The following is a 57,671-nucleotide window of genomic DNA, read 5'->3' on the forward strand; positions in this document are numbered from 1 at the left end:
CAAAGAGTATGGATCTGCAAGATGGGTTGCATAATATTAACTGAACAGGAGTGATATATAGACACGAGAAAAGGAGGATAATGCCATGATAGAATATCATAACAAAATCACAGCACTATACTCCCGCCTTTCAGTTGGTGACGAAGATAGAGACGGTGGCGAGAGTAATAGTATTGTAAATCAAAAAGCATTTTTAGAAAGGTATGCAAGAGATAAAAAGCTGATAAACATTCGCCACTATATCGACGATGATGAAAGCGGTAGGTTCTTTGACCGTTCAGCCTATACACAGATGATAAACGATGTAGAACAAGGCAAAATCGGTATTGTCATCATGAAAGATATGACAAGATGGGGAAGAGATTATCTTCAAGTCGGAAACGCTATGGAGATATTTAGAAGAAACAATGTACGCTTTATCGCCATCAACAACGGTATAGATAGCATTGACCAAAATACATTGGAATTTGCTCCCTTTATCAACATCATGTCAGAGTGGTATGCAAGAGACATCAGCAAGAAAGTAAAAACAGGAATTAAGACCAAAGGAGCAGACGGAAAGCCTGTCGCAACAGAAGCCCCATACGGCTATATAAAAGACCCTGAGAACAAAGATTATTGGATCGTTGATAAAGAAGCTGCTGAAGTCGTAAAACTCATTTTTAGACTATTTATGGAGGGAAAAAACAGAAATCAGATAGCTGTTTACCTGAAAGAAAAAGAAATACTAACCCCAACCTTTTATATGAAACAACAAGGCAGAGGAACAGCAAAAAACAAACCCCTAAACCAAGAAAACAGATATAACTGGAACAAAGCAACTCTAACACGCATATTGAAAAGACAAGAGTATTGTGGTGATGTAGTCAACTTCAAGACCGAAAAGCATTACAGAGATAAGAGAAACCATTATGTAGATAAAAGCAAATGGCAAATAACGGAAAATGTGCATGAGCCGATAATAGATAGAATTACCTTTGAAAATGTAGAGCGTATGTTAAAAAACGCACCTGTCAAAAGACCAAACGGAGATGGAGAAATTCACGCACTTTCAGGCTTGATGTACTGTAAAGATTGCGGAACAAAAATGCACATTCGCACCATACACAAAAACAAAAAAGTACAGCATGTAACCTATTGCAGTGAATATGCCAAAGGAAAAGCAAAGCACCCCAAATGCAATTCCCCACACCGCATTGATGTAGATGAGGTAATGGAAACGCTCAAAGAGGTTTTGCGAAAGATAGCACAGTATTCCTTAGAAAACAAAGCAGAGTTTGAGAAACTTGTAAAAGAGAGTCTGTATAAAGAACAGACCGAAGAAGTAAAGAAAAATCAAAAGCGTATGCCACAAATCACAGATCGAATGGAACAGATAGAAAGAGTGATGAATAAGCTCTATGAAGATAATGCACTTGGAAATATGGATACAGAACGCTATGAGCAGTTATCAAGAAAGTATGCAGAAGAATACTACACCTTAAAAGCAGAAAAAGAAGAAATCAAAGAACGCTTATCCGAATGTGAAAATGCAAGTCAAAGGGCAAAGAAATTTATCAGACTTGCAGAAAGCTATTCAAACTTTGAAGAACTTACCCCTACCATTATCAATGAGTTTATCAGTAAAATCGTAGTGCATGAAAGAGATGTAAAAAGAGCAAAATATGTAGTTCAACGAATAGAGGTTTATTTTAACTATATCGGAAAATTTGAAAATGAACTTACAAAACAGATAGAGCCGACAGAACAAGAAATGATACAGATGAGGGAAGAAATAGAAGAAGCAAGGAGAGAAAAATCACGAGCTTATCATAGGGCATATTCTAAAGCATACAGAGCCAAAAATCTTGAAAAGTGCCGAGAGTATGAAAAATTAAAAGCAAGAGAATACAGAGCAAAAAAGAAACTACAAGCAACAACCTAAAACCAAATATCAATTAATCGCAAAAGAGGTTTCCTAATCACAGGAAATCTTTTTTTTGTGCAAGTCGAAAGGAGGAACTAAATGGCAGAAAATGAGAAAACAGATATTAAAGAAATACAGACAGAACAACATCAAAAGCCCGATGGCATTCTTACAAAGAAGATAAATGGAAAGACCTTTGTAACAGAGATATATTTTGATAAAAAGAGTAAAGAGACATTTCAAGATAAGCTGTTCAAAGTAATACATTCAAAGGACAAATAGTAGTGAGTAGAGAAATATGACAGTAGAAAAATATCGAAAAAAATGCTATAATATTAGTCAATATAGATAAACAAATTAGAATTTGTAGAGGTAATTAAATGTTAATAAAGATAGCAATACTTAGGGGAATTATTCCTTTAATCATAATGACAATAATATCAATAATAATGAAATATCAAGGGATAGATCCTTTCCAGGTTAGAGGGACATTCATAGTTGGTATCATTATAGCTTCGGTAGCTGCAGCTTCTGTAATATATGAAATCGAAAATTGGTCATTGTTTAAGCAATCAGTCATACACTTCTTAATTATGCTGGTAACAGTGTTGCCTTTATTATATATAAGTGGTTGGTATAAATTGAATAGTGTTTTAGACTATGTAAAAGTATTTGGAATATTTTTATTTGTAGGTATAGTTTTATGGACTATTTCATATTTTATTTTTGGGAAAACTTTAACTAAATAAATCCCAGTTTGTAGAACTAACAATTTAATAAAAATTACCACAGGAACAGTAAATCAAAAAAGGTTTACTGTTTTTCTTTGCTCAAAATTAGAAAGAGAGGAAACGAGAAAATGAAAAACATAGAAGAAAAAATCTTAATGGCAGATGAAGAAATCAGGCAGTTACAAAACAAAAGGAAAAAGCTCATCAGTCAGCAGAAACAGGAAGAAAGAAAAAAGAGAGATAAAAGGATATATGAAAAAGGAGCAGTCTTTGAAAGCATATTTACAGAAAGTAAGAATTTAACCAAAGATGAATTTTATCAGCTAATCACATCTCTAATTCGTAAAGAAGAAGCTAATATCAAAATTAAAAAAATCATTGAAAGCAGAGAAGAAACGGAAAATCAAAACACCGAAACCCAAGAGGAAGAAACGGACATAGAGGAATAGTCCCTTGTTTACAAGGGCGCACATATACACCTTAACAGGTGCGTGCGTTCTCCGAAGGCTCTTAGCAGAGGGCATATCAGCTAACGCTGATACAGGGGGAGCTACACTCCCCTACGGAAATAAATTTCCTACCCCTTGTGTACTTCCCAAAAGAAATCGGATAAAAAGCTATCCGATTTTTTTAGGAAGTTCTATCTATCTCCACCATAACCATATCAGAAAATGGAAAGGAGGTTTTTTACTATGGCGATATATCATCTTTGCATAAAGATTATTTCAAGAGGTAAAGGCAAAAGTGCAGTAGCAGCTTCCGCCTATCGAAGTGGCGAGAAGATAAAAAACGAATATGACGGTATAGTCCATGACTTTACAAGAAAAGGTGGAATAGCCCATACAGAAATTCTTTTACCACAAAATGCACCACAGGAATTTTCAGATAGAGGGACATTATGGAATAGTGTTGAAAAAATAGAAAAGAGTAAAAACTCACAACTTGCAAGAGAAATTGAAGTAGCCTTACCCAAAGAATTAGACCGAGAGAAACAAATAAATCTTGTACGAGAATATGTAAAAGAAAATTTTGTAAAAGTAGGTATGTGTGCCGATATTGCAATACATGATAAAAATGATGGAAACCCACATTGTCATATATTACTTACCATGCGACCACTAAACGAGGATACAACATGGGGAGCAAAATCAAAAAAGGAATATATCCTTGATGAAAACGGAGAAAAAGTAAAACTCAAAAATGGAAATTACAAAACACGAAAAATCAATACAACAGATTGGAATGAGCAAGACAAAGCAGAAGAGTGGCGAAAAGCATGGGCAGATATCACAAACAAATATCTTGAAGAAAACAGCATACAGGAGAAAGTGGATCATCGCTCTTATCTAAGGCAAGGAATAGAACAAATACCGACCATTCATTTAGGAGTATCAGCAACACAAATGGAAAAGAAAGGCATATCCACAGACAGAGGATACATCAACAGAGAAATCATACATCAAAACAAGATATTAAAAGAAATCTCAAGAAGAATAAAGGCATTGCTAAATTGGATAAGGGGAATTGGAAAAGAAGAAAATACAGAAAATGAAAATACAAAGTTCACCCTCCCACTCAAAGAAAATTTGCAGTCAATCTTTGAAAATCTTATCCGTGAAAATGCAGATAAGAATAATGCTGATTTAGAAAAATATATTGAGAGTTATCAGCTACTCAAAGATAAAAATATCACTTCATTATCCCAGCTAAAAGAAAGTATAGTTACCTTACGAGATAAGAATTACAAGACCACAAGAGCCTTAAAAGATACCGAAAAGAAAGTTGATGATAAAACAAAACTCATAGACCAGTCAGAAAAATATTTGAAGCATAAGGACACCTACAAAGCCTATACCAAGACAAAGAAAAGCAAACAGGGGAATTTTTATAACGAGCATACGGCAGAAATTATTTTATTTGAAAGTGCTAAGAAATATTTGAAAGACCATTTAGGAGAAAGTAAAACCTTAGCCATCAGTAAATGGAAATCAGAACTTGCCACTTTGAAGAAAGAGAAAAAGAACCTATACAGTCAAATATTGGAGATACGAGAAGAAGTTGAACAGGCTGAAAAAGTTAAAACCTGTATAGAGCAAATAGAGGGACACGAAAAGCGACTATCACAGGTAAAGAGGAATGAGTTAGACCTATAAAACTAAGTGAAAAAATGGTATAATATTAAAAAAGATAGAAAGGGGGCTTTGACACTGAGTAAAAATAAAACAGCTACATTTTTTGCAATATTAGCAGCAGCATTATATGCAATCAATGTACCAATATCGAAAATATTATTAGCAAATGTGTCTCCGACAATGCTTGCCGGTTTTTTGTATTTAGGAGCAGGTGTTGGTATTGGGATATTACTTGGAATAAAGAAAACTCAAAACAAATTGACTGACGAAAAATGGCTTAATATAAATGATTTACCTTATACAATTGCAATGGTTGTTCTTGATATAGCAGCACCGATATTTCTGATGTTTGGCATTGCCAATACAAATTCTGCTAATGTCTCGTTAATTAATAACTTTGAAATTGTTGCAACATCGGTCATTGCCCTTTTGATTTTTAAGGAAAAAATTTCTAAAAGATTATGGATTGCTATTGTCCTTGTACTTTTATCAAGCGTCATTCTTAGCTTTGAGGGGATGGAAGCATTAGCACTGAATAAAGGTTCAATGTTTGTTTTATGTGCTTGTATTTGTTGGGGGATTGAGAATAATTGTACAAGAAGTATAAGTGATAAAAGTTCTGAGGAAATTGTGTTAATAAAAGGAATTTTCTCGGGTATTGGCAGTATTGTTATTGCTTTTATCATTGGAGAACATCTACCTGAAATACTATATATACTTGCGGTTATGTTACTTGGTTTTGTGGCATATGGTTTAAGTATAAATTTTTATATTATGGCACAAAAGAACTTGGGTGCAGCAAAAACAAGTGCATTTTATTCTATAGCACCATTTTTAGGAGTGGGATTTAGTTTTATTATTTTGGGTGAAAGACCAACAGTAAAATTTTATATCGCCCTCGGCATTATGATAATCAGCACATTGATTATGATAAAAGATACGCTTGGTAACGAAAAAATATATAATGGATATGTCCATACCCACCAGCATAAGCACGGAAAAGTAGTACATTCGCATGAGCATAGACATTTTATATTTAACCCTATGCATATACACAGTCATTCTCATGCAAACACATAAATGATTGGAAAATGGCTTAACTTATATAACCGTTAAGAAATAAGCATAATACAACAAAGAGAAACAGTGAATCAAAAAAAGTTTACTGTTTTTCTTTGCTTAAAAGTTAATACGGCTTACAGAAAGAGCGTCCATAAATATAAAAAGGTACTTGACAAAACGCTTCCTGGGGAGAAAGCAAGGATATTGCTCCATATATTGACCCAAAGTTTGAAAATAATGTTCTTATAACTAATACTGAAAGACTTACAATGAACTCAAGACCTAAAAACCCTAAATATGCTAGAAATAAAAACGTATTAGTAATAGGTGGTTCTGGATCAGGTAAGACAAGATTTTATGTAAAGCCAAATCTAATGCAAATGCACTCTTCCTATGTAGTAACAGACCCTAAAGGCACACTTGTGTTAGAGTGTGGAAAAATGCTTTATGAAAATGGATATGACATAAAGATTTTAAACACAATAAACTTTAAAAAATCTATGAAATACAATCCCTTTGCGTATTTGAGAAGTGAAAAAGATATTTTAAAGCTTGTCCAAACAATTATAGCCAACACCAAGGGAGATGGAGAAAAGGCAGGAGAAGATTTTTGGGTAAAGGCTGAAAAGTTATATTACACTGCTCTTATTGGGTATATTTATTATGAAGCACCTGAAGAAGAAAAGAATTTTAAAACACTCTTAGATATGATTGACGCAAGTGAAGTTAGAGAAGATGATGAAACCTATATGAATCCAATTGATAGGCTCTTTGAAGCTCTTGAAAAGAAAGACCCAAGTCATTTTGCAGTTAAGCAATATAAGAAATATAAGCTGGCAGCAGGAGTAATAGAATTAAGGAGAACACTTAATCACTATTTTAGTGAAATATGTGCTTCTTAATTCTTTTTTATTGAAAAATTAAGAGAAAGGGGGTAAAAATGAGGAATTTTGAAAAGATAACAGCACTCTATGAGAGATTAAGTCGTGATGATGAACTGCAAGGAGAAAGCAACTCTATCATCAATCAGAAAAAAATATTGGAAGAATACGCAAGCAAAAATAACCTGTCAAACATCATTCACTTTACAGATGATGGAATCAGTGGAACGCAGTTTGACAGACCGGGATTTATGGCAATGATGAACGGAGTTAATCAAGGAAATATTGGGTGTATCATTGTAAAAGATATGAGCAGACTTGGCAGAGATTATCTCAAAGTCGGTCAATGTATGGAGATACTAAGACAAAAGGGAGTGAGACTAATCGCTATCAATGACAATGTAGATAGCTTTTACAGAGAAGATGATTTTACCCCCTTTAGAAATATCATGAATGAATGGTATGCAAGAGATACATCAAGAAAAATCCAATCTACCTTCAGGTCAAAAGGCGAAAGTGGGAAACATACGGCAAGCACACCGCCTTATGGCTATATCAAAGATGAAAAAGATAAAAATAAGTGGATAGTAGATGAAAAAGCAGCCGAAGTAGTAAGACGAATATTCAATATGACCATGCAAGGCAATGGTCCGTATCGAATAGCAAAGACATTGGAGAGTGAAAAAGTAGATATACCCGCCTATCATCAACAGAAATTAGGTTATGGACTATATCAAAGCAAAAACTTTGAACATCCCTATCGTTGGTGCAGCTCAACTATAGCAAGCATTTTAAAGAAACAGGAATACTTAGGACATACAGTCAATTTCAAAACAAGAAAGCACTTCAAGGACAAAAAAGCAAATATGTATCCGAGGATAACTGGCTTATTTTTGAAAATACACACGAGCCAATCATAGACCAAGAAACCTTTGATAATGTGCAAAGGATAAGAGGAAATGTAAAAAGGTATCCTGACGGTTGGGGCGAATATCACCCACTCACAGGACTGATGTATTGTGCAGATTGTGGGAGCAAGATGTATGTTCATAGAACAAGCAACTATAAGAATATTCCCTATTACACTTGCAGTGCCTATACCAAAACCCCTTGCGGCACACTTTGTCCATCAGCACACAGAATAAAAGCAGAAGCAGTCCTAAACCTTATTAGGGAAACACTGAAAGACATTAAAAAATACCTTGATGAAGATAATGAAGCCTTTATCCGTTCCATTCAAAATGAAATGGAAGAAAAGGAAAAAATAGAGATAGAAAAGAAAAAGATAAGATTAACGGAAAGCCAAAATAGACTTCAGGAACTTGAACGACTGATGTGCAGAATTTACGAAGATATGATCCTGAATAAAATACCGAATAATCGCTATGAAATCCTTAATAATCAATATGAAACGGAGCAGGTAGCTTTAAGTAAAGAAATTAAGGACTTGGAGCAGCAGGTTTCAAGATATGAAAAAGAAACAGACAGAGCAAGAAAATTTATATCTCTTATCAGTCGTTATGAAAACTTTGATGAACTTACAACTACAATGATAAATGAGTTTGTAGAAAAAATTATCGTACACGAAAGAGATAGAAAAGGAAGTCAGACATCAAAGCAAAAGATAGAAATTTACTTTAATTTCATAGGCAATTATGAACTGCCACAGGCGGAGTTAAGTGAAGAAGAAAAACAAAAACTTGAGGAAGAAGAAAGAAAAATCAAGGAAAGAAAAGACAAGCTACATCAAAATTACCTGAAACGAAAAGCCAGCGGAAAACAGAAAGAGTATGAAGATAAATATAAGGCAAGAAGAGAACAGAAGAAACAGGAGAAATTAAAGGTTTTGAAAAGAGTTGGGATACCGATGAAAGATTATATGAAATAGTATTCATATTAAGACGGTAGTTATTATCATGAAGTTAGTTGACATTAACTATCGTTTATGATAAAATAAAATTCGACAGTAGTGTCGGTTTTTATTGCGATATGAAATGAGGTCTTTATTTTGAAAGAAGAAAAACAAAAAGTTGGACAAATTAGAAAAAAAGAGATTCGAGAAGCTGCAAAGGAATGCTTTCTAAATAAAGGGTTTCAACTTACAACAATGGAAGATGTTATCACAGAGGTAGGAATGAGTAGAGGGGGTGTTTATCATCATTATGCAAGTACAAAAGAAATGCTTAAAGACTTAATGTTTGATGGTAATGATTATAGAAACAACTTTATAAATGAGTATTTAAAAAACAATCGAGGAAAAGATAAATATCAGCAAATGGGTGATATTTTGGTTGATAAGTCGCTGGCTGATACAGAATTGATGAGATTGTATACACTCCTTTTACAAGCGAAAAAATATAATCAGGATTTGGAAAAATTGTATCAAGAATTGAAACTTAATACGACTAATGAGCTAAGTTTAATCGCCAAGCAGCTTGGAATTAAAACAGACATATTTAAGGATGATTTTTTAGTGAATTATATCAATGCGATGATATTAAGTTCTGAAGTTCTCTGTGCAAGAAATTCTTTTTCACAACATAAAAAATATATAAAAGAAACAATGGTAAATTACATTGTTGATATTGACAAGAGATAGGGAGGTTTAAAATGAGTAAACGATTAGAAGTAAAGGATTTAATCAACATAGGATTATTTTCTGTATTAGGTTTTGTATTTATGATGATTGGATCATTTTTAGGAATGGTTCCAGTTTTAATGCCGGTTGTTCCATTGGCACAAGGTGTTTTGGTAGGACCGGTAAATATGTTGTATTCTACTAAGATTAAGAAAAGAGGAATGGTATTTATTCAATCATTACTTATTGCATTAGTATATGTTGCTATGGGACATGGACCTTGGGCATTATTAACCGCTGTTATTGCAGGTATTATTGCTGAAGTTATTTTGAAATCAGGAGAATATACGGATGTTAGAAAGGCAAGATTAGCATTTTCTATTGCTCCACTTTGCACATTAGGAAATTGGTTGCCAATTTTTATATCAAGAAATGAATATATCAAGCAGATGTTAGAGCAAGGATATAACCAAGAATTTATTGATAAGATGCTTAGTGTAATGCCGAATTGGATTATTGTCGTAATGGCAATAGGTGGAATTATAGGAGCATATATTGGTTGTAGTATAGGTATGGCTTTCCTAAAAAAACATTTTAAAAAGGCTGGTATGGAAAAATAAGGATTCATAAGGAGTTAAGGATGACAATCAAACTTGATTTTCGTACAAAACTTTTTATGACAATAGTTCTTTCATATGTGATGGTTTTAGGCAATATTCAAGTAAAGTATTTCTTGCAAGCCCTTATAATATCTGTAATTCCGATAGTGCTTTTAATAAATACAAAACATACAAGAGTAGCTATTATTGGGATGGCTACTCTTGTGTTCGTTTATGGTGCTGATAGATTTTTAATTAAATTAGAATACAGTCCCTTGGTAGCGATTTTACTGATATTAGTAATGGTTGTTAAGAAAATACTACCCGCATTTTTAATGGGAAAATATACCATACTCACATCAAATGTAGGGGAAAGTATTTATTCATTGAAAAAAATGAAATGTCCCGATGAAATAGCAATACCATTGACTGTGATGGTTCGTTTCTTTTATGCCGCAAGGATTGATTATAGCCAGATAAAAAAAGCTATGCGTTTGAGAGGACTAACGCTTAAAAAGTTAATAAAAAATCCAATTCTATTATTTGAATATAGATTAGTGCCACTATTGATGTGTTTGTCTAAGACGGCAGATGATTTAACAGTATCCGCAATGACAAAAGGGTTAGCTGTTAATCAAAAGCGAACAAGTATTAGTGAATCACGCATTGGTGGCATTGATTGCATATTTTTTGTGATAATGGTATGGGCAATCTATTTATATATAAGGGGTAAGTATGCTTAGTTTACAAAATTTAGTATTAAAGTTTGATGGAGAAAGCATATTAGAAAATGTAAATCTAAATTTCAAACCCGGAGAGGTAACTGTTATAACGGGACACTCAGGTACGGGGAAAAGTAGTTTGTTAAAAGTAATAAACGGCATTATTCCCGAATATGATTGTGGAGATGTAAAAGGAGATGTTTTATACAAGGACAAATCTTTATTAGGGATGAGTATATTAGAACGATCCAAGTTTATATCTACAGTGTTTCAAAATCCTAAAACACAGTTTTATTGTATCAATTCCACAGATGAATTGGCTTTTCAATTAGAAAATAGATGTATAGAAAGAAATTTAATTTTAGATAAAATACACTATTATTCAGATGTTTTAGGTAGTAAAGATTTGTTAGACAAGAATATTTTTGAACTGTCCGGTGGAGAGAAGCAGTTAATTGCTATAACTGCTAGTGGAATTTCAGAAAATGAAATTATTCTTTTAGATGAACCATCTTCATCTTTGGATTATGAATCAATTAAGAACTTAAAAAGAGCTATTATTGAGCTAAAAAAAAGAAATAAAATCATAATCATTGTCGAGCATAGATTATTTTATTTGAAAGACATTGTTGACAAGCTATGTGTAATAGAAAACAAAACTTTTAAAGAATACACGAAAGAATATTTTAGTGATGATTTTTTTGAAAGAGTTTCAGAAAAACATAATTTGAGAAACTTTAATGAAATTTTTAAGAGTGATTTCTTAAATAGACAATATGAAAAAGTAGATATGTTACAAAAAAATACTCCATCAAACTTTGTTAATGAATCAATAACATGTCTACATTTCAAAAAAACATACGATAAGAATACAATTTTTGATTTTAGTGTTTCTTTTAATACCGGGATAAATTTCATTATTGGACAAAACGGTGTTGGGAAAAGTACTTTTATCAATTTACTTATGGGAACTATAAAAGGCAAGGGAGAAGTTTTTTATAAGGGAGAAAAGCTCAAAAAACGGTACGAGAATATCTTTGCAGTCATACAAGATGTTAATTATCAACTTTTCACAGAATCTGTATGGCAGGAAATTGGAACAGTTACAAAACAGGATAATTTGAAAAATGAAGCCTTAAGAAAGGTACATTTATTTAATAAAAAAGAAATGCACCCAAGTTCGTTATCGGGTGGAGAAAAACAGAGATTGTTGCTTGCTATGTCTATGGTAAGTCAAAAACCAATCATAGTGTTTGATGAGCCAACGAGCGGACTTTGCAAAATGCAAATGGATATTTTGATTGGATTTTTAAATCAAATGGTAGAGCAAGGGAAAACTATTATTATAATCACGCATGATTTTGAATTTATAAAACAATGCGATGGTGCAATATATGAATTTACAAAATAAATATAAGTAAAGGAGAGCAATACGATGAAAGAAGATATGAAAACACAACTTTTAACAAAAAGTCCTAAAGACTTGTTGTTTCAATTAGCTATTCCGGGAATTATAGGAATGGTTGTTATAGGACTTTATCCATTTATGGATGGAATATTTGCTGGGTGGATTATAGGGGATTATGCTATGTCTGCTATTAGTATATCAATGTCTTTAACAATAATAAATGGCGGTATATCAGCACTTATTGGTGTTGGTAGTGCGTCGATTTTGTCAAGGGCTATTGGAAAGGGAGACAAAGAAACAACGGATAAAATATTTGGTAATTTTTGTTATTGGGTAATTTTATTTTCTATAGTAATTACCATATTAGGATTGATATTTGCACCTAATTTTCTGGATTTGGTAGGAGCAAAAGGGAATATTAAAGAACTTGGAGTTAGATATTTAAGAGTAGTTTTCTTTGGTTCAATATTTGTGAATTTTGCTCAAGCAGGTAATATGACAATGCGTGGTGAAGGTGCATTGAAGCAATCTATGATGATTATGGGAGTAGGTGCTTTATTAAATATTATTTTAGATCCTATTTTTATGAAGTTGATGGGAGAGTATGCAATTGAAGGTGCAGCCATTGCAACTGTAATATCTCAAATTGTACAGGCGATATTAACATTTCACTATTTTTCAAAGAAAAGTGCTTTTGTTGGTATCCATAAAATTCAAAAGAGCAAGGCAATTTACAGTGAAATGTTTAGTATAGGAAGTTCGGCTATGATGATGCAAATTTTATTTGCAGTACAACAAACATTTTTGTTCAAACAGGCTTTCGCTTATGGTGGAGATAATTGGGGAATTCTAATGTCTGCCACAATGAGACTTTATATGTTCTCATTTATTCCATTGTGGGGAATGAGTCAAGGTTTACAGCCTGTTATAGGAGCTAATTTTGGAGCAAAACAATATCAAAGAGTAAAAGATACTATGAAGATTTTCATGTATGGGGCAACAATACTTGCTGCTATTTCTTGGATACCATCCATGTTTTTCTCTGAAAAATTATTGTCTTTGTTTAATGTGAGAAGTGAAATAATTGAAGTTGGAGTTATGAACTTCAAGTTGTTCTATTCTACCTTTATCCTGTATGGAATTATGATTATGACTCTTACATTTTTCCAATCTATTGGAGATGGGAAAAAAGCGAGCATGATTGTAATGCTTAGACAACTGATTTTATTTATTCCGGCGATATTGTTATTGCCAAAGGTATTTGGAAGATTAGCAGTTTGGTGGGCTGAACCTATTGTGGATTTTAGTATGATTTTGCTTGGGCTGGTTTTAATGCTTAATGGACTTAGGAAAATGGGAAAACAAGAAATTACAAAAAGTTAGGTAGCTCAAAAGACAAAAGAAAAAATAAGAAAGGTTTGATGTATGAACATTATTTAACTATAAGGGATGGGTGATTAAGATGAAAAAATCTTTATATACAAAAGAAATAAATAATAAAAATTTCTATTTGCCTTATAGTTGTCTATTCTCTCAAACAATTAAATACATCTAAAGAAAAGGTAAACTCTTTTCAATTCGGAGGACATTTTACGCCAAAGTGTAGAAGTCCTCCTTTTTTATTCTCAAAAAGCAAAACAGAGAACTTAAAAAAGGAGGATAACTAAGTGGCAAAGAAAGAATATTACCTTTATGTAAAAGGCAAAGCCGTACCTGTAAGCGAAGAAGTCTACAAAGCCTATTGGAAGATAACAGAGCATGAAAAGTATCTCCAAAGAAAAGATTGGAAGCATAATGTTATACCATTTTCAGGACTGGATCACGACGGACACTTCATAGACAACATCATAGATGAAAAAATAGACTTAGAAAAAATTGTAGAAGTAAAAATGCAAATTGAAGAACTTCATAGAGCATTAAATACTCTTTCAAAAGAAGAACGAGAGTTAATGGAAGCCATCTTCTACAAAGAAGAAAGCCTAAGGTCAATCGGTAAAAAAGAGAAAGTTACACATCAAGCAATCAGTGGGAGGAGGGATAGGATTTTAGAAAAACTGAGAAAGATTTTAGAAGATAAAATCTAAAAACTTGGAAGGGTTAAGTGTCAAAAAAAGGTGCTTAACCTTTCTTTATGGAAACAAGCAGATACCAAAATGGAGGAATGAAAAATGAAGAAAGAAAACACATTACAGGAAGTACAGGAACAAATTTCTGAACTTCAGGAAGAAAGAGAAAAGTGCAATGTGAAGCTGAAACAATTAGAAAATCAAGGCAAGAAATTAGAAAAACTTGCAAACGAAAAAGAACGAAAAAGAAGAAATCACAGGCTTATACAAAGAGGCTTGATAGTAGAAAGAGTGGTTAAAAATCCACTAATGTTTACCAATGAGGAGATAGAAGAATTACTTAAAGTTGCTACTCACACAGAAGAATACAGACAAGCCTATGAAGAAATGATAAATGGGAAAGATATGGAAGATGAAACAGACAGCGAGTAGACAGAATAAAAGACCTTAGTTTTTTCAGAAGCTCCCTGCAAGGGCAAAAAGCTTCGCAGAACGCAAAGCACCCTTTAGGGTGTATAATTGCGCCCTTAGAAAAACTAAGGGATTTTAGCAAGTCTTAAAACATACAAAAGTTAATAAAAATATACAGATAAAGCAGATAGGAAAAGATACAAAAATAACCTGTCTGCTTTTTTTATTTACCTGAAAACAAACAAAAAATGAAAGGAGCTTATACAGATGGCAGAAACATTTCACTTTAGTATATCAATGATAAGCAGAGGAAAAAGTAAATCGGCAGTTGCAAGTGCAGCATATATATCCTGTGAGAAATTAACAAATGAATGGGACGGAGTAACTCACGACTACCATAATAAAAAAGGACTTTTACATTCAGAAATCTTCTTGCCGGAGAATGTCCCCATAGCATTAAAAGATAGAACTACTTTATGGAATAGCGTTGAACTAAATGAGAAAGCAAGCAATGCACAGCTTGCAAGAAACTTCATTATCGCCTTACCGAAAGAATTATCTTTTGAAGAAAACAAGAAACTCATTATCGACTTCATACAAGAAAATTTTGCATCAAAAGGAATGATAGCAGACCTTGCAATCCATGATGAAAGTGATGAAGAAAATAACAATATCCATGCTCATATTATGACTACCCTTAGACCAATCAATGAAAAAGGAGAGTGGCAGGCAAAAAGCAAAAAAGAATATGTTCTTGATGAAAACGGAGAAAAGATAAAACTAAAAAGCGGAAACTATAAAACAAGAAAAGTAGAGCTGACAGACTGGAACGATAAAGGCAACGCAGAGAAATGGCGAGAGAATTTTGCAAGCCTTTGTAATCAGTATTTAGAAAAAAATCATCAGGAAAAGAGAGTGGATCATCGTTCCTACAAAAGACAAGGGATAGAAGAAATCCCAACCATTCACATGGGAGCAAGTGCCAGCGCCTTAGAGAAAAAAGGAATCGAAACCGACAAAGGAAACATCAACCGAGAAATAAAAAAGCACAACTCCTTAGTTAAGGCAATTAAAGAAAAATTGTTAGAGATTAACTCTTGGCTTAACTCACTTGTTTCTACATTTCAAGCAAAATATGACGAGTACAAAGAAACAAGACAACAAGAGATTGAGAACAAAGCCGAACTCTTTAACCTCTATGAATATATCTCTATCTATAACGAGATACAGGGAGAAAAAATAAAAAATCTATCCTACTATGGACAGATAAAAAAGGGAAATGCAGACCTAAAGAGATTTGTAAAAGCAATCTACTATCTAAAAGATAATCATCTTCAAACCATAGCAGACCTACAAGGAAAAGTCTTTGAACTTGCAAAACAAAGTAAAAAGATAAGTGGTGATATTCAAGAAAAAACACAAAGAATAAAAGACTTAAATCAATGTGTAAGCTGCATAGACTCTATCAAAGAAAACAAAGAAGTTTATCAGGAATACAAAAGCAAAACCATATTCAAAGACAGCTTTTATAATTCTCATAAAAAGGAAATAGATAAGTACCAAAGAGCAAGAAAGATTATAGAAAAATTTACAGGGACATCATCTATAAAATTAAGTGATTGGCAAAAAGAAATATCAAACCTTGAAAAAGAGATACAAAGTTTAACGGAAGATAAAGTTAAAGTACAAGACGAATTTAAGCAGATAGACCATATCAAATATGCAGTAAAGATTGTCAATGACGAGTATGGAATAGACCTATCTATTGAGATAGATAAGGCAATTAAGAGAGGAGATAAACCAAGTGTTATTGCACAGCTGAAAAAATTCCAAGAGCAAGAGGAAAGAAAGGAGCAGTACAAACAAAAAGCCAAGGAAAAGGCTAAAGAAAATTATAAAAATACAGGGGAGGAAAGATAAAAATGGCAGACAACAGAAGATACTATTGGTTAAAATTGAAAGAAGATTTTTTTACAGATAAGAGAATCAAAAGGCTAAGAAAAATATCAGGAGGAGATACCTATACAATCATTTACCTCAAATTGCTTTTGCTTAGCTTAAAAGATAGTGGGAAGCTGTATTATGACGGAGTAGAAACAGACTTTATCAAGGAGCTTGCATTAACGATTGATGAAACGGAAGATGATGTAATGGTTACAGTAAATTATCTTGTAGCACAAGGATTGATGGAGATAATCACAGAAAATGACGAGTATTTTTTAACAGAAATCCCAAGTCTTATAGGTTCAGAAACAGCGTCTACAAGGCGTTCGAGGAAATCAAGAGGACAAAAAGCGTTGCAATGCAACACTGGTGCAACACCTTGCAACCTTTTGCAACAAAACTGCAACGGAGAGATAGAGATAGAGAAAGAGATAGATATAGAGTTAGAAAAAGAGGGGGAGAAAGAAAAAATATCCCCCTCCCTTTATGGAGAATATAAAAATGTTTCCTTAACTGATGAAGAATATGGAAAATTAAAGGATAAAATGCAATGTCATAGGGATAAAATGATAGAGAAGCTGTCAACCTATATGCAAAGTACAGGAAGAAACTACAAAGACCATTATGCGACCTTGGTTCATTGGTATGAACAGGACAAAGGGAAATTAAAGGAAAACAGTAAATCAAAAGTATATACCTTTGAAGATTATGACAAGGGTGAACACTTGTAGACCTCGTATAAGACGGTGGAAAGGCTTTTTAAGAGTGTTAATAATAAAATAGGTATCAGATTATGGCTAATTGTAAAAACATCGTATAAGGGCTTAAATTTGTGGTATGGAAAAAATATCGTATTTATGATAAAATGATAATGATATGGTAATAAACTCAGTTATAAGGAGAGGATATATAAATGCGAATTCAATTTACTGTAACCGATGAAGAACTTGAAATTTTAACTAAAAAAGCAATAGAGGGAGGTTTCCCAAGCGTTACTGAATATTGTAAGTGTAGTAGTTTACAAGAAAATACAAGCTATGCTGACCTATATACTACCTTATTAAACAAAATTAGCTCTTTACCGAAAGGCAAAGAATTTGTTTTGAGAGAGTTAATCGCAACACCGCCGGCATTGATTGGCAGATGGTTTTATGAAAATGTAAATAAGAGACTTGTAAAAAATGTGGAACACATCGGAAAAGCTGAAGGTGGAGTAGAAAAATATAAAAGAATTTAGATAATGTTGGAGGTGCATTTCATGGCAGAAGAAAATAAAGAGATAGTTATTGTAGATGATAAAACTATACAAGAAAAAATATATCTTATTCGTGGGCAAAAAGTAATGCTTGATGCAGATTTAGCTGAAATATATGGTTATGAAACAAAAAACTTTAATAGACAGGTAAAAAACAATATTGAGAAGTTTGAAGGCGAAGATTTTATGTTTCAACTTACCGAGAATGAATTTGAAAACTTGAGGTGCAAAAATTTCACCTCAAGTTGGGGCGGTTCAAGATACTTACCAAATGCCTTTACAGAACAAGGTATTTATATGCTTATGACGGTATTAAGAGGTGAACTTGCGATTAGGCAAAGTAGAGCCTTAATTAGAACATTTAAGCAGATGAAAGACTTTATAATCGAAAATCAAGATTTTATTAGCTCAAAAGAATTGGTACAAATAGCAGTACAGACAAATCAAAACACAAAGGATATAGCTGAAATAAAGTCGCAAATGGCTACAAAAGAAGATTTGAAAAAGGTTATGGATAATTTTATAGATCCAGACACATACAAGCATTTCCTTTTAATGAATGGAGATAAGATTGAAGCAGATGTTGCTTATACAAAAATATATAAGTCTGCAAAGAAAAGCATTTATGTAATAGATAACTATATAGGCTTGAAAACCTTAGAATTATTAAGAGCTGCAAAAGACAATGTTGAAATTATAGTCTTTAGCGACAATGTGAAAAACAAGGATATGCTGACAAAAAATATCCTAAACGATTTTAGAAAAGATTACCCTAATATCAATCTGAAGATGAAAATTGCAGGTAAAAAGTATCACGATAGATATATTGCCATTGACTATGGAACAGACAGTGAAGCCTTTTATCTTTGCGGAGCATCATCAAAAGATGCAGGAAATAAAATATCAAGTATTACAAAGATAGAGGAATCTTCCAAGGATATGTATCATACGATGTTTGGCGGAATGCTGAACAATAAGGATTTGAAAATTTAATATGTAAATGGTAAAGCGTTATTAAATGAATAGCTACAAGACTTGTGAAAGGCGGTAGAAATAAAACTCTATCGTCTTTTTTTGATTGCAACTAACAGGAGGGAAACTAATATGCACGAAAATAAAAATAAACAGGATACAGGAACAAAAACTATAAAGAAAATTGGTAAAGCAACCTATGAAGTTGTTGTTCACTTTAATGAAAATGCAACGGAAACAATGCAAGACAAATTAAAACGCATAATTCTTAGAGAAATGGAGAGAGAAAAACATCAAAAAGCGATAAAAAATGATTAAAAAGTCCTTGACAAGTTGTTACAGGAAAAACTGCCAAGTCAATTCTAATATCTTGTGGAGCAAGACTTGCACCTTTTGATATAAGAGAGCTTAGAGAACTAATGAGCGAAGATGAACTAGAGCTTGATAAAATTGGAGATAGGAAAACTGCTTTGTTCGTAATAATATCAGATACTGATGATACCTTTAACTTTGTAGTATCAATAATGTATTCCCAATTATTTAATCTACTATGTGATAAGGCAGATGATGTGTATGGTGGAAGACTTCCAGTTCATGTTAGGTGTCTACTTGATGAGTTTGCCAATATAGGTTTAATTCCTAAATTTGAAAAACTAATAGCGACGATTCGTTCAAGAGAAATATCAGCAAGTATAATTCTGCAAGCACAATCTCAATTAAAAGCAATTTACAAAGACCATGCAGATACAATAGTTGGTAACTGTGACTCAACACTTTTTCTAGGAGGAAAAGAAAAAACAACAGTAAAAGAGTTATCAGAAACCTTAGGAAAAGAAACCATAGACCTATATAACACATCAGAAACAAGATCAAATCAAAAATCTTTTGGTCTAAATTATCAAAAGACTGGCAAGGAACTTATGAGCCAAGATGAAATAACTGTAATGGATGGCGGTAAATGCATATACCAGCTAAGAGGAGTAAGACCTTTCTTATCTGATAAATTCGATATTACAAAACATAAGAATTACAAGTTATTGGAAGATTATGATAAGAAAAACTTGTTTGATGTTGAAGAGTATTTAAAAAATAGAGATAAGGTAAAGTTAAAATCAAGTTATAAAATAAATAGGTTAAACATTTGAGTATATGGAGAAAGCAAAATGTGTGAAAATAGAAAATCATTTTTAATTATATTAAATATAAACGGTGAGCAGTTTATTTTAGAAAGTGATACAGAGCTCACAAAGGATAAGAAAAATTATATTGAAGCAATATGTGAGACAATGTACGATGAAAGTAATGAATGGTATGAAGATATATATGATATGTCCCCATATGATATAGCTGAGCTATTCGAAAAAACAGTAAAAGAAGAAGTAGGAATAACTGTTACATTTAAAGCGATAGACCTTGAAGTATCTATTTTAGAAGACTAGAAATATTGAAATGGATGAATATTGGTCTGATGATGGATTAGCACCAGAATGGCGTAAGAAAATGAAAATTGGGAAAAGAATTAGGTAAATTAGTTTAAGGAGATAAAATATTGATAGAAAGTAGACCTGAGTTTGATAAAATCACATCGTTTGATGAGTTTAATAAATACTATTGGTATCGTGAAGAACTTTCACAGATATGCAAGTCATTAGGATTAGAATACAGAGGTACAAAACAGGAACTCAATTATATTATTGAACAGTACTTTAAGGGTGATTTGATTAAAAAGTCATCAATAAAAAATGAAAAGAAACAAGTAGAAACTATTACCTTAGATACTCCATTACTTGAATGCGGGTTCTCCTTTAACACACATTTCAGAGAGTATTTCTCAATTTTAACAGATGTTTCGCCATTTAAATTTACTGCTGATATGGCTACTGCTTGGAGAAAAGTAAAAAGAGAAAATGATTTGAGTTTTACAATTCAAGATATGCTCAAAGTTTATTATGGAAAATCAGATTATGCTAAGTATGATAATTCGGTTTGTCAATGGAATCAATTTTTAAAGGATTTTTGTGCAGACGAAATTAGTTGTAACTACTCTAATAAAATACAAGTAGCTGCAATTCTTTGGAAAGAAGTCAGAGATTCAAAAAACAAAAAAGTTTATTCACGAGAACTTATAAAAAAATATGAGGATAAAATAGAAGACTATCACAAGTAAACAGAAACTATTTTTTTGAATGAAAAAAATTAATACAGATAGATGTTAGGCGATAGAAATTAAAAACTCTATCGTCTTTTTTTATACTCAAAATTAGGAGGTTAAGATGTTAAGGATAAGAGCTCCTACTTAGAACAATTTAATAAGGAATAATGTATAGCGATTGGAAATAAATAGATCCAGTCGCTTTTTTAATTGAAATTTATAGATTAAGGAGAAAAAATTAATGGATAGAGAAATGATAAATATTAATGCAAATTTAGTTAAGGAAGCTGAATTTTCAGAATTTGAAAAAGATGGAGAAAGTGTTCAAGTAGCAAATTTTGCTCTTGTTAAAAATTATGGAAAGGGCAAAGAATACACAAATTGCTCAGTATATGGAGAAAAGGTAGAAATTGTAAAAGAATTTGAAAAAGGAGATCTAATCCATGCCTTTGGATATTTCAAAGAAAACAAAAAAGGAGATAAGGTCTACAAGAATTTTATAGTTAAATCACTAAACAAAATAGAAAATAAGAAAGAAAACGAGGAGGAATAATATGGAATTTTTTACAGCTGGAGTTGGAGTTTTAAAGACACTTGTAACTGCAATTGGTGCAGGTTTAGGAGCATGGGGAGTTATTAACTTGATGGAAGGTTATGGTAATGATAACCCTGGTGCTAAATCTCAAGGTATTAAGCAATTTATGGCAAAATAAGGACGGAATAACACAACAAATTCTCTAAAACAAAACACTAAATCAATGTAAGATTGAATGAAATCAATATTTATGCTATAATTAAATAAATCTAATGAACAGAAAAAGAGGGATATTATGGCACTTAACTATAAACCATTATGGATACAGTTAGCAAAAAAAGGTTTAAAGAAAACTGATGTAATAGCTATGGCAGGACTTACAACAAATGTTATGGCACAAATGGGCAAGGATAAACCAATTACATTTAAGAATTTAGAAAGAATATGTAAGGCTCTATCTTGCACCCCTAATGATATTATTAGTTTTGAAGACAATTTTAGTGAAGAGGATTAGAAAATGAGTTTAAGGACAGAAGATCAAGTCAGGGATTATGCGAAATTAGTATTAGGCTTTGATGAAGCTGAAGAAAATGTTGATCAAGGGACTGGTCAAATAACTACTTTTAATCAATTAGGGTTTAAAGGATATTCAGATAAGCCAGATGGTTGGTATTTACCTAAAAACATGAATGATGTAGCAATAATCCTTGAAACAAAATCAGAAGAAAGAGATATTAGCAAACAAATTTTTATTGATGAGCTAATGAAAAATATAGACATAATTTCAAGCAAATATAAAAAAACTGTTGGAATTTTGTACAATGGCAAAGAAATCGCTATATATAAAAACAAGGAACTCATAAGAGTAGCTAATAAACTTCAACACAAGCAATACTATATTGATTTGTTTAAAGAAAATTATATAGATAAAAACAAAATTTTCACTCTAACAAAAAGAATAAATGATTTACTACACTTTAAATTCGGAATTAAGAATTTATATCATAGAATGATATTTACAGCTTCAGCCTTGGTAGTAGAAAGGTTTGGCGGCAATCTTGAAGCAATAAAAGATAATGGATATGAACCATTTAGAAATAAAATATATGATACTTTAGCAAAATCACTTCAAGATCATAGAAAACAAAATCTTAAAATAGATATTTTGCTTGAGGTGTACAGTGAAATAAAAATGAACATTGTAGAAAATCAAGATGATATAAATACATTTATTGACTGTATCATAGAAATCGCAGAGTCCATAAACTCAGATAACTGGAACGGCGAAGATGTAATGGGCATTTTCTTTAATGAATTTAATAGATACAAGAAAAAGTCTGAAAGTGGTCAAGTATTTACCCCAGAGCATATCACTTCATTTATGTACGATTTACTAGAGATAACTTATAACGACCGTTTACTTGACGCTACTTGCGGAACTTTTGACGTTGTAATCATGGAGCTAAAAGACGGTGATTTTAGAGTAATTGCAACCAACGGCAATCGTGAGCTTGGAGGTTTTGACTTTGACAATGCCCTTTTAGGATACGTTTTAAATTATGTCGAGGAAAAGCACGGCGTAGACTTATCAGAAGATATTTATGCCATTGAAGACTTGCGCGAAAAAGTAGAAGAGGCCAAAAAATCCTTGTCATCAAAGAGTAAAACCAATATCATCATTAACAATGACGGCATTAGAGACAAGATAGAAATTACAGTGGATCTTTTTAATTCTCTTATCATGGATGATGTTAAAAAGACCTTAAATATGATTATGTTTACCCTTGAAGACGCAGATATGGATAAGTCTGACATTGACAAGACCATTTTTGTCGGCGGCTCATCAAGGATGAAATTAGTCAGAGAGATGGTTGAAGACTTTATGGGCAAAAAGCCATCCTTTGAACTAAATCCAGATGAAGTTGTTGCCATGGGTGCAGCAATTCAAGCTCACTTACTTAAAGGGTCTGATACATCTGATCAAAATATAAGAGGAGTTAATATTATTGACGTCAACTCTCACTCGCTCGGACTTGTTGTTAACGATAGCGATAGTCAAATAGAGTTTAATGAAATAATTATTCCAAAAAACAGTCCTCTGCCAGCTTCATTTACAAAAACTTTCACAACCAGATATGAAAATCAAAATCTGGTTCGAGTTCAAGTTTGTGAGGGAGAGGATATGGACCTGGACTATGTAACGATTATTAGTGATACTACGCACGAACTGCCTCCAGCTGAAAGACCAATAGGATCAAAACTAGAAGTTACTTATAACTATGATGCTAATGGATTAGTAAGTGTAGATATTTATGATACTGCGACAGAAACTTCAATGAGGGCGGTTGAGCTTGAAAGAAAAGCGAACTTAAGTAAGCAAGAAGTAATGGAAAAGACAAATAAAATTTCAAACATTGATATTGAGTAGGTGAAAGATGAAAGATTACTATAAAATATTAAATATTGATCAAAATTTACATCAAGAACAGATAGCTGACTACCTCCACCAAGAGTTGAGGACTTGGACCATGAGGACGTCAAACCCTAAAAAAGAAGTTAGGGATGAGGCTGAAAAGATGGTCAAGGAAATTTCTGAGGCCTTGGATATTTTTAAAGATCCAGGAGCTTACAATGACTATATTAATAAACTCAACCAATATAGGAATTCACAAGCCAACCAGCAAAGACAACAATATCAGCAGCCACAGCAACAACAAAGACAAGAGCAGCCTCAGCAACAAGCAAATAATGGATATCTGACTGTTGAACAAGCTCTAGAAAAGGCACGTTCTTTGACTGGCTATGATAATAATGAGGCCTTTAGGTTAATAGATGCTTCAATTAAAGAACAGCCCGATAATCCTAAGACTTGGAGGGCGCTTGGTGATTTTTATAAAGCTACTAACAAGTATGACTTATCAAGGCATGCCTACTATAAAGTCTTTGACTTGGTTCCAGATGATTATCACTCAGCTTTTCATTTGTTTAACTTATGCGCTTTGACAAATGACAATTCAGATCTTGAAAAAATGTATAGGATTATTTATGATCCAATCAAAGATAAGAGCTCACCTTATGCACTTTATTTGGAGGGCAGATATTATTTATCAAAGAAAATGTACCAAGAAGCGCTTGCTGCTTTTAAAAAAGCATCTGAAATTGCTGGAGAAGGCAACAAATTTTATGCTGATTTAACCAGAAAACCTTTTAACTATGGGGTCACAAATGCAAATTTCAAGCAAGAGGTAGCTAGGGTGTATTCATTTATTGCTGAAGAGTATAAGGTAGAATACGAGGGTGAAAAATATCTAACCTCTAAAAACGATATATATAATTATATCTCATGTATGGAAAACGCTTATTCTAACAATCCTATTGATTATTATAAAAACTCTATAGAAAGTGCTAAAAAATTATTTGAAAAGACAGAGCTAGTAGAGATGGTTTGGCTGGTTGTAGGATTTTTAGTAGCTATAACTGTCTTATCACCACTTGTTGCATTCTTACCTTTAGTTGGAATTGTACTTGCCGTTTATCTGGTCAATAAGTTTATGAAAGTACCAGGATATATAGCTAATGCCTCTTTGGTAACAGGCAAGAGCAAGTTTATCATGGGCTATCAAGAGTGGAAGAATAATAGAAAAAGAAATAAAAGTAAAAAATAGGTGATAATGGGTCATGGATATGTCAATGAATTCTAGGACAATAGAAGAAAAGTTAAATGATAGACTGTATTCAGGGGGGACAGATACCTTCCTGCCATATTTGGAAAAGCACAGATCTGAAATAAGCTCTTCAACTTATTCCTATTATCTGGCAAAAGTTTCCTATATGAAGGGGCAAAAAGATGAAGCGGTTAGGATTTTAGAGGGAGAGGCTGAAAAGGATTTAAAATGCTATCAATTTTTGCTTGAAATTTATTTTGAAAATGAAAATAAAGATGATTTCAACAGAATCTACACTATAGTTGAAAACTTGTACCCAGCCAATGAAGACTTTAAGAAAATAAAATTTATGAAGCTCTTAGTAGACCATGACTATGGGACAATTGCACAAATAATCGACTCATATCCAGACAAGGGTTACGAGGCTTTGAAGCTCGAATTTTATTATAAGGTCGGAGAATACGACAAGCTTAGGAAATTTGCAAGAAAGATTATTTTGACTAGGCCGAATTCCAAAGAGTCCGATGCGGCAAATATGTTTTTGCAAAAAATTAAGACCGATTCTGCCAAAAAAGATATGGCACAGACGGCCTTACAAGAAAATTTAAGCAAACTTGATGAGCTGACTGGTCTAGATAGCGTTAAGCTAGAAGTAAGAAAAATTTTAAAACAAATTGAATTTGAACAGATGAGGCAAAAGCAGGGAATTGTTAACGAAAACAAGATGAGCTATCACTTTGCCTTTTATGGAAATCCAGGTACAGGTAAGACAACTGTTGCCAGACTCTTGGCAGATATATTTAAAAATGTAGGCATCTTAGAAACTGGCCAATTAGTTGAAGTTGATCGGGGCGATTTGGTTGGGCAATATATAGGGGCTACAGCCATTCAAACCCAAGAAAAAATCGACGAAGCCATGGGCGGTGTGCTTTTTATTGACGAGGCCTATTCATTAGCTCGCGGCAATGAAAATGATTTTGGTAAAGAGGCCATAGATACACTTGTAAAAGCTATGGAAGACAACAGGGACAAGATGATTGTAATCCTGGCGGGTTATACTGACGAGATGCGTGAACTTTTGAAATCCAATCCGGGCCTTAAGTCAAGAATTAATATGGAAATCTACTTTGAAGACTACGAAAATGATGACCTCCTAAAAATTGCGGAACTCTATGCCAAGAAAAATCAATTTACATTAACCGAAGATGGTAAAAAGGCCTTTATAAAGAGAATTGAAGAAGAAAAATCCCAGGAACATTTTGGCAACGGCAGGAGTGCTAGGAGTATTGTAGAAGACGCTATAAAGGAAAAAGCTCTGAGGGTTGCCGGTAAAAATGTTTCCAAGGAAGAACTCACAACCTTAAATGCCATAGACTTTGGCGTTGAATTAGAAAAAGTTGGCAGAGACGGCGTAGAAGAGGCCATGCAAGAACTTAATGCTCTAGTCGGTCTTGAGTCAGTCAAGAAAAGAGTAGAAGAGATTAAAAATCAAGTGATCTATAATAAAATGCTGGAAGAAAGGGGAATAAAAACTGCCACCAGATCTTATCATATGGTCTTTACTGGAAATCCAGGAACTGGTAAGACGACTGTTGCAAGGATTATTGGCAAGATTTTTTATGAGCTAGGAGTTCTTAGCGCAGAGAAATTTGTTGAAGCCGATAGGTCAGATTTGATTGGCCAGTATATAGGACATACCGCATCAAAGACAATCGATGTTTGTAAGTCAGCCTATGGGGGAATTTTATTTATAGATGAAGCTTATTCACTAACAAGCAAATACGAAAGAGATTTTGGTGCGGAAGCTATAGCAGCCCTTATCCTAGAAATGGAAAACAACCGTGATAAGCTAGTAGTTATAATGGCTGGTTATACTAATGAGATGGATGACTTTTTAAATGTAAATCCAGGTCTTAGATCTAGGATTGGAGATATAATCGAGTTTCCAGATTACGATCAGTTTGAACTCTTGGAAATATTTAAGAGGATTTGCACCTCCCAACACTATAATTTAGATGAGGATGCTGGGGAAGAAGTTCTAAAATACTTTGCATACTTGGTTGAAAATAAAGATAGAAACTTTGGTAACGGTAGGGAAGCGCGGAGGTTTTTCGAAAAAGTTACCACAGTCCAAGCTGGCAGGGTAGTAAATGAAGGCGCAGACGATATACTGCAAATAACCAAGAGAGATATATTGACTGCAATAGGAGTTTAGTATGGGTTTAATAGTAGGTGTATTTAAATCAGTTTTTCAATTAATATTCTTATGTACAAATGTCGCGGCCTTTTGCCTGTATGGGTACGACAAGCTAAAAGCAAGTTTTCACGGTTGGCGGGTGCCAGAGGTGGTCTTGCTTCTCTTTAGCCTAGCAGGGGGAGGCCTAGGTGGATTTGCCGCCATGTTTTTATTTAGGCACAAAATCAGAAAGTCATATTTTTATCTGGCAAATTTTATAGGCCTAGCAATACTTGGCAGAGTATTATAGAAAGTTAATTAAAAAGAGCACTTAGCTTTTTAAGTCTAAGTGCTTTTATAATTGAAACTGTATTAAAATTTGTAGAATAAATTTATGAATTTTTAGAGAATAAAAATCAAGGCAAAGTTAAAAATAAAATGCCTTTTGAAATTAGAATTGAAGGCCCGTGTAAAATGAAAAATAAATGCGATTTAAAAGTAAGGATACGAGGGCTTGTAAAATTAAAAAATAAATGCGATTTAAATTATAAAGCTCAAGGCTTTTTAAAAGTAAAAATAAAAATGAAAATTAAAATGCAAGTAAAAATAAAAGTTAAATTGCCAATTAAAATGAAGCTTATCTTGTAGACAAAAATACAAATTAAATTGCAAAAAATAAAATCAGATTGCAAAAAGCTTTTAAGTTACTTGAAGAAAATTTTTCACAATAATCAAAATAAAAAAGCTGTATGTATTTACTGGAATTTCCACTCCAACAAATACATACAGTTTTTTAATTTAGCAAAATTTCATCCTGTCTGGGTCGATGCCGCCCTCTCTTTCCCAAAAGCCTCCGAGATCTATGCCCGCTTCTTGGGCGATTTTTTCTATATAGGCCTTGTCCTCAGGATTTTTATAAATCAAGCAGACTCCGCAACAGTAGTCCGCCTCCCTGGGAGTTGGGGCAAGGGTTACATCTATGTCTGTCAGTTTTTGCGACAGGCTGTAAGCGTCTATTGAGTTTTTAAAAAACACAAAGTATTGCTTCATAAATTTTAGCCAAGCATTTCAATGAATGCACCGATTCTGGTTTTTAATTGTTCAGCGTCTTCGTCTGTGTAGTCGGTTTCAACTCCAAGTACAGGGATGCCTTCTTCTTTGAGGGCGCGTTCAACTTTTCTGCCTTCTAGGTCGTAGAGGGTGCAGAATTTTAAGTTGAGGTCGATAACTCCGTCTGCCTTGTATTCTTTGGCCAAGCGGATGATGTCGTCAATTCTGTCGTCGTTTGGTGTGAAGCAAGCGCAGTTGATGCTGCCTAGGTATCTCTTGGCCAGGTGTTCAACTTGTTCGTCGATTGTGCCTGGAGTTTCGTCAACTAGGTTTTCACAATATCTGAGGCCTGTGCACATTTCTTCGCCAACAACAGCTGCTCCCATGGATTCGATGATGTGGTGGATCTTCCAGTTTGGAATTGAAAGTGGAGTACCTGTTAAGAGAATTCTCTTGGCTCCTTCCTTGTAAACGCTAACGCCTTCTTTTACGCGTTCATCTAGTTCGTCACAGAGTTTGTTGATCATTTCTGTAAATCTGGCTGGGTCATCAAAGAAAGCAATTTGGGTTGTAAGTAAGACGTCTTTACCTGAAATAGGTACCTTGTCGAGTTTTCTAAAGTTATTTAATCTTTGCATAGCCTTGCGCTTGTTGTTGATAAGAACGATTGCGTCGTGGAGGCTTTCCTCTGTAACTTTGTTACCGGTTAGTTCTTCGATTTTTGTGATGTACTTTTTAATTTCTTTTTCCCATTTGATGAAGTCGTCTTCAGTTTTTAGTTGTGGAATGTCCATTACATAAACTGGTGCGTCTTCGCCAAGGATTTCCCAAGCTTTTTTCTTGCCGTCGCAAGTTGTTTCGCCTACAAATAGGTCTGCAATTCTAAAGAATGGGCAAGTTCTGTCAAATCTTGCACCAAGACTTGCTTTGATAAGTGGGCAAGTTGCTGTTGGAAGAACTTTTTCTCCGCCTGGTACCCAGAATTGGCTGCCTGAGCAGAGGCCTGTTACAATTGCGTTTGCAGCAATTGGCACTTCGTCTGGTACGTGGATACAAAAAGTTCCAACGACTTTTCTGCCTTTTTCTTGTTCTGCGATTAATTCTGATGGTCTAATTCCGTGGATGTCACCAACGACCATGTTGAAATAATCCATGCCCTTTGGTCTGTTTTCTTGACTTAGGAAAACGTCACCAAAAGCTCCTGGTAAAACTTCGCACAGGACGTCGTGTTTTTCAACATCCATGCCGATATTTGACCACATTTCATGATTCTTATCCATTTTTACACCTCGTATTTAATATATTTATCACAAAAAGCACAGCCATAGGGAGCGAAGTCCGCCTGGCTTGTACTTTCTATAATACTAAAATTGTCGCAATCAATCCCGTCAATTATACCATAGGGGCAGGGGACTTTGATTGTTTTTCTAATATTATTTATATTTTTGTATTCACTTGTTAGTTCTTGTAAGATTTCTATCCGCCTATCAAGGTCGGGTTCAAAGCGCAGATAAAATTTTGCGTAGGCAAGGAGCTTTGAATCGATATCACTTGCGGCAAGAAAATTAAAGGCTTCATCTATTTTATTTAGTTTTGCTTTTATGTTTGTATATTTTTCTTGGTTAAAAATGTAAGAGCCATCTTTTAAGTAAGTTTTTAAATTTTCTTCCGCCACAAAGTCCTTGTCAGTAACTGCCGATATTTCTTTTACAAAATATGGGCACATACCATCGTGGACTATAAAGCCTGCAGAAAAGAGCAGGGGGCACTTTCCTGTTTCCAGATAAATCCGGCTGGCATTTATGGGATGGCAGGACTCCTTTACCTGTCCGTGCTCAAATATATATCCCTCGACCGATACAATTGGATAGGGGATGATATCGCATGCACGTAGCACAGCTTCATCCACATTTCCAAAGGTCCCGGCTATGGCCTTGCCTTCTATTTTTCTATTGATGGCGTGGACATAAGCCTCCCGCCGTAAATTTTTAAAAAAATCTATATTATGCAAGGAGGGCCGCCCCGATTGCACCAGCAAATCTTGCACGTGGATCTGTTTTCACTTCTGTTTTTAGCTCCTCAGAAAGTTTTTCGACCATATATGGGCTGTCACAAAAACCGCCTGTCAAAAATACATCGCCTGCCTTTAAACGCTTGGATGAAAGTGAAGCTACCTTTGTTACGATTGATGCAACTACTCCTGAGCAAATGTCTTCGCGCGGAGTACCCTTGCCCATGAGGCTTATGATTTCTGATTCAGCAAAAACTGTGCACAGGCTTGAGATGGGAACTGGTTCCCCTCTTTCAGCGTATTCGTACATTTCGCTGAGGGTAAGTCCAAGTCTGTTGGCCATAACTTCCAAAAATTTTCCTGTGCCTGCTGAACACTTGTCGTTCATCAAAAAGTCAGAGACCATTCCGTTTTCGACGACGATAACCTTTGTATCTTGGCCGCCGATGTCGATGACAGTCATATCGCCTGGGTGAAGGTACATGGCTCCTTTGGCGTGGCAGGTGATCTCTGTGATCGTCTTGTCTGCATAAGGGACGGATACGCGTCCATAACCAGTTGCAACTATATCCATGTCGCCTAGGTTCAGGCTCTTTAGCCAGCGTAGGATTTCTTCGCCAGTTTCACGGCTGTTCCATCCGCTTGGCAGCAATTTTGTGTATAAAATTTCTTTTTTATCTTGGTCCATTACTGCGACTTTTGAAGCAGTTGAACCAATATCTATTCCAACATGTACCAATTCGATTCCTCCTTATATGTCTATAAGTTAATTGTATTTAAGTTAATAGATTAAATCAAGTATTATAAAAAAACTTTATAGGAAAGCTGGCGTTATTAAAAATATCTATACTGAGCCCATGTAATCATTTATTAATAGTAATCAACATCGTTTTTGGTTATAATATTATGTAGATAAAATTTATTATTTAACAAGGGTTTATTTGTTAGGAAAACTTATTTAAAAACCTGTACATAGGACTGAAATTATAAGGAGTGAGAAAATGATTGAACTAAGAAAAGATTTACCAGAAATATTTGAAGAATTTGCAGATGCCAGGAGGGAGGCATTTTTAAAAGTCAAGGAAATCAAGGACCAAGATATTCCTGTTGTAGGAGTTTTTTGCACATTTTTCCCTCAAGAATTGGCCCTGGCAGCAGGGGCAACTTCAGTTTCCCTTTGTGCAACCAGCGATGAGACAATTGCAGATGCAGAAAGGGATTTGCCAAAAAATCTCTGTCCCCTAATTAAATCTTCATACGGCTTTGCCATTACAGACAAGTGCCCATTCTTCCACTTTTCAGATTTGATCGTGGGCGAAACCACTTGCGATGGCAAGAAAAAAATGTACGAATACTTGGGCAAGGTCAAGCCAACCCACGTAATGGAACTGCCTAACAAGCAATCCGAAAAAGGTTTGGAACTTTGGTACAACGAAGTTATCAAGATGAAAGAATACTTGGAAGATTTTTTTAAAGTAGAAATCTCTGATGAAGATATTCGCGAAGCCATTAAAGTTAAAAATGCCGAACGCTCAGCCATTAAAGATTTTTATAGCATAATGAAAGAAGACGAGCTTCCAATTATGGGTCTTGATATGTGGCATGTCCTCCATGGGGCGACTTTTAAATTTGACAAGAGGGCCATACCTGGAGAATTGGCAGGATTAAAGGAAAAAGTTTTAAGCGAACATAAGCACATCAAGGGCAAGAAGCGTATCCTAGTTACAGGCTGCCCAATTGGTGGTGCAACTGAAAAAGTTATTTCAGCTATCGAAGACAATGGTGGAATCGTAGTTGCCTTTGAAAACTGCGGAGGTGCCAAGGCCATCGACAGAAATGTTGAAGAGGGCACAGATGACCCATATATGGCAATTGCTGAAAAATATTTAAATATCGGATGCGCTTGCATGAGTCCAAACCCAAATCGTCGCGAACTATTGGGCAGGATGATTGATGAATACAAGGTAGATGGCGTTGTGGACATGCACTTGCAAACCTGCACACCCTTCCAAGTTGAAAGCCTGGAAATCAAAAACTTCTGCAACAAAGAAAAAAATATTCCATATATTGCAGTTGAAACAGACTATTCACAATCAGACATTGGCCAGTTAAATACAAGGCTAGAAGCCTTTGTTGAAATGATCTAATGAAAGTTTTACTAGCAGGTGGTGGCCACGGCCACATAAATGTTTTAAAAAATTTAATAAAAAATCCAGTGGACGCTGATTTTACTTTGGTTACAGATTTTAAACGCCAATATTATTCAGGTATGTTGCCTGGTTTTATAGAAGGGATTTACACGGAGGATGAAATTTCCTTTAACGTGCCCGACCTTTGTAAAAGGGCCGGTGTCAAATATGTAGAGGATAAAATTTTATCCATTGATCAAGAAGCTAAAAAACTTTACAGCGAAAATGCCGTTTATGATTACGATATAATTTCAATCAACTTAGGCTCTCTTTCAAATATTATTTTTCCAATTGAGAGCGACCATGTCTGCCTGGTAAAGCCCATTAGCGAAGTGGTCAAAGCCAAGGAAGAATTGGACCAGTATTTCAAAGTTCACGGACAAAGCGGACGTTTGATTTTTATTGGCGGAGGAGCATCTGGAGTTGAGCTTGCCCTGGCTTTTAGGGCGGCCTACAAGGATGTCGATATTGAAATAATAACAGCCCATGATATACTGGAAAATTTTAATGACAGGGCCAAGAGGAAATTAGAAAAAATATTGAAAGATAAAAATATTTTTATTCGCAAGAACGAAAGGGTGGAAAAGATCAAGGACCAAGTGGTCTTTACCGACAAGGGAACTTATGACTTTGCCCGCGCCTTTATAACCACAGGCTTCCGTGGACCAGATGTAAAGTTCGAGAATTTCCAGACTACAGATAAGAATTACCTCTGGGTTTCAGAATCCCTTGTAGCGGGCGATGATGCCCTTGTAATGGGAGACACGGCAACTCTCAGGGCCTATCCGGACTTAAACAAGGCAGGAGTCTTTGCCATTCGCGAGGCGCCGATTCTCTATGCAAATTTGATCAAGGCCATAGAAAACAAAACTTGCTTTGAATCCTATACTCCGCAGACTAAGTACCTGCAAATTATAAATTGCGGTGGCAAAAAGGCTGCTGCCAATTACGGTGGACTGGCTTTTTACGGGCGAATAATGTGGAAGCTCAAGGACAAGATCGATAGAAAGTATATGGAAGTTTAAAAAGAAGTAGAAATATGAGCACCTGGATAAAAGTCCAGGTGTTTTTAGTAAAGAAGATTATGTTGTTAAAAATAAAATCTTTGTTTTGCAAAAAAAGATTTTATGATACAATAAATGTATTAATAAGTTCAAAAAGGAGGAGATAGGATGGACTTAGCATTTGGAATCTTTGCCATAATGGATGCAATTGTAAGTATTGCTCTGAAGATTCGTGGAGATGACAATAAGAAATACTCTTATGCAAGCGTGTGCTTAACAGCCCTTACTATGGCGTTTTTTTATAAGGACGCGGCCAGGATGGTGGTCGAAAAAGATTTTTCAGGCCTGGAAGATGTTGTAGTGACCATAGCAAATCCGCTTATGTATTTGGTAATAGCATCGATTGTAATAAATACGCTGGCACTTGTAGATTTTAAAAAGAAATAGAAGTATGAGCACCTGGATAAAAAGTACAGGTGTTTTTGTGTTTTGAAAACAAGTTTTTCTATTGCAATAAATATTTGCTTTGGCTATAATGATAAATATATTAAAAAGTATTTACAGGAGGGACTTATGTGGTGTAAAAATTGCGGGAGTGAAATTGAGCCGGGGGCAAAATTTTGTACAGCTTGTGGGGCAAAGGTGGATGATAATCCAGAGACTCCAATGAACGAAGAACAAGATCTAAATAATCAAGCTTCAGTTAATCAGGCTCCAGTTAAAAAATCTAAGAATTCTAAAATTATTTTTGGAATTATTGCAGGAATTTTAATCTTGGCCTTGGTTGGATTTGGTGTTTATAAATTTATGAACCAAAAGTTATCTGCTGATGGAGCAGAAGAATTGATAGAGGATTTTTTTGAAAGATATTTTAATTCTGAAACAAGATTAGAGGCCTCTGATTATCTGTCAGCTACTGCTGATTTAAATTCTTTTATTTCTGCAGAAAATCTAAAAAAATCTGAAGAAATTTTTGATAAAGAGGATGGCAAAATTAAATTCGATCTGGAAGAAGTGGGCGATAGCTTTGACACAGAAGACGACTGGGCCACTATGGATTTTAATTTAAAAACATCCGCTTCTGGCACAGAATTTTCAGATAATATTAACGTAGAATACCTAAAAGATGGCAGAAAATGGAAGATAGATAAGATCTCTGGCCTAGATGATTGGGTGGCAAACAAACCTTCTGTTGATAAGCTTTTACAACTGGCAGATGATTTTTTAAATGAGTACATGTTCTCCTGGGATATCAGCGAAATGGAAACCATGGCACAAAGCAGAAAATCACAAGGCGGCTTAATTGACAACACAGAATTTCATGAACTTGGAATTTTCCAAAATACTGCTGACGATGATTTTTCCCTAAATATAAAATTAGATGCAAAGCCTTCCGACTTAAAGGTTGAAGGAGACAAGATAAATCTTAAAACAAATATAAAATCTTTTGCAGGCGGAAAGGAATATGAGGATGAACTCAATTTCGTTTTCGTTAGAGAAGGAGAGGACTACAAGGTTTATGATGTCAAAGGCTTAAATGTTTGGGTCAATGGAAAACTGACAATAGGTAATGCCTATAGGATCATAGACTTTTTCGATCTATTAACTAGGCACTATGTTTACGATGAAGATATTGACTATGATGACTACCTGGTCAAGGATGGGCCTTTTAAAAAATTCATCACGTCTGAGGAAATGGTAAAACGTTTTGAAGAAGAAGCTATGCTTACAAATATGTTTTCCCTAGATATTCCAAATGTAGAGATAGATTACCTAGATGATGGAACAGCTAATATTTATGAACCTTTAGACTATTCTGCATTTTATGGTGGATTTTCAAAATTCGTAACTCTCAATCTTAAACTTGAAGATGGCAAAGTTAAGCTAAATGATATCTTAGAGAAAGAAAAGTTCTTTAATATGGCTCCAACCGCAGCTTCAATAAAAAATATTGTAGAAACAGGATTTAGCAAACTTTATGTAGACTATGATCCAGCTGGTTTTGATTACTTTAGCCCAAGTACCAGGTCCTATATGCCTTCTATTGAAGGGATTAAGGAAAGTATAGAGGAAGAGGGTAAGGTAGTTAAGGTTGAAGCTGAAGTAGGATATTTTGAAGTGGATTATGACTCACCTAAACTGACAGCTGTAGTGACTATGAAACTTTACTATGAAGACGGCAGGGTAGATGAGGAAAATGGAAATATGGTTTTTGATGCAGATGATGATAATTGGACATGGCTGATAAGAGATTTTATACAATAATTAATAAATTCTGAAAACTAAAAAAGATGCAGGCAAAAAGCTTGCATCTTTTTTGTTAGCAACCCGTTAGCAATATGTTATCAACCCGTTAGCAGTAAAATATTATATAAATTTTTTATTGACGATTTGTATGGTATTTTTTGTACCCAGTAGGTTCACAGTTTGTACCCAGTAAATTTTACAAAGAAAAAATTAATGGGAATTTTAAGTATATATGGCAAAATTATTTGTTACTAATATAATTAAAAAATAAAAAACCGCCTTAGATAAGATCCAAAGCGGTATTATTTGGTGCTGACGAGAGGACTTGAACCTCCGGCCTGCTGGTTACGAATCAGCTGCTCTACCAACTGAGCCACGTCAGCTCAAACTAGAAATTATTTTAACAGATTTAATTCAAAAAATCAATCGTCAATATAATAGTCGTCGCTGAATTCGCTGGCCCAATTTTGAGCTTTTTTGCCGTCAATATTTCTAAAGAATTCATTGTTGGATGACAAATCCATTTGAGGAATTATCTTCATCTTCATGAGTTCTTTTAATTTTATAATCATAAGATTTTCGTCCACGCACTCCAAACTTGCCATCTCATTAATGCTTTTGCCTTCTTTTAGATAATCTAAAACATCTTGGTCGTTAAGCAAAAGGTGGGCAGCAAAAATATTGGCCTCTACCTCCTGAGCATTTCTAAAAGTAAAAATCTGCTCGGCATTTAAATCGTCATCGCTGTGATAGTATTCGTGGCCGAGCTCGTGGGCAAACATCATTCTGAGGTGGTTGTCGTTCAACTTTTTATTGTAAAAGACGTATTTGTCCCCCAGGATAATTTTAAACATGCCAAGAAGCTTGGTGTCCTCGCTAAAGGCCTTTACATAAACGCCTCGCTCTTCTAAAATGGTCTGCGGATCGCGGGTCTCGTGAAATTCAATTAGATCATTTACATCCTCATAAATTTTTCTGGCCAATTAGAGTTTGCCTTCTTTCTTTTTGCGTTCAGTTTCCCTGTGCTTGGCATCGTAATAGGCTTCTTCAATGGTGTCAAGGACGGCTTTTTTATCTTCTAAGGTCAAGTCTCCGCCTGCAAAGAGTCCGATAACTCCATTTATAAGTTCGGTTGCCTCTTGCATGCCAATCTTGCCAAAATCGTTGTGGGCTTGAAAAATAAAGGACTCTTCGTCTGTGAGCAAGTAGTTTACATTTACATCAAAAAGCTCGCTTAGCTGATTGTAAGTCTCACGCTTGCGGGGTCTGATGTTTTCGTTTTCATAGGCACATATAGTCCGCGTGCTCATGCCGATCATATCGCCCAACTCTTGCTGGGTCCAACCCTTGGCTTCTCTTAATTTTCTGATTTTAACTCCAAATCCCATTTTATCCTCCTTAATATATAATTAATATTGAAATAACGAACTCCAACTGCATTTATATTAGCATATTTGAAATTAAAATGCAAGTTACAGTAAATTTTTCAAATAAAAAAGCTCCAAGATTTTTTCTTGGAGCTCTTGTGATATTAATTAAGGGAATTTATTAATTTATAAATTATATTTGCAAATTCAGCCCTGGAGATTTCTTTTACGACCACTTGATTGCCTTCAAAAGAAAAATCCATAAGTCCGAGTTCAAGCATCTTTATAATGCCATCTCTATTCCAATCGGCTAGGAATTTGTAATTGTCCTTGTTGATTGAATTTATATTAGAGGTTTTTAATTCTAGTTTTTCAATTGCCCTTGCAAGGATCACAGCCAGTTCTTCGTTTGTAATAGATTTATTTGGCTTAAAGGTTTTATCTTTAAAACCTTCAACTAGGCCTTTTTCATTGGCCCAATTAACGGCTGTGTAAAACCAATTTGTCGGAGCGGAATCCGTAAAGTTGGATGGATTCGCATAAGTCTTATCATTTGCAAGTCTGTAGAGAACTTGGGCTACCATAGCACGAGAGATACTTGTATGTGGGTCAAAATTATTTTTGCCCGTTCCTATAAGCACAGACCTGTTGGCCAGGTCAATGATGGCCTCTTGGTAGTGGCCAGGCAAATCTCCTATGTCAGAAAAATATGAATTTAAAATGGCCTCTGGTATTGTGACTTTTTCTTCAATTATTTCGTCTTTACTTTCATCCTTTGTTTTTCCTTCAGCCTTGTCATCTTTATTTTTTGCAATATCAGAAGAATTATTTTTATTTGAATTTAAATAGTCGTAATTTGGATGCCAGTAGTAATCGTAGTAGTCATACTTGTAATCGTATGAAGGCCTGTCATTATTATTTGGCTTATCATTTACATCAGGATTTTTTTGATCGTCAGATTCTTTATTGTCGTCTGGCTTTTTGTCTTCATCTGGTTCCTCTTTGTCGCCAGGCTTTTCCTTTTCATCATCGTCAGGCTGTTCGGTTTCACCAGGTTTTTCTTTTTCGTCAGGGTTATTGCCAGGCTCTTCGCTTTCATCCGGATCTTTATCCTCGTCTGGATTTTCATCTGTGTCTTTGTCATCGCCAGGCTCTTGATCTTCACCAGGATTTTGCTCTGGGTTATTGCCAGGCTCTTCAGTTTCGTCTGGATCTTTGTTATCATCTGGGTTTGGTTTTTCTTCTTCTATTTTATTCCATCTTGCATATAAGTTCATGTCAGACTTTATAGGACTTGAAAAATTAAATTTCTTTGTAAATTTAGAATCAGTGTACCAACCGTCAAATTCAAAACCTTCTTTAGTTTCAATTGTAGGCTCTTTAGCCTGTGAATCGAATTCAACCTCTTGACTTGGAATGTTTCCTTGGTCGAGAACGAAAGATACAGTATATTTTTTCTTTTTCCATCTTGCATATAAGTTCATGTCAGACTTAACAGGGCTTGAAAAATCAAATTTATTTTTAAATTCAGAATCATTGTACCAACCGTCAAATTCAAAACCTTCTCTTGTTTCTATTTTAGGCTCGGCCGCTTGTGAATCGAATTCAACATTTTGGTTTGAAATTTCTTCTCCTTCAAGCACGAAGGATACAGTGTATTTTTTCTTTTTCCATCTTGCATATAAAGTAAGTTTGGATTTTATAGGACTTGAAAAATCAAATTTCTTTGTAAATCCAGGATCAGTGTACCAACCGTCAAATTCAAAACCTTCTCTTGTTTCTATTTTAGGCTCGGCCGCTTGTGAATCGAATTCAACATTTTGGTTTGAAATTTCTTCTCCTTCAAGCACGAAGGATACAGTGTATTTTTTCTTTTTCCATCTTGCATATAAAGTAAGGTTGGACTTAACAGGGCTTGAAAAATTAAATTTATTTTTAAAATCAGAGTCTGTGTACCAACCATCAAATTCAAAGCCTTCTTTATCTTCAATTGTAGGCTCTTTAGCCTGTGAATCGAATTCAACCTCTTGATTTGGAATGTTTTCTTGGTCAAGCACGAAGGATACAGTGTATTTTTTCTTCGACCATCTTGCATACAAAGTAAGTTTGGATTTTATAGGACTTGAAAAATCAAATTTACTTGTAAATCCAGGATCAGTGTACCAACCATCAAATTCAAAACCTTCTCTTGTTTCTACTGTTGGTTCGGTTGCATTTGTATCAAATTCAACCTCTTGACTTGGAATATCACTTCCTTCAAGCATGAAGGATACTTTATACTTATCAAAATTTTCCTTTTCCCACCTGGCGATTAAAGTCGTATCTTCGTAGATAACTTTATTAAATAAAAATTCCTCATCACCCTCATACCAACCTAGGAACTTATATCCTGTTTTAGTAGGGATATCAGAAGGTTTTATAGGAATTCTCCTGAATCGTACTGGCATTGGTGGGAATTTCTCATCGTTGTTAGCACCATCAGTATCAAAGCGAATATGGTAGGTCCTATTTGTTATATTGGCTGTTATTATGACAGAGGAAATATTAACACCCTGTATATGTTTTTCCTCTAAAGTACCTATATCGTCAATTGAATTAAATTTAAATCCATTTATTTCATAATTGACTATTTCATAAACCTCTCCCCAAGTATAAATTTTGTTAGATTTTGGATTTTTAATTTCAGATTCCCTATTATTAAATTCTTTTAAAAACAATGGTAAAAATTGCGAAAGATCAGTCTCTCCAATGATAGCATATTGATTATTGAGATTTAAAAACCTATATGGCTTATTTCTATCTTGCTTTGTATTAAAGCTAATTTTATATTTTTTAATACTAATCTTAGGATATAGGGTTATGTCTTCGTTAATAACCATTGGAGAGATAAAAGGGGTTTTAAGCTCTTTATCAATATAAATGTCACCTATGGAATAACCTATCTTATTAAGCACATCTTTAATTTGGTATTCATAAAGCTTATGGCCTTTTTTTACTTGCATGTTTTTGCCATCTGCATACTTACCTTCAAAGCTAATGGTTACCATATCATCGCTTGGGTCTGCCGCTTTTATTGTAGATGGTATAAACACACCTAAGGTCATAAGTCCACAAATTATGTAAATTAAAAATTCCCTCATAATTAATTCCTCCGTCTTATAATATTCTATGTATTTATCTTAGCAAAAGCCCACTTTTATTTCAATAGATTAAAGAGGCTTTAAATAAAATTTTAGCTTTGTCTTATATAATAGAAGGGAGTTTTAATTGCTTGAACTTTCTTTTTTAATGGTGTAAAATAAATTTGTAAGTTTATGACCTAAGCCTTGCAAGTTAAAAATAAAAATAAAAAAACGCCATGATACTTCATAGCGTTTCGAGTGGTGCGCCATCAGGGACTCGAACCCTGGGCCCATTGATTAAGAGTCAATTGCTCTACCAGCTGAGCTAATGGCACGCGTTATTTAACTCATAGGTGATATTATAGCACGATTATTTTTAAATTGCAAGTGTTTTTATAAAAAAAATTAGGAGGAATTTAAAATGGATTTACAAAAACAAGTTGTTGAACGTTTAATCAAGTATGCAAAGATTTACACAACATCAGACGAGGCTAGCGAAACTGTCCCAAGTACAAAGAGGCAATTTGATCTGGCCAATGTCTTGGTCGAAGAGCTAAAGGGTTTTGGTCTGGAGGCAAGGGTTGATGATAAATGCTATGTATATTCAAAACTTCCAAAGAATACTGATGGCCTGCCAGCTATTGGTTTGATTTCACACATGGACACAGCTCCAGATATGACTGGGGAAAATGTTAATCCGCGTATAATAGAAAATTATGACGGAGGGGACATCAAGCTTGACAAGGACGGCAAATTTATTTTGTCTCCAAAGGATTTCCCAGAACTCGCAGATAAAAAAGGCAAGACTCTCATTGTAACCGACGGGACAACCTTGCTTGGATGCGATGACAAGGGCGGCATTGCAGAAATTATGACTGCTATCGAGTACTTGCTTGCAAATCCAGATATCAAGCACGGGGATATTTTAATTGGTTTTACACCTGACGAAGAAATTGGCAGGGGAGCTGACTGTTTTGACGTGAAAAACTTCGGAGCAGATTTTGCCTTTACAATTGATGGCGGAGCTATTGGTGAGCTTGAATACGAAAACTTTAACGCAGCTACTGCAATCGTAAAAATCCAAGGCAGAAATGTTCACCCAGGTTCAGCCAAGGGCAAGATGAAAAACTCTCTTATCATTGCAATGGAATTATTTAATATGCTGCCTACTTTTGACAGGCCAGAATTTACTGAAAATAGGGAAGGCTTTATCCACTTGAACGACTTGAGCGGAAATGTGGACGAAAGTGAAATGGTCTTTATAATTCGCGACCACGACCACGAAAAATTTGAAGCAAAAAAAGCTATGATGCAAAAGGTTTGCGATTTCATCTGTGACAAGCACGGAGTCGAAATCGATCTGAATATGACAGATAGCTATTATAATATGAGAGAAAAAATCGAAGAGGATATGACTCCAGTTAACCTGGCGATAAAGGCCATGGAAGAGGCTGGTGTTGAACCAAAGATTGAACCTATCAGAGGGGGCACAGACGGAGCCAGACTTTCATACATGGGTCTGCCTTGTCCAAATATTTTTACCGGTGGTTACAACTACCACGGTAGGTTTGAATACGCTGTTGCAGAGGAAATGGCAAAGGCTGTTGAGGTGATTTTAAAAATTGTTGGCAAGTAAAAAAACACTTCTATTGATCCTCAGCCTGTGCATGTTGGTAGTTGCGTGTTCGCCAAAAGTCGAACCAGTGGCCACAAATCCTCCCCAAGCGGAGAGGGAAATAAATATTGAGGTCATGGAGACTGAAGCAATCGACAAGGACCTCTTGCAAGTCTTGACCAATGGCATAGAGGGAGTTTTCAACCCACTCTTTGCAATGACCGAAGGAGACAAGGCCATAAGTCATTTGATGTTCCTGCCCTTTATCGGCATGAAGGCAAATATGGAGGTGGATCCGCAAAATGGTCTGGTATCTTCAATGACTAGGGAGGGTTACAGCCTGAGCTTTACCATTAGCGATGATGCTAGATGGTGGGACGGTAATCCAGTAACCGCAAATGATATTTATTTTTCCCTAAGAGTCCTCCTTCACCCTGAATATTTGGGAGAAAAAAGACGGGGAGAGCTTTTGTATATTACTGGCGCCAGAGATTATAACAACGGCCTAGCGAGTGGGATTAAGGGCGTAGAAGTTATCGATGAAAAGCATTTAAAAATTAATTTTGACAATTTTCAAGATTCGTTTTACTATGCCTTGGACTTCAGACCAATTCCAATTCACTACTATCAAGGGGCGAGGATGAACGATGTTAGAAGGCTCAATTCAAAGCCCTTGGGTAATGGGCCATATATGCTCGCAGACTGGGAGAAAAATAATTTTGCAAATCTTGAACGCAATGATGATTTTAAATACCCAACCAATATTAAAGAGCTATCCTTGAGGGAGTTTTCAGAAGAAAATATAGTTGTAAATATGCTAAGAGGGCATATAGACGCGGCGAATATTTATAATGATTTGGAGGCCTTGGGCCAAAGTCAAATTAAAAAGAATTTTGAGAAAAATTCCGTTATAGAAAATGAAGTAATCCTTCTTAGGATTTCAAATTATAATGGCATGGAAGATCTGACCAGGCGTGAACAGATCATTGATATTATAAAAGATTATAGGCCAGGAGATGGGATTAAGTTTTCTCACTCGCTTATAAGTCATACTAACAAGGCTTTTTTTGACATGGACTATGAGGACAAGAACCTGGAGAAAAATTATAAATCCATTCCGCTAAACCTAGTTTACGAGGACAATCCCTACATCAGAAATATAGCCCAAGATTTAAAAGACCTACTTTCAGACTATGGTTATATTGTAACTTTAAATGGGGCTTCGCCTTATGACCTGATAAGCACAGCTAGCAAGCTTATAAATTCAGGCAGGAGTGTTTTGGTATTAAATTCCTTTAAGCATGGTTATATGCCAGATTTTTCTCGAGAGTTTTCAAGTACTGGGGATGGCAAATACCTTTTCCATGATTTGGACTTGGACGAGGAAATATTTGAACTCTTAGTTGATAAAAAGTCAGACCTAAAAGATGCTTACAAGCTCTTGTGCACGGATATTAAAAATAAAAACATTGCCATTGGTTTTGGAAATCCGATTACAGAGACATTTATCAGGAAGTCATTAAGAGGATTTTTAAACACAGAGTTTACAGACTGGTTTGACTTAGCAGTTTGGGATATGTCTTGGGAATAATTTGGACATATAAGACCAATATGTTATAATAAAAATACAAATTAAAACAGGAGGAAGAAATGATTAGAGTTTTTTCAGAAACAAAGCCTCTGGAAGAGGTAATTTTGCACAGACCTGGCAAAGAACTTTTGAATTTGATGCCAGATATGCTAGAAGAACTTTTGTTTGACGAAATTCCTTATTTGGATAAGGCCATCGAAGAGCACGATGCTTTTGCAGAAATTTTTAGGAACAATGGGGTAAAAGTCCTTTACCTTGAAGATTTAGCTGCTGAAGCTATCAAGGCTGGCGATGTCAAGGAAGATTTTATAGATGAATTTATAAAAGAAGCCCATGTCTTTAGGGATGACGAAGTAAAATATCTAAAGGATTTTTTAAAGGACTTAGATGAAAAAGAATTAGTCTTAAAGACCATGGAAGGGATTAGACGCGAAGATATGCCAAAGGTAAATGGCGGCAGGCTAACAGATTTTGTGGCCAGAGATGATTATTTTTTGACCAAGCCAATGCCAAACCTATACTTTACCCGCGACCCATTCTCTTTGATGGGAACAACAGTTTCCCTAAACAAAATGTGGAGCGATATTAGAAATCGTGAAACCATTTACGGTAAATATATCTTCAAGCACCATCCTGATTTTTTGGGTACTGAATTTGTTTATTATAGAGATGAAAAGTTTTCCATCGAAGGTGGAGACGAACTCATTATAAATGAAGATACAATCGCAATTGGCATTTCACAAAGGACAGACGCCAAGGCAGTTGAAATAATTGCTGAAAATATTTTGAAAAAAGGCGAATTTAAAAATGTACTCGCTTTTGTAATTCCGAAGAAGAGGGCCTTTATGCACTTGGACACAGTTTTTACCATGATCGACGAAGATGTATTTACAGTCCACCCAGAAATCGAAGGGCCACTTGAAGTCTACAGGATGACTTTGGATGGGTCAAAGGTTGTCGTGGATAGAATCGAAGGCAACTTGGAAGCAATTTTATCCAAGGCTCTTCACAAAGACCACATCAAAGTCATTAGATGTGCAGGCGGCAATCCAATTGACGCTTCACGCGAACAATGGTCAGACGGTTCAAACACCCTTGCCATTAAACCAGGCGAAGTAATCGTTTACGATAGAAACACCGTTACCAACGAAGTCCTCGACAAGGAGGGCATCAAACTCCACGTTATGGTCTCAGGTGAACTAAGTCGTGGACGTGGGGGCCCAAGATGTATGAGCATGCCTGTAAAGAGGAGTTTATAATTTTATAAAAATAAATTTATATCAGCTAGTTTTTACTGGCTGATTTTTTTGCAAAAGTTTGTGCAAGCAGTTACTACTTGTCTGGGTGTATATCATAGGAAGTATTTAAATGCATTCATGGCTTTTATGTTAAAAAATTTTTATAAATTCATTGCAATTGATTTACACGTTTGTTATAATAAAGTTATAAAATAAAAGGAGGTATTTATGAAAAGAGTATTATCACTAGTTCTTGCAGCTCTATTAGCTGTAAGCGCATTTTCTTTTGGCGTCCGCGCTGAAGGAGAAGAAATGGAAGTTTATGAGGGCTTTAAGATGGCAGACAGTTCACTGTCGATCAATGTTGATGGTAAGGAAGACAATTTAAAATTCTACCTACTTAAATGGATCGAAGAAGGAGAAGATGGACCTAGCGAAAAGATGATGAATGTCATCAAACTTCGCGATATCGCCAAGGCTTTTGAAGGCACAGATGGCAAATTTGCAGTCAATTGGAACAAGGAAGCCAATGCTGTTGAAATTACCAAGGGCGAAGATTATGTCGAACTAGGCACAGAATTTGCTCCTGTAGATTTTGATACAGCCGAGATTCAAAAATCAGCATGCAAATTTACTGTTGACGGTGAAGAAGCTCAAATCAACAGCTGGGTTATCAACAAAGAAAACTATGTACAAATTTCAACTTTCAAAAAAGCTATGAATAACTTCAGATATCGCCCAGACTTTAAAGATGGCAAGATCAACTACATTTCATTTGACAAGTCAGATATAGAAGCTTTTGACATGGCTAAATACAATGAAATTATTGGTCAAAAAGACTTTACTGTAGTTTATAGCTGGGGTCCATGGTGCTATTGGTCAAAACTTTCCAGACCAAGAATGTATAAACTTCAAGAAACAATCGAAAAAGAATATCCAAATGTTCAAATCTTTGGCCTTGTAAACAACTATACAGATTACACAGTTGAAAACATCAAAGCTTTAGATGAAGGTAAAGATGTTCCTTGGACAGAAGTCGGTGGCAGAAAAGAAGCTTACGAATACTTTGAAAAAGTTATCGACTACTCAATGAACTGGTTCCCAACAATCTTTATTGTTGACAAGGAAGGCAAGATGGTCGGCAAATCATTCGGTGAAACATGGGATGTTGTTGAACAAGCTTATGCCGATGAACACGGCCTAAATGTCGAAGACGATTGGGAAGACGAAGTATTCTTTGAAATGTACGATTCAATCTTTGATGCATTTATCAAACAAGTAAATGAACCACTTGAAACTGAAGAAAAGAAAGAAGAAACCAAGGAAGAAGAAAAAGCTGAAGCTGTTGAAATCCTATTTCCAGAAATCAACGAAGAATTGTTAAAGGAATTAGAAGAAGGTAAAAAACCTTATCTATTTGTAGCTGAAGACTTGGTAAAAGAATATGTTGCCAAGGAAAATCCTGAAGCTAAATTCGAAATCAAAGAACAAAAAGAAGAAGGCGACCACATTATTTTCACAGTAGCTGTAGAAGGCAAGGAAGATGTCATGGTTAAACTAATGAAAAACCCTGTCAAAATCGGCGAAGAAGAAAAAGAAATTTGGGTTGTTATAAAATAAAAAGTTTTAAATGGCTCGCGTTTAAACGCGGGTCATTTTTTATTGGCTTAAATCTTTTGCTTTTTTAAAAAATATTTAAAAAATATATTGACAGCTTATAACTGTTATGTTATAATTATAACAGTTATAACAGGTAAAAAATTAGGCGGTGGAATATGCATATTCAAATTAACAATTCAAGTGAAGATCCGATTTATTTGCAAATTAAAAATCAAATTAAGGCACAGGTCTTGTCTGGCGACTTGCACGTTGGCGATAAGTTGCCTTCGATTAGGTTTTTGGCAAAAGAGCTTAGGATAAGTATGCTTACTGCAAAGCGTGCTTTCGATGAGCTAGAAGTTGAAGGTTTTATAAATTCCATTCAAGGAAAGGGGAATTTTGTGGCCCCGCAAAACAAAGAGTTTATTAGAGAAGAGTACCTAAGGCAAATTGAACTTAAGCTCCAAGAGGCTATTGACTTATCTCAAATTGCAGATATATCAGGAGAAGAACTTGTCTTTATGTTTAAAGCTATGTTGGAGGGTAAATATGAGTGATTACGCTATTGACGTCAAAGGACTTACAAAGAAATTTGATGATTTTGTCTTGGGGCCAATTGACCTACGCATCCCGAGGGGAACTATTGTTGGCTATATTGGCCAAAATGGGGCCGGCAAAAGTACGACAATAAAATTATTGTTGGGGCTTTTAAGGGCGGATTATGGAGAAATAAATATTTTAGGGGAAAATAGCACTAGGGATGTTGAAATTAAGGACAAAATAGGCGTTGTTTTTGATGATTTATATTTGCCGCAGGAACTTAATGCGATACAAGCTGAAAAGTTTTGTTCTAAGGTTTATAAAAGTTGGGATAAAAAAAGGTTTTTTGAACTAAAAAATGAGTTCAATCTGCCAGACAAAAAAATTATAAAAAATTATTCACGCGGTATGAAAATGAAACTTGGAGTAGCTATGGCCCTATCTCACCATGCTGAGCTTTTGATTTTAGATGAGGCTACAAGTGGACTAGATCCAATTATAAGAGATGAGATTTTAGATATTCTCTTGGATTTTATGCAGGATGAAAAGCACACGATTTTAATTTCTTCTCATATTTTGTCGGACCTAGAAAAAGTTTCTGATTACATTGCCTTTATAGACAATGGAAAACTCTTATTTTTTGAGGGTAAGGATGAATTAAAAGATAAGTATGCACTTTGTTCTCTTTCAAATGAGGAGGCAAATAACCTTGATAGGTCAATAGTAGTTGGTAGGAGGGTCCATACTTTTGGTCAAGATTTGTTGATTATAAAAGATCAAGCACCAAAAGGAATTGATCTTCAAAAACCAACCATCGAAGATATAATGATTTATTTTGTAAGAGGTGATAAAAATGAAAGCTCTAATTTATAAAGACTTGGCAACCTTAAAGAAAACACTGATACCTTGTATTATAATTTCATTTGTAGCTATTAGCTATGGAATTTACTCAAATGCTTTTCTGATAACACCAATGCTATGTGTTATGCTGCCCTTGGTTTTAAATTCCAGCTCCTTCGCTTATGATGCGGCTGCAAAATTTGAAAGCCTGGCTTTTTCAATGCCAATAGCTAGGAAAGATTATGTGTTTAGTAAATTGTTTTTCCCAGCTGTTTTTGGAATATTTGGTTCTTTATTTATTTTTGTGACCCTTTATATTCAAAATAAATTTACTATTCCAAATATTATTATCATATCTTTAATAGTATTTGCTATGGCAATCTTAATACCATCAATTCAACTGCCTTTTCTCATTAAATTTGGAGCAGAAAAAGGTAGGATAATCATGGTGATAACTTATGCTTTAGTTTTTGCGGGGTCTTCTGTATTGAAGGAATATATTCCTGGGATTTCAAGATTTTTTTCAGAAATAAGTAGGGGCTCCTTATTAAAATTAACACTAATAGTCCTTGGTATTTCTGTTTTGTTAATAGGTCTTACTGTCTTTATATCAATTAAAATTATAAATAAAAAAGAATATTAAAGGCGTGCCCAAGATTTATTTAATAAGTCTTGGGTCTTTTTTTGGGTATGTAGGTATTAGAGGTGATTTGATGGATAATTATAAAGAGGCTTTAAAAAATATATTAGAAGAATACCAGGCTCAGGCCCAATTAAAGGCAGGGGAAATTTTTGTAATCGGCTGCTCAACAAGCGAGGTTGTGGGCGGCAGGATTGGCAAGAATTCTTCCATGGATGTGGCTGAGGACTTTATTCATGTGTTTTTAGATTTTGCTCATAAATATAATTTGTTCTTGGCCTTCCAAGGCTGCGAGCATATAAATAGGTCCTTGGTTGTAAGTCGGGCTTGCATGGAGAAATATAACTTAGATCAGGTCAGCGTTGTGCCAAAAATTCACGCTGGCGGGTCCATGGCAACTGTAGCCTATGAAAAAATGTCTGACCCAGTCATGGTTGAGACCATCCAGGCCCATGGCGGTATTGATATTGGAGATACTTTTATTGGCATGCACATAAAGGCGGTTGGCGTTCCGGTTAGGGTTAGTGTAAATAATATTGGCTCTGCCCATGTGACTTTGATTAGGAGAAGGCCAAAATTAATTGGCGGCCAGAGGGCCGAATATAAATAATATAGTACAAATAATTTAAGGAGAAATATTATGATTTATGATTTTGTAGTAAAAGACAATGAAGGAAATGATGTTAAGCTAGACAAGTACAAGGGCAAGGTTTTATTAATTGTAAACACCGCGACCAAGTGTGGCTTTACTCCCCAATACGAGGGCTTGCAAAAGCTTTACGAAGAATACAAAGACCAAGGCTTTGAAATCTTAGACTTCCCTTGCAATCAATTTGGCCACCAAGCCCCAGAAGATGATGCAGGCATCCAAGGTTTTTGTTCTCTGAATTATGGGACGACCTTTGATCGCTTTGCCAAGATCGATGTAAATGGCGAAAACGAAGAACCCTTATATAGGTATTTGAAAGACCAAGCCGGCGGAGTCTTGGGCGATGATATCAAATGGAATTTCACAAAATTTTTAGTAGACAGAGAAGGAAATGTCGTAAAGAGGTATGCTTCTCAAAAAACTCCAAGGAAAATTGGAGAGGAGATAGAAAAACTCTTATAAAAATATTTTATTTTCCCACATTTTATGTGGTTTTTTTATTGCAAAAAATTTTTGTAAGTGCTATAATCTATTTAAAGAAAATTTTAAATAGATGGGGGTGGGGAAAATTATTTCAGATGTACTGGCCTGTTTGGCTGATGATAATAGGAGAAAGATAATCGAGACTTTAAAGCGCGGGAAAATTTCTTCGGGCGACTTGGCTGAAGAAGTTGGCATGAGTCCCCAGGCCCTGTCTTATCATCTGGCAAAACTAAAAAAGGCGGACTTAATTTACGAGACAAAATATAAAAATTTTATTTATTATGAACTTGACCTGAGTATCTTGGACGAAGTGCTCGTATGGATTTCAAATTTGAAAGGAGACGACAATGAGAAAAAAATGGATTAAAATACTGACCTTTTTGCCACTTATTTTGGCAATCATAGCTGTGGGCTTTATGGATAAAAAAATTCCCATACACTATGATACTGCTGGCAATGTGGATAGGTGGGGGAGCCGGTATGAAATTTTTGTTCTGCCAATAGCGACCTTTCTGATGGCTGGATTTTTGCTTTGGATGCAAAAATTTGCCGCCAAGCAAGAAAGCCAAGGAAATAATAACGAAAAATATATAGACCTGACTATTATTGTTTGCTTGATAATTTTTAATGTTATAAATTTTCTTATTATATACAGCGGCCTTGTAAAATTAGAAAAGCTAGAATTTAAGGGGATAGGCCTTGCACAGATTATGTTTGGACTGACTGGTTTATTGTTTATATTTTTAGGCAACAAGATGCCAAAATTAAAAAGAAATTCCCTGGTGGGACTTAGGACCACGTGGTCAATGGCAAATGATTATGTGTGGAAAAAATCGCAAAGATCAGCAGGAATAATATCTATTGTAATGGGTATAATTTTCATGACTTTTCCTATAATCTTTAAATTAGAGAAGGCATTAATATATTTTTTAATGATCCCACTCCTGTGTGTCATCGCAATGATTCTGTCTAGCTATATTATCTATAAAAAATACGGGGACATTGAGGATAAATAGAATACAAATAAAAAAACACAGTTTCTCATGACATATCATTTGAAGCTGTGTTTTGTTTTTTATTTTATATTGTAAGTCCGGCTGACAATCTTTCTAAAAAGTTTGCGGGCTGCTGTAAAGTCCTCTTCATTTGGATGCTGCTGTCCAATATTTCTGGCCAGGGTCTGTATGGGCGTTGGATAACCGGGATGGCTGGGTGGCCGGGCATTTATTTCGTCCAGCTTTTCCTTAGAAATTTCTCCCTGGCAAATAAAAGTACCAAGTACACGGTTGGATTCATCTATAACTTCTCCTGCCCGGTAAAAAACTCGGGAGGCCTGCATGGAATAGGGGTAGGCACCAAGTGTTGCAAAGAGTCCTATATTACAAGATCTAATTGATTTTAAAAAGTCCATGGCCTCTTCGTTTGGGTAGCCCTTGTCCACCCAAAAACCTGCAAATACATAGTCATAATTCTCTAATTTGTAGTTTTTTGCCTGGTCCATGGGAATCAAGGTTGCATAATCTTTGAACTCATCATATATGGCCTCGGCGACAGCTTTTGTATTGCCAGTTTGGCTGGAATAAATTACAAGAATCTTCATAATGTCCTCCTAAAATTATTTTAGCAAATAGAATAATTATTGTCAAGGTAATATTATTTATAATTACTTGACAAATTATTATATTTTTTATAAAATATATGTAATATTATATGGAATCGGAAGATAAATTTGTTTTTATTCAATTTATTTTCAAAAAATTCAAAAGGAGAATGAAATGGCAAATATTGATTTTAACAAAAAGCATTTAAGTCCTCATCGCAGAAAAATGATCAAGACCTTTGTGGACTGCACTAGAAATATTATTAAAGAAGATGGCGTAAGAGGAGTTACTATCAAGAAAATTTCCGATACGACAGAGCTTAATACCGCAACTATTTACAATTATTTTGAAAACATTGATCATCTCATGTACTTTGCAGTTATGGATGCAATGGATGATTATCTGGCAGACTTATCAAACTATGTAAAAGAGGGAGACGATCCACTTTTTGTTTACAAACAAGTATGGGTTTGCTTTGCCAAGAATGCTTTTAAAAAGCCTTACGAATATCTGGAAATATTTTTCTCAGACATAGCTCATGAAAAGGATTATTATCTCCACCAATATTATAAGGCCTTCCCAATTGAAAATGATGGCTTCCCTGCTTATCTCGACAAGGTACTCACAGCACCTAATTTGAGAGATAGGACCATGGTCTTAAGTGAAGTTTGCTTAAATGTAGGCTACTTCAACGAAGATGGAGCAGAAAAAGCCAATTGGATGCTCTACTATATATTTGAAGGCATGCTAAGGCGTGTTCAAAAAAAAGACCTAGATGCAGACCAAGCGGCCAAAGAATTTGCAGGCTATGTTGAAATAGTAGTCGAAAGATTGAGGCTTAAATAATTTAAAAAATCTAATATAAGCTGGCTAGACCAGTAAAATAAAATGGATCCTAAGGGGGTCCATTTTTTTGCTTTAAAAATTAATTTGTATATACGTAGGTAACTTACAATTGAAATGAAACTTTCTTTTGCAGAAAGATATATCCGCAATTCATTTGCAACTTAAAATTAAAATGAATTTATATTTTGCATGAAAAGAGCTTTTTAAATTTATTTGCATTTTACAATTGAAATGAATTTTTATTTTGCAGAAAGACAGCTTTGTAAATTCACTTTGTATCTTACAATTAAAAATAAAATTATAATTGCAATTAATTTTGCTGATCACAAGCTTTAAAGAAAATAAAAGTCAAGGGAAATTAGTATTTATAAAATTTTTCTAATAACTTGATTAATTTCTATTACTTAGGGTATAATAAAAAATAGAGTTAGCACTCACCAGACTAGGTTGCTAATAAATTTGTTTATATTAGGAGGTATTTATGAATATTAAACCATTAGGAGATAGGCTCCTTATTGAAAAAGTTGAAGCAGAACAAACTACAAAATCAGGAATCGTTCTGCCACAAAGTGCTCAAGAACAACCAAGCATTGCAGTTGTCAAAGCTATTAGCGGAGAATTACTCCAAGACGACAGACGCAAAGACCTTGTTAAAGTTGGCGACAAAGTTATTTTTTCTAAGTACTCAGGCACAGAAATCAAAGACGGCGACAAAGAATACTTATTAGTTAAATGGATAGACGTTTTAGGCGTTATAGAATAAGATAGGGGGAATTATTAATGGCAAAAGATATTTTACATGGTAGCGATGCTAGAAAGGCTATGGAAGCCGGCATCAATAAACTTGCAGATACAGTTAAGGTAACACTTGGACCTAAGGGCAGAAATGTTGTCCTCGAAAGACCTTATGGGTCACCACTAATTACAAATGACGGTGTTTCAATCGCTCGTGAAATCGAACTCGAAGACAAGACAGAAAACATGGGTGCCCAACTTCTTCGTGAAGTTGCAACCAAGACCAACGATGTAGCAGGTGACGGTACAACAACAGCTACAATTTTGGCTCAAGCTATTGTCAAAGAAGGTTTGAAAAACTTGGCTGCTGGATCCAATCCAATGATCCTACAAAAGGGAATTAGAAGAGCAGTTGATCAAACAGTTGAAAGTTTAAAGAACGCTTCAGTTAAAATTGATGATAAGGCTTCAATTGCAAACGTTGCCAGCATTTCAGCAGGCGACAAGGAAATTGGTGCTCTAATTTCTGACGCTATGGAAAAAGTTGGCAAGGACGGCGTTATTACAGTTGAAGAATCAAAGAGCATGGGCACAACCTTAGATGTTGTTGAAGGTATGCAATTTGACCGCGGCTATGTATCAAGCTACATGGTTACAGATTCAGAAAAAATGATTGCCGAACTCGACAATCCATATATTTTAATTACAGATAAAAAGATTACCAGCATCCAAGATATACTACCACTTCTAGAACAAATCGTTCAAAGCTCCAGACCACTCTTAATCATTGCTGAAGACATCGAAGGCGAAGCAATGGCAACTCTTGTTGTAAATAAATTAAGAGGAACATTTAACTGCGTTGCAGTTAAGGCTCCTGGCTTTGGCGACAGAAGAAAAGACATGCTCCAAGACATTGCAATTCTAACTGGTGCAACAGTTGTTTCAACTGATTTAGGTTACGAATTAAAAGACACCACAGTTGATATGCTAGGTACCTGCCAAAAGGTAAATGTAGAAAAAGAAAATACAATTATCGTTAAAGGTGCAGGAGATGAATCAAAGGTTAACGACAGAATCAAACAACTTCGTGCTCAATACGAAGAATCTGATTCAGAATTCGACAAGGAAAAACTTCAAGAAAGACTAGCTAAACTTGCAGGCGGCGTAGCCGTTATCCAAGTTGGTGCAGCCACAGAAACTGAATTAAAGGAAAAGAAATTGAGAATCGAAGACGCCCTTGCAGCTACACGTGCAGCTGTTGAAGAAGGCATCGTCTCAGGTGGCGGTGTTGCATTACTTGACACAATCGAAGACGTTCGTCCACTCCTAAACGAAGTTGAAGGTGACGAAAAAACAGGTGTTGCAATCGTTTTAAGAGCTCTTGAAGAACCACTCCGTCAAATTGCAGAAAACGCAGGCAGAGAAGGCTCAGTAATCGTAGAAAAAGTTATGCATTCAAAACGCGGCGAAGGTTACGACGCTCTAAACAACGAATTCGTAAATATGATTGAAGCTGGCATCGTAGACCCAACCAAGGTCACTCGTTCAGCCCTACAAAACGCAGCCTCAGTTGCATCCATGATCCTAACCACAGAAGCAACAGTAGCCGACCTACCAAGCAAGGAAGATCCAATGGCAGGAATGGCTGGAAGTAATGGCATGCCGATGGGCATGATGTAAAATTTATGATCTAAATGGCGCCTTTCACTTGTTTCGAAATATTTGCTCACTGCGATGTAGGTTGACTACATCTCATTCGCAAAATTTCTGCACAGCGTGAAATCCATCCATTTATCTTCATAAATTTATCTGAATAAATTTTTTATCGGTTCATGTAGCGGCTAACTTTATGTTAGCCAAAACCGATAAAAAATTAGCCACTTCAAATCTCATCAAATTTACCAGCTAAATTCACAGCCTCGTTCTGTATAGAGGAATTAAAAAGAAAGAATTTTTAGTCGACGTATTGATTTACGTCGGCTTTTTTATTGTGTGTATTATTAAATATAGTTAATCTTGGGTAAGTAATGATTAGGTGATGAAATGGAAAAATATTTTATAATTGAAGGAATGCATTGTGCATCCTGTGTTAACAGAATAGAGAAGGTTGTTGGAAGGATGGATGGAGTTGGCGAGGTTAATGTCAACTTGTCCTTGGCCAAGATGCGGGTGGTCTATGATGAAAGCAAGACTTCGGCCCGGGCTATTTGCCAGGCTGTAAATGGGATTGGCTTCAAGGCAACCGTCGAGGAAACGAGAGATCCTGCCAGAGACCAGGAGAGAAAAATAAAAGAGTATAGGGATTATAAGAGGCGGTTTATAATTTCTGCTATTTTTTCCTTACCGCTATTTTTGGTTATGTTTTTTCACATGGCGGACGTCCATGTATTTTTTGGCGAACCCATTTGGCAATTTGCTTTAGCGACTGTAGTTCAGATTTACATTGGATGGATTTTTTACCGGGGTGCATATCTTAGCATCAAGGGCGGGGCCATGAACATGGATGTACTGGTTGCCTTGGGCACGAGTGCGGCTTATCTATATAGTATTTACAATTGGATAGTTGGCGATCCACATCTTTATTTTGAAAGTTCAGCTATGATTATAACTTTGGTTTTACTTGGCAAGACTATGGAGTCACGGGCCAAGGGCAAGACTAGTGAGGCCTTGTACAAGCTAATTGATTTGGCGCCAAAGAAGGCGACTTTAATAATTGATGGAGAGTATGTAGAAATTCCTGCAGACGATTTAAAAATCGGCGATCAAGTTTTAATTAAGGCAGGGGAAAGCGTTTCTTGCGATGGTATTATCATTAGCGGGGAAACGTCCATAGATGAATCCATGCTTACTGGTGAGCCGATTCCCGTTGACAAGGAGGCGGACGATAGGATTTATGCAGGGACTATTAATGGAGCGGGGACAATTGTAGCTCAAGTTACAAAAAATCCTGGCGAAACGGGCCTGGCCAAAATTATTTCCATGGTCGAAGAAGCCAATAATAAAAAAGCACCCGTTCAAAGGGTGGTAGATAAGGTTTCATCAATCTTCGTTCCAGCGGTTTTAATCATTGCCCTGGTGACTTTTGTAGGCCACATGATTTTTGCAGGAGATTTTAGACAGGCTTTGATTGCTGCTGTTTCGGTTTTAGTTATAGCTTGTCCATGTGCACTTGGTCTTGCAACACCGACTGCAATTATGGTTGGGACTGGCAAGGCGGCCAGCGAAGGAATTTTAATCCGAGATCCTGAGGCTTTGGAAAATGCCCACAAGATTCAAGTTGTAGCCCTGGATAAGACGGGGACAATTACCGAGGGCCGACCGATTGTAAATGAAATTATAAATGTAAGTGGCAATGAAGAGGACAATTTGGATATAATTTACTCTATGGAAAAGCAAAGTGACCATCCAATTGCCAAGGCCATAGTAGATCATTTGTCTGGTAGAAAAATAATTGAAGGAAAACTTACAAATCTAAGCGGTCGGGGCATTAAATTTGAAACTTCTGACCAAGAATATATGGCTGGATCTTTTAAACACTTGAGGGAAATCGGAATTGATTTAGATCCTGTTACAAATTTATTAGACATGGGTAAAACTTATGTGGGACTTGTAAGTGGCAATGAATTATTAATGGCCATCTCACTTGAGGATAAATTAAAGGCTGATGCAATAGAATCAATCAAAGCTCTTCACGAACTGGGTTTAGAAGTTATGATGCTAACTGGAGACAGCCAGTCATCAGCAAAATTAATTGCTGACCAAACGGGCATTGACGATTATAGGGCAGAGATTTTGCCTCAGGATAAATTAAATATCATAAACGACTTAAAGAAAATAAAAAAAGTCGGAATGGTTGGTGATGGCATTAACGACGCGCCTGCTCTTGCAGCAGCGGATATAGGTTTCGCCATGGGCACGGGCACGGACATAGCCATTGAATCAGGAGATATAACCCTGGTCGGTGGTGACTTAAAACAAGTCCACCGGGCCATTGACATTTCCAACAAGACTATAAGGACCATAAAACAAAACCTGTTTTGGGCCTTTATATATAATATAATAGGAATACCGATAGCGGCACTGGGATTTTTAAATCCAATGGTGGGGTCACTCGCCATGGCCTTCTCATCGGTAAGCGTAGTAACAAACAGTTTAAGACTAAGGAGGAAATAATGGAAAGAATTAATATCAAGGGAATGACATGTGAAAATTGTGTAAAGTCAGTTAAGGAAGCTATGGAAAAAATTCCAGGCATCAAAAACGTAATTGTAAACCTAGAAGAAGGTTTTGCAGAATACGAAGGACTTATCCCAAAGAACTTGGTAGAAAAAGCAATCGAAGCCATCGGCTTTGATGTAAAATAAGCTTTTAAAAATTTAATCTAAAGAAAACAAAAGCTAGCTTACAAATCGTAAGCTAGCTTTTGTTAAAAAAAGAAAGAAAATGATTAGTCCTCTTTTACATATTTATAAATTTTCCACAAGAGGAAAATTTGGATTAAATCCGGCAGGATCCTAAATACAAATAATGATAAGAAATTGTACAATTTCATTTGACTTAAGCCGTCCATATTAAATCCTCCTCATCTTTTTTGATTTGAGCTCTTTTAAGATCATCCACAATAGGCCAATCTTGATAAGAGCAAGTGCAAATTGAAGTAAGTTTGCCCACAATAATTTCTCCATAGAGCCTCCTTGAATGTTTGATAATACTAAAAGGATTTTAATATTAATTGCCACTACTTATCAACGTTATTATATCACAATTAATTTAAAAATGCAATTATTTATTTGTTTTTTTATAGTAAAGCAAAATTTATTTTATTTTTAAATTTGACATTTTAAAATTATATGCTATAATTTATTTGTAATTTAACAGGACTTTAAACTTTGTCGGGCGTGAAAAAGCTTGACTTTTTTTGTTGGTCGTGTTATTATTATGGGTGTGCTTGTAAAGATGAGTGCACTATAGATAAAAGGAAAAGGAGGATGAATATGCCAACAATTAATCAATTAATTAAACAAGGCAGAAAGAAAGTTGTTAAGAAATCTAAGACACCAGCTCTTGGATATAACTTCAACACTCTTCAAAAGAGAAACACACCAGTAA

At 35.1% G+C, this 57,671-nt stretch carries 57 protein-coding genes, 2 tRNA genes and 4 pseudogenes (1 of these 63 running past the window's edge); 52 read left to right on the forward strand and 11 right to left on the reverse strand.

Annotated elements, in window-relative coordinates:
- Nucleotides 1–85 precede the first annotated feature (85 nt).
- From AC6FXG_RS08415 to AC6FXG_RS08565, 31 genes and pseudogenes are all read left to right on the forward strand, one after another.
- Nucleotides 86–1,924 carry a DUF4368 domain-containing protein gene (locus tag AC6FXG_RS08415; protein ID WP_500572337.1) on the forward strand — a complete coding sequence of 613 codons (1,839 nt, stop codon included), beginning with the start codon at nucleotides 86–88 and terminating at the stop codon, nucleotides 1,922–1,924.
- Nucleotides 1,925–2,005: 81 nt separating this feature from the next.
- Nucleotides 2,006–2,188 (forward strand): TnpW family protein, encoded by a 183-nt coding sequence (locus tag AC6FXG_RS08420; RefSeq protein WP_018659264.1) that lies wholly within the window; start codon nucleotides 2,006–2,008, stop codon nucleotides 2,186–2,188.
- Nucleotides 2,189–2,286: 98 nt separating this feature from the next.
- A complete protein-coding gene (locus AC6FXG_RS08425) occupies nucleotides 2,287–2,655 on the forward strand; it encodes a DUF3021 family protein (protein WP_018659265.1) in 369 nt (122 codons plus the stop codon).
- A gap of 110 nt (nucleotides 2,656–2,765) precedes the next feature.
- The gene (locus AC6FXG_RS08430; protein ID WP_019117185.1) at nucleotides 2,766–3,086 is read left to right on the forward strand and encodes a DUF3847 domain-containing protein; all 321 of its coding nucleotides are present in this window, start codon (nucleotides 2,766–2,768) and stop codon (nucleotides 3,084–3,086) included.
- A 243-nt stretch (nucleotides 3,087–3,329) separates the two neighbouring features.
- Nucleotides 3,330–4,790 (forward strand): MobQ family relaxase, encoded by a 1,461-nt coding sequence (gene mobQ, locus AC6FXG_RS08435; RefSeq protein WP_009428357.1) that lies wholly within the window; start codon nucleotides 3,330–3,332, stop codon nucleotides 4,788–4,790.
- Between the two features lie 48 nt (nucleotides 4,791–4,838).
- Nucleotides 4,839–5,849, forward strand: a complete 1,011-nt coding sequence (locus AC6FXG_RS08440) for a DMT family transporter (RefSeq protein WP_009429029.1) — start codon at nucleotides 4,839–4,841, stop codon at nucleotides 5,847–5,849.
- A 158-nt stretch (nucleotides 5,850–6,007) separates the two neighbouring features.
- Nucleotides 6,008–6,733 (forward strand): annotated as a pseudogene (locus tag AC6FXG_RS08445) (type IV secretory system conjugative DNA transfer family protein); the annotation flags it as partial.
- A gap of 38 nt (nucleotides 6,734–6,771) precedes the next feature.
- A pseudogene (locus AC6FXG_RS08450) lies at nucleotides 6,772–8,600 on the forward strand (DUF4368 domain-containing protein).
- Nucleotides 8,601–8,720: 120 nt separating this feature from the next.
- Nucleotides 8,721–9,311 carry a TetR/AcrR family transcriptional regulator gene (locus tag AC6FXG_RS08455; RefSeq protein ID WP_500572338.1) on the forward strand — a complete coding sequence of 197 codons (591 nt, stop codon included), beginning with the start codon at nucleotides 8,721–8,723 and terminating at the stop codon, nucleotides 9,309–9,311.
- Nucleotides 9,312–9,322: 11 nt separating this feature from the next.
- Nucleotides 9,323–9,910 carry an MptD family putative ECF transporter S component gene (locus AC6FXG_RS08460; protein ID WP_030127098.1) on the forward strand — a complete coding sequence of 196 codons (588 nt, stop codon included), beginning with the start codon at nucleotides 9,323–9,325 and terminating at the stop codon, nucleotides 9,908–9,910.
- Between the two features lie 20 nt (nucleotides 9,911–9,930).
- A complete protein-coding gene (locus tag AC6FXG_RS08465; protein ID WP_030127097.1) occupies nucleotides 9,931–10,632 on the forward strand; it encodes an energy-coupling factor transporter transmembrane component T in 702 nt (233 codons plus the stop codon).
- Nucleotides 10,625–12,022 (forward strand): ATP-binding cassette domain-containing protein, encoded by a 1,398-nt coding sequence (locus AC6FXG_RS08470; protein ID WP_035111960.1) that lies wholly within the window; start codon nucleotides 10,625–10,627, stop codon nucleotides 12,020–12,022. The genes AC6FXG_RS08465 and AC6FXG_RS08470 overlap by 8 nt, the downstream gene beginning before the upstream one ends.
- 24 nt (nucleotides 12,023–12,046) lie before the next feature.
- Nucleotides 12,047–13,402 carry an MATE family efflux transporter gene (locus tag AC6FXG_RS08475; RefSeq protein ID WP_002844948.1) on the forward strand — a complete coding sequence of 452 codons (1,356 nt, stop codon included), beginning with the start codon at nucleotides 12,047–12,049 and terminating at the stop codon, nucleotides 13,400–13,402.
- Between the two features lie 284 nt (nucleotides 13,403–13,686).
- On the forward strand, nucleotides 13,687–14,103 hold the full coding sequence (locus AC6FXG_RS08480) for a sigma factor-like helix-turn-helix DNA-binding protein (protein ID WP_005957966.1): 417 nt from the start codon (nucleotides 13,687–13,689) through the stop codon (nucleotides 14,101–14,103).
- 84 nt (nucleotides 14,104–14,187) lie between these two features.
- Entirely contained in the window at nucleotides 14,188–14,517 is a 330-nt protein-coding gene (locus AC6FXG_RS08485; protein ID WP_002842117.1) for a DUF3847 domain-containing protein, read from the forward strand.
- Nucleotides 14,518–14,763: 246 nt separating this feature from the next.
- Nucleotides 14,764–16,416: a MobQ family relaxase gene (gene mobQ / locus AC6FXG_RS08490; RefSeq protein WP_500572339.1), complete on the forward strand. Its 1,653-nt coding sequence runs from the start codon at nucleotides 14,764–14,766 to the stop codon at nucleotides 16,414–16,416.
- 2 nt (nucleotides 16,417–16,418) lie between these two features.
- Nucleotides 16,419–17,171, forward strand: coding sequence for a phage replisome organizer N-terminal domain-containing protein (locus tag AC6FXG_RS08495; protein WP_000774842.1), 753 nt, complete (start codon nucleotides 16,419–16,421; stop codon nucleotides 17,169–17,171).
- 182 nt (nucleotides 17,172–17,353) lie between these two features.
- Nucleotides 17,354–17,677, forward strand: coding sequence for a hypothetical protein (locus AC6FXG_RS08500; protein WP_001222545.1), 324 nt, complete (start codon nucleotides 17,354–17,356; stop codon nucleotides 17,675–17,677).
- A 21-nt stretch (nucleotides 17,678–17,698) separates the two neighbouring features.
- Nucleotides 17,699–18,688, forward strand: coding sequence for an ORF6N domain-containing protein (locus AC6FXG_RS08505; RefSeq protein WP_005957950.1), 990 nt, complete (start codon nucleotides 17,699–17,701; stop codon nucleotides 18,686–18,688).
- 111 nt (nucleotides 18,689–18,799) lie between these two features.
- Nucleotides 18,800–18,985: a transposon-encoded TnpW family protein gene (locus AC6FXG_RS08510; protein ID WP_035111040.1), complete on the forward strand. Its 186-nt coding sequence runs from the start codon at nucleotides 18,800–18,802 to the stop codon at nucleotides 18,983–18,985.
- 11 nt (nucleotides 18,986–18,996) lie between these two features.
- Nucleotides 18,997–19,812: pseudogene (locus tag AC6FXG_RS08515) on the forward strand (VirD4-like conjugal transfer protein, CD1115 family); the annotation flags it as partial.
- Nucleotides 19,813–19,830: 18 nt separating this feature from the next.
- Nucleotides 19,831–20,106: a hypothetical protein gene (locus AC6FXG_RS08520; protein WP_500572340.1), complete on the forward strand. Its 276-nt coding sequence runs from the start codon at nucleotides 19,831–19,833 to the stop codon at nucleotides 20,104–20,106.
- A gap of 110 nt (nucleotides 20,107–20,216) precedes the next feature.
- Nucleotides 20,217–20,834, forward strand: a complete 618-nt coding sequence (locus AC6FXG_RS08525) for an SAP domain-containing protein (protein ID WP_010815620.1) — start codon at nucleotides 20,217–20,219, stop codon at nucleotides 20,832–20,834.
- A gap of 226 nt (nucleotides 20,835–21,060) precedes the next feature.
- The gene (locus AC6FXG_RS08530; protein WP_267986334.1) at nucleotides 21,061–21,372 is read left to right on the forward strand and encodes a single-stranded DNA-binding protein; all 312 of its coding nucleotides are present in this window, start codon (nucleotides 21,061–21,063) and stop codon (nucleotides 21,370–21,372) included.
- A gap of 1 nt (nucleotide 21,373) precedes the next feature.
- Nucleotides 21,374–21,526, forward strand: a pseudogene (locus tag AC6FXG_RS08535) (Maff2 family mobile element protein); the annotation flags it as partial.
- A 123-nt stretch (nucleotides 21,527–21,649) separates the two neighbouring features.
- On the forward strand, nucleotides 21,650–21,868 hold the full coding sequence (locus AC6FXG_RS08540) for a helix-turn-helix domain-containing protein (RefSeq protein WP_004825248.1): 219 nt from the start codon (nucleotides 21,650–21,652) through the stop codon (nucleotides 21,866–21,868).
- Nucleotides 21,869–21,871: 3 nt separating this feature from the next.
- Entirely contained in the window at nucleotides 21,872–23,782 is a 1,911-nt protein-coding gene (locus AC6FXG_RS08545; RefSeq protein ID WP_500572341.1) for an Hsp70 family protein, read from the forward strand.
- Nucleotides 23,783–23,789: 7 nt separating this feature from the next.
- The gene (locus tag AC6FXG_RS08550) at nucleotides 23,790–25,019 is read left to right on the forward strand and encodes a tetratricopeptide repeat protein (RefSeq protein ID WP_500572342.1); all 1,230 of its coding nucleotides are present in this window, start codon (nucleotides 23,790–23,792) and stop codon (nucleotides 25,017–25,019) included.
- 25 nt (nucleotides 25,020–25,044) lie between these two features.
- Nucleotides 25,045–27,234 (forward strand): AAA family ATPase, encoded by a 2,190-nt coding sequence (locus tag AC6FXG_RS08555; protein WP_500572343.1) that lies wholly within the window; start codon nucleotides 25,045–25,047, stop codon nucleotides 27,232–27,234.
- 1 nt (nucleotide 27,235) lies between these two features.
- Nucleotides 27,236–27,505: a DUF1294 domain-containing protein gene (locus AC6FXG_RS08560; RefSeq protein WP_099950232.1), complete on the forward strand. Its 270-nt coding sequence runs from the start codon at nucleotides 27,236–27,238 to the stop codon at nucleotides 27,503–27,505.
- Between the two features lie 128 nt (nucleotides 27,506–27,633).
- Nucleotides 27,634–27,843: a hypothetical protein gene (locus AC6FXG_RS08565; RefSeq protein WP_500572344.1), complete on the forward strand. Its 210-nt coding sequence runs from the start codon at nucleotides 27,634–27,636 to the stop codon at nucleotides 27,841–27,843.
- Nucleotides 27,844–27,993: 150 nt separating this feature from the next.
- Here AC6FXG_RS08565 and AC6FXG_RS08570 read toward each other — a convergent pair whose 3' ends face one another.
- Genes AC6FXG_RS08570 through AC6FXG_RS08585 form a run of 4 tightly spaced genes read right to left on the reverse strand, consistent with a single transcriptional unit; the run spans nucleotide 27,994 to nucleotide 30,995 of the window.
- Entirely contained in the window at nucleotides 27,994–28,245 is a 252-nt protein-coding gene (locus tag AC6FXG_RS08570; protein ID WP_500572345.1) for a putative Se/S carrier-like protein, read from the reverse strand.
- 5 nt (nucleotides 28,246–28,250) lie between these two features.
- On the reverse strand, nucleotides 28,251–29,525 hold the full coding sequence (locus AC6FXG_RS08575) for a double-cubane-cluster-containing anaerobic reductase (RefSeq protein WP_500572346.1): 1,275 nt from the start codon (nucleotides 29,523–29,525) through the stop codon (nucleotides 28,251–28,253).
- A 2-nt stretch (nucleotides 29,526–29,527) separates the two neighbouring features.
- Nucleotides 29,528–30,256, reverse strand: coding sequence for a hypothetical protein (locus tag AC6FXG_RS08580; RefSeq protein ID WP_500572347.1), 729 nt, complete (start codon nucleotides 30,254–30,256; stop codon nucleotides 29,528–29,530).
- Nucleotides 30,249–30,995, reverse strand: coding sequence for an acyl-CoA dehydratase activase (locus AC6FXG_RS08585; RefSeq protein WP_500572348.1), 747 nt, complete (start codon nucleotides 30,993–30,995; stop codon nucleotides 30,249–30,251). The genes AC6FXG_RS08580 and AC6FXG_RS08585 overlap by 8 nt, the downstream gene beginning before the upstream one ends.
- 262 nt (nucleotides 30,996–31,257) lie before the next feature.
- On the opposite strand from AC6FXG_RS08585, the gene AC6FXG_RS08590 reads away from it, so the two are divergent.
- The 4 genes from AC6FXG_RS08590 to AC6FXG_RS08605 all read left to right on the forward strand — a co-directional run bounded on the left by AC6FXG_RS08590 (nucleotide 31,258) and on the right by AC6FXG_RS08605 (nucleotide 35,714).
- Nucleotides 31,258–32,403, forward strand: a complete 1,146-nt coding sequence (locus tag AC6FXG_RS08590) for a double-cubane-cluster-containing anaerobic reductase (RefSeq protein ID WP_500572349.1) — start codon at nucleotides 31,258–31,260, stop codon at nucleotides 32,401–32,403.
- Nucleotides 32,403–33,470, forward strand: coding sequence for an FAD-dependent oxidoreductase (locus AC6FXG_RS08595; RefSeq protein WP_500572350.1), 1,068 nt, complete (start codon nucleotides 32,403–32,405; stop codon nucleotides 33,468–33,470). The genes AC6FXG_RS08590 and AC6FXG_RS08595 overlap by 1 nt, the downstream gene beginning before the upstream one ends.
- Nucleotides 33,471–33,617: 147 nt before the next feature.
- Nucleotides 33,618–33,896 (forward strand): hypothetical protein, encoded by a 279-nt coding sequence (locus tag AC6FXG_RS08600; protein WP_500572351.1) that lies wholly within the window; start codon nucleotides 33,618–33,620, stop codon nucleotides 33,894–33,896.
- Nucleotides 33,897–34,022: 126 nt separating this feature from the next.
- The gene (locus AC6FXG_RS08605) at nucleotides 34,023–35,714 is read left to right on the forward strand and encodes a zinc-ribbon domain-containing protein (RefSeq protein ID WP_500572352.1); all 1,692 of its coding nucleotides are present in this window, start codon (nucleotides 34,023–34,025) and stop codon (nucleotides 35,712–35,714) included.
- A gap of 289 nt (nucleotides 35,715–36,003) precedes the next feature.
- Here AC6FXG_RS08605 and AC6FXG_RS08610 read toward each other — a convergent pair.
- The 5 genes from AC6FXG_RS08610 to AC6FXG_RS08630 form a co-directional block, all read right to left on the reverse strand.
- Nucleotides 36,004–36,079, reverse strand: a tRNA-Thr gene (locus AC6FXG_RS08610).
- 39 nt (nucleotides 36,080–36,118) lie between these two features.
- Nucleotides 36,119–36,679 (reverse strand): ImmA/IrrE family metallo-endopeptidase, encoded by a 561-nt coding sequence (locus tag AC6FXG_RS08615; protein ID WP_500572353.1) that lies wholly within the window; start codon nucleotides 36,677–36,679, stop codon nucleotides 36,119–36,121.
- Complete coding sequence (locus AC6FXG_RS08620) at nucleotides 36,680–37,084, reverse strand: helix-turn-helix domain-containing protein (RefSeq protein ID WP_075573990.1); 405 nt, start codon at nucleotides 37,082–37,084, stop codon at nucleotides 36,680–36,682.
- Nucleotides 37,085–37,227: 143 nt separating this feature from the next.
- On the reverse strand, nucleotides 37,228–40,203 hold the full coding sequence (locus AC6FXG_RS08625) for an InlB B-repeat-containing protein (RefSeq protein ID WP_500572354.1): 2,976 nt from the start codon (nucleotides 40,201–40,203) through the stop codon (nucleotides 37,228–37,230).
- Nucleotides 40,204–40,444: 241 nt separating this feature from the next.
- Nucleotides 40,445–40,520, reverse strand: a tRNA-Lys gene (locus AC6FXG_RS08630).
- An 86-nt stretch (nucleotides 40,521–40,606) separates the two neighbouring features.
- On the opposite strand from AC6FXG_RS08630, the gene pepT reads away from it, so the two are divergent.
- The 11 genes from pepT to AC6FXG_RS08685 all read left to right on the forward strand — a co-directional run bounded on the left by pepT (nucleotide 40,607) and on the right by AC6FXG_RS08685 (nucleotide 50,396).
- Nucleotides 40,607–41,821 carry a peptidase T gene (pepT, locus tag AC6FXG_RS08635; RefSeq protein ID WP_500572355.1) on the forward strand — a complete coding sequence of 405 codons (1,215 nt, stop codon included), beginning with the start codon at nucleotides 40,607–40,609 and terminating at the stop codon, nucleotides 41,819–41,821.
- A complete protein-coding gene (locus AC6FXG_RS08640; RefSeq protein ID WP_500572356.1) occupies nucleotides 41,811–43,391 on the forward strand; it encodes an ABC transporter substrate-binding protein in 1,581 nt (526 codons plus the stop codon). The genes pepT and AC6FXG_RS08640 overlap by 11 nt, the downstream gene beginning before the upstream one ends.
- Nucleotides 43,392–43,450: 59 nt before the next feature.
- Nucleotides 43,451–44,650, forward strand: a complete 1,200-nt coding sequence (gene arcA / locus AC6FXG_RS08645) for an arginine deiminase (protein WP_500572357.1) — start codon at nucleotides 43,451–43,453, stop codon at nucleotides 44,648–44,650.
- 207 nt (nucleotides 44,651–44,857) lie between these two features.
- Entirely contained in the window at nucleotides 44,858–46,249 is a 1,392-nt protein-coding gene (locus tag AC6FXG_RS08650; RefSeq protein ID WP_500572358.1) for a TlpA family protein disulfide reductase, read from the forward strand.
- Nucleotides 46,250–46,404: 155 nt separating this feature from the next.
- On the forward strand, nucleotides 46,405–46,785 hold the full coding sequence (locus AC6FXG_RS08655; protein WP_500572359.1) for a GntR family transcriptional regulator: 381 nt from the start codon (nucleotides 46,405–46,407) through the stop codon (nucleotides 46,783–46,785).
- A complete protein-coding gene (locus tag AC6FXG_RS08660; protein ID WP_500572360.1) occupies nucleotides 46,778–47,641 on the forward strand; it encodes an ABC transporter ATP-binding protein in 864 nt (287 codons plus the stop codon). The genes AC6FXG_RS08655 and AC6FXG_RS08660 overlap by 8 nt, the downstream gene beginning before the upstream one ends.
- Nucleotides 47,622–48,251, forward strand: coding sequence for an ABC-2 transporter permease (locus AC6FXG_RS08665; RefSeq protein WP_500572361.1), 630 nt, complete (start codon nucleotides 47,622–47,624; stop codon nucleotides 48,249–48,251). The genes AC6FXG_RS08660 and AC6FXG_RS08665 overlap by 20 nt, the downstream gene beginning before the upstream one ends.
- A gap of 70 nt (nucleotides 48,252–48,321) precedes the next feature.
- Nucleotides 48,322–48,858: a TIGR01440 family protein gene (locus AC6FXG_RS08670; RefSeq protein ID WP_500572362.1), complete on the forward strand. Its 537-nt coding sequence runs from the start codon at nucleotides 48,322–48,324 to the stop codon at nucleotides 48,856–48,858.
- A 30-nt stretch (nucleotides 48,859–48,888) separates the two neighbouring features.
- Entirely contained in the window at nucleotides 48,889–49,359 is a 471-nt protein-coding gene (locus AC6FXG_RS08675) for a glutathione peroxidase (protein ID WP_099950254.1), read from the forward strand.
- Between the two features lie 91 nt (nucleotides 49,360–49,450).
- Complete coding sequence (locus AC6FXG_RS08680) at nucleotides 49,451–49,747, forward strand: metalloregulator ArsR/SmtB family transcription factor (RefSeq protein ID WP_500572363.1); 297 nt, start codon at nucleotides 49,451–49,453, stop codon at nucleotides 49,745–49,747.
- Nucleotides 49,728–50,396 carry an SdpI family protein gene (locus AC6FXG_RS08685; RefSeq protein WP_500572364.1) on the forward strand — a complete coding sequence of 223 codons (669 nt, stop codon included), beginning with the start codon at nucleotides 49,728–49,730 and terminating at the stop codon, nucleotides 50,394–50,396. The genes AC6FXG_RS08680 and AC6FXG_RS08685 overlap by 20 nt, the downstream gene beginning before the upstream one ends.
- 59 nt (nucleotides 50,397–50,455) lie before the next feature.
- Here the strand turns inward: AC6FXG_RS08685 and AC6FXG_RS08690 are convergent, their stop codons facing one another.
- Nucleotides 50,456–50,980 (reverse strand): flavodoxin family protein, encoded by a 525-nt coding sequence (locus tag AC6FXG_RS08690; protein ID WP_500572365.1) that lies wholly within the window; start codon nucleotides 50,978–50,980, stop codon nucleotides 50,456–50,458.
- Between the two features lie 175 nt (nucleotides 50,981–51,155).
- On the opposite strand from AC6FXG_RS08690, the gene AC6FXG_RS08695 reads away from it, so the two are divergent.
- From AC6FXG_RS08695 to AC6FXG_RS08715, 5 genes are all read left to right on the forward strand, one after another.
- On the forward strand, nucleotides 51,156–51,827 hold the full coding sequence (locus AC6FXG_RS08695; RefSeq protein WP_500572366.1) for a hypothetical protein: 672 nt from the start codon (nucleotides 51,156–51,158) through the stop codon (nucleotides 51,825–51,827).
- A 481-nt stretch (nucleotides 51,828–52,308) separates the two neighbouring features.
- Nucleotides 52,309–52,590, forward strand: a complete 282-nt coding sequence (locus AC6FXG_RS08700; protein ID WP_500572367.1) for a co-chaperone GroES — start codon at nucleotides 52,309–52,311, stop codon at nucleotides 52,588–52,590.
- Nucleotides 52,591–52,607: 17 nt separating this feature from the next.
- Nucleotides 52,608–54,242 (forward strand): chaperonin GroEL, encoded by a 1,635-nt coding sequence (groL, locus tag AC6FXG_RS08705; protein WP_500572368.1) that lies wholly within the window; start codon nucleotides 52,608–52,610, stop codon nucleotides 54,240–54,242.
- Nucleotides 54,243–54,605: 363 nt separating this feature from the next.
- A complete protein-coding gene (locus tag AC6FXG_RS08710; RefSeq protein ID WP_500572369.1) occupies nucleotides 54,606–56,735 on the forward strand; it encodes a heavy metal translocating P-type ATPase in 2,130 nt (709 codons plus the stop codon).
- Nucleotides 56,735–56,926 (forward strand): heavy-metal-associated domain-containing protein, encoded by a 192-nt coding sequence (locus AC6FXG_RS08715; RefSeq protein WP_075573972.1) that lies wholly within the window; start codon nucleotides 56,735–56,737, stop codon nucleotides 56,924–56,926. The genes AC6FXG_RS08710 and AC6FXG_RS08715 overlap by 1 nt, the downstream gene beginning before the upstream one ends.
- Before the next feature lie 83 nt (nucleotides 56,927–57,009).
- Here the strand turns inward: AC6FXG_RS08715 and AC6FXG_RS08720 are convergent, their stop codons facing one another.
- Nucleotides 57,010–57,132, reverse strand: coding sequence for a hypothetical protein (locus AC6FXG_RS08720; RefSeq protein ID WP_500572370.1), 123 nt, complete (start codon nucleotides 57,130–57,132; stop codon nucleotides 57,010–57,012).
- 424 nt (nucleotides 57,133–57,556) lie between these two features.
- Between AC6FXG_RS08720 and rpsL the strand changes: the two genes are divergently transcribed.
- Nucleotides 57,557–57,671, forward strand: the 5' end (the start) of a protein-coding gene (rpsL, locus tag AC6FXG_RS08725; protein WP_296255656.1) for a 30S ribosomal protein S12. It continues 296 nt past the right edge of the window; 115 of the gene's 411 nt are visible here — the first part of the coding sequence; the start codon lies at nucleotides 57,557–57,559; its stop codon lies beyond the right edge, outside the window.

It is taken from the genome of Ezakiella massiliensis, from assembly GCF_059862345.1.

Bases quoted from the DNA above. Each gene is read 5' to 3' on its own strand.
- AC6FXG_RS08415 (WP_500572337.1), top strand. From the start codon at position 86: ATGATAGAATATCATAACAAAATCACAGCACTATACTCCCGCCTTTCA.
- AC6FXG_RS08420 (WP_018659264.1), top strand. From the start codon at position 2,006: ATGGCAGAAAATGAGAAAACAGATATTAAAGAAATACAGACAGAACAA.
- AC6FXG_RS08425 (WP_018659265.1), top strand. From the start codon at position 2,287: ATGTTAATAAAGATAGCAATACTTAGGGGAATTATTCCTTTAATCATA.
- AC6FXG_RS08430 (WP_019117185.1), top strand. From the start codon at position 2,766: ATGAAAAACATAGAAGAAAAAATCTTAATGGCAGATGAAGAAATCAGG.
- mobQ (WP_009428357.1), top strand. From the start codon at position 3,330: ATGGCGATATATCATCTTTGCATAAAGATTATTTCAAGAGGTAAAGGC.
- AC6FXG_RS08460 (WP_030127098.1), top strand. From the start codon at position 9,323: ATGAGTAAACGATTAGAAGTAAAGGATTTAATCAACATAGGATTATTT.
- AC6FXG_RS08465 (WP_030127097.1), top strand. From the start codon at position 9,931: ATGACAATCAAACTTGATTTTCGTACAAAACTTTTTATGACAATAGTT.
- AC6FXG_RS08470 (WP_035111960.1), top strand. From the start codon at position 10,625: ATGCTTAGTTTACAAAATTTAGTATTAAAGTTTGATGGAGAAAGCATA.
- AC6FXG_RS08475 (WP_002844948.1), top strand. From the start codon at position 12,047: ATGAAAGAAGATATGAAAACACAACTTTTAACAAAAAGTCCTAAAGAC.
- AC6FXG_RS08485 (WP_002842117.1), top strand. From the start codon at position 14,188: ATGAAGAAAGAAAACACATTACAGGAAGTACAGGAACAAATTTCTGAA.
- mobQ (WP_500572339.1), top strand. From the start codon at position 14,764: ATGGCAGAAACATTTCACTTTAGTATATCAATGATAAGCAGAGGAAAA.
- AC6FXG_RS08495 (WP_000774842.1), top strand. From the start codon at position 16,419: ATGGCAGACAACAGAAGATACTATTGGTTAAAATTGAAAGAAGATTTT.
- AC6FXG_RS08500 (WP_001222545.1), top strand. From the start codon at position 17,354: ATGCGAATTCAATTTACTGTAACCGATGAAGAACTTGAAATTTTAACT.
- AC6FXG_RS08505 (WP_005957950.1), top strand. From the start codon at position 17,699: ATGGCAGAAGAAAATAAAGAGATAGTTATTGTAGATGATAAAACTATA.
- AC6FXG_RS08510 (WP_035111040.1), top strand. From the start codon at position 18,800: ATGCACGAAAATAAAAATAAACAGGATACAGGAACAAAAACTATAAAG.
- AC6FXG_RS08520 (WP_500572340.1), top strand. From the start codon at position 19,831: ATGTGTGAAAATAGAAAATCATTTTTAATTATATTAAATATAAACGGT.
- AC6FXG_RS08530 (WP_267986334.1), top strand. From the start codon at position 21,061: ATGGATAGAGAAATGATAAATATTAATGCAAATTTAGTTAAGGAAGCT.
- AC6FXG_RS08540 (WP_004825248.1), top strand. From the start codon at position 21,650: ATGGCACTTAACTATAAACCATTATGGATACAGTTAGCAAAAAAAGGT.
- AC6FXG_RS08545 (WP_500572341.1), top strand. From the start codon at position 21,872: ATGAGTTTAAGGACAGAAGATCAAGTCAGGGATTATGCGAAATTAGTA.
- AC6FXG_RS08550 (WP_500572342.1), top strand. From the start codon at position 23,790: ATGAAAGATTACTATAAAATATTAAATATTGATCAAAATTTACATCAA.
- AC6FXG_RS08555 (WP_500572343.1), top strand. From the start codon at position 25,045: ATGAATTCTAGGACAATAGAAGAAAAGTTAAATGATAGACTGTATTCA.
- AC6FXG_RS08560 (WP_099950232.1), top strand. From the start codon at position 27,236: ATGGGTTTAATAGTAGGTGTATTTAAATCAGTTTTTCAATTAATATTC.
- AC6FXG_RS08565 (WP_500572344.1), top strand. From the start codon at position 27,634: ATGCCTTTTGAAATTAGAATTGAAGGCCCGTGTAAAATGAAAAATAAA.
- AC6FXG_RS08570 (WP_500572345.1), bottom strand. From the start codon at position 28,245: ATGAAGCAATACTTTGTGTTTTTTAAAAACTCAATAGACGCTTACAGC.
- AC6FXG_RS08575 (WP_500572346.1), bottom strand. From the start codon at position 29,525: ATGGATAAGAATCATGAAATGTGGTCAAATATCGGCATGGATGTTGAA.
- AC6FXG_RS08590 (WP_500572349.1), top strand. From the start codon at position 31,258: ATGATTGAACTAAGAAAAGATTTACCAGAAATATTTGAAGAATTTGCA.
- AC6FXG_RS08595 (WP_500572350.1), top strand. From the start codon at position 32,403: ATGAAAGTTTTACTAGCAGGTGGTGGCCACGGCCACATAAATGTTTTA.
- AC6FXG_RS08600 (WP_500572351.1), top strand. From the start codon at position 33,618: ATGGACTTAGCATTTGGAATCTTTGCCATAATGGATGCAATTGTAAGT.
- AC6FXG_RS08605 (WP_500572352.1), top strand. From the start codon at position 34,023: ATGTGGTGTAAAAATTGCGGGAGTGAAATTGAGCCGGGGGCAAAATTT.
- AC6FXG_RS08620 (WP_075573990.1), bottom strand. From the start codon at position 37,084: ATGGGATTTGGAGTTAAAATCAGAAAATTAAGAGAAGCCAAGGGTTGG.
- AC6FXG_RS08625 (WP_500572354.1), bottom strand. From the start codon at position 40,203: ATGAGGGAATTTTTAATTTACATAATTTGTGGACTTATGACCTTAGGT.
- pepT (WP_500572355.1), top strand. From the start codon at position 40,607: ATGGATTTACAAAAACAAGTTGTTGAACGTTTAATCAAGTATGCAAAG.
- arcA (WP_500572357.1), top strand. From the start codon at position 43,451: ATGATTAGAGTTTTTTCAGAAACAAAGCCTCTGGAAGAGGTAATTTTG.
- AC6FXG_RS08650 (WP_500572358.1), top strand. From the start codon at position 44,858: ATGAAAAGAGTATTATCACTAGTTCTTGCAGCTCTATTAGCTGTAAGC.
- AC6FXG_RS08655 (WP_500572359.1), top strand. From the start codon at position 46,405: ATGCATATTCAAATTAACAATTCAAGTGAAGATCCGATTTATTTGCAA.
- AC6FXG_RS08660 (WP_500572360.1), top strand. From the start codon at position 46,778: ATGAGTGATTACGCTATTGACGTCAAAGGACTTACAAAGAAATTTGAT.
- AC6FXG_RS08665 (WP_500572361.1), top strand. From the start codon at position 47,622: ATGAAAGCTCTAATTTATAAAGACTTGGCAACCTTAAAGAAAACACTG.
- AC6FXG_RS08670 (WP_500572362.1), top strand. From the start codon at position 48,322: ATGGATAATTATAAAGAGGCTTTAAAAAATATATTAGAAGAATACCAG.
- AC6FXG_RS08675 (WP_099950254.1), top strand. From the start codon at position 48,889: ATGATTTATGATTTTGTAGTAAAAGACAATGAAGGAAATGATGTTAAG.
- AC6FXG_RS08680 (WP_500572363.1), top strand. From the start codon at position 49,451: ATGGGGGTGGGGAAAATTATTTCAGATGTACTGGCCTGTTTGGCTGAT.
- AC6FXG_RS08685 (WP_500572364.1), top strand. From the start codon at position 49,728: ATGAGAAAAAAATGGATTAAAATACTGACCTTTTTGCCACTTATTTTG.
- AC6FXG_RS08690 (WP_500572365.1), bottom strand. From the start codon at position 50,980: ATGAAGATTCTTGTAATTTATTCCAGCCAAACTGGCAATACAAAAGCT.
- AC6FXG_RS08695 (WP_500572366.1), top strand. From the start codon at position 51,156: ATGGCAAATATTGATTTTAACAAAAAGCATTTAAGTCCTCATCGCAGA.
- AC6FXG_RS08700 (WP_500572367.1), top strand. From the start codon at position 52,309: ATGAATATTAAACCATTAGGAGATAGGCTCCTTATTGAAAAAGTTGAA.
- groL (WP_500572368.1), top strand. From the start codon at position 52,608: ATGGCAAAAGATATTTTACATGGTAGCGATGCTAGAAAGGCTATGGAA.
- AC6FXG_RS08710 (WP_500572369.1), top strand. From the start codon at position 54,606: ATGGAAAAATATTTTATAATTGAAGGAATGCATTGTGCATCCTGTGTT.
- AC6FXG_RS08715 (WP_075573972.1), top strand. From the start codon at position 56,735: ATGGAAAGAATTAATATCAAGGGAATGACATGTGAAAATTGTGTAAAG.
- AC6FXG_RS08720 (WP_500572370.1), bottom strand. From the start codon at position 57,132: ATGGACGGCTTAAGTCAAATGAAATTGTACAATTTCTTATCATTATTT.